Origin of the sequence: Catenibacterium sp. co_0103 (assembly GCF_004168205.1) — a bacterium.
GTDB classification, from domain to species: Bacteria; Bacillota_I; Bacilli_A; order Erysipelotrichales; family Coprobacillaceae; genus Catenibacterium; species Catenibacterium mitsuoka_A.
In genome coordinates this window covers 1-57671 of sequence record NZ_RCYB01000005.1, presented here as the reverse complement: position 1 = coordinate 57671, position 57671 = coordinate 1, and the positions used below count along the sequence as shown (strand labels likewise).

Annotated in this window: 47 protein-coding genes and 2 pseudogenes; 2 read left to right on the top strand and 47 right to left on the bottom strand. The window is 35.6% G+C overall.

Annotated features, from left to right (window positions below):
- Positions 1–150: 150 nt before the first annotated feature.
- The 15 genes from EAI80_RS01820 to EAI80_RS01750 form a co-directional block, all read right to left on the bottom strand.
- Positions 151–1017, bottom strand: a complete 867-nt coding sequence (locus EAI80_RS01820; protein ID WP_129980729.1) for a LysR family transcriptional regulator — start codon at positions 1015–1017, stop codon at positions 151–153.
- A 30-nt stretch (positions 1018–1047) separates the two neighbouring features.
- On the bottom strand, positions 1048–3039 hold the full coding sequence (locus EAI80_RS01815) for an FAD-dependent oxidoreductase (protein ID WP_129980728.1): 1992 nt from the start codon (positions 3037–3039) through the stop codon (positions 1048–1050).
- A 404-nt stretch (positions 3040–3443) separates the two neighbouring features.
- On the bottom strand, positions 3444–5309 hold the full coding sequence (locus EAI80_RS01810) for a sucrose-specific PTS transporter subunit IIBC (RefSeq protein ID WP_129980727.1): 1866 nt from the start codon (positions 5307–5309) through the stop codon (positions 3444–3446).
- A 4-nt stretch (positions 5310–5313) separates the two neighbouring features.
- Complete coding sequence (locus EAI80_RS01805; RefSeq protein WP_129980726.1) at positions 5314–6975, bottom strand: alpha-glucosidase; 1662 nt, start codon at positions 6973–6975, stop codon at positions 5314–5316.
- Positions 6976–6986: 11 nt separating this feature from the next.
- The gene (locus tag EAI80_RS01800) at positions 6987–7802 is read right to left on the bottom strand and encodes a Cof-type HAD-IIB family hydrolase (protein WP_129980725.1); all 816 of its coding nucleotides are present in this window, start codon (positions 7800–7802) and stop codon (positions 6987–6989) included.
- Between the two features lie 103 nt (positions 7803–7905).
- The gene (locus tag EAI80_RS01795) at positions 7906–8670 is read right to left on the bottom strand and encodes a MurR/RpiR family transcriptional regulator (RefSeq protein WP_129980724.1); all 765 of its coding nucleotides are present in this window, start codon (positions 8668–8670) and stop codon (positions 7906–7908) included.
- Positions 8648–9418, bottom strand: a complete 771-nt coding sequence (locus tag EAI80_RS01790) for a MurR/RpiR family transcriptional regulator (protein ID WP_129980723.1) — start codon at positions 9416–9418, stop codon at positions 8648–8650. The genes EAI80_RS01795 and EAI80_RS01790 overlap by 23 nt, the downstream gene beginning before the upstream one ends.
- Positions 9419–10260: 842 nt before the next feature.
- Entirely contained in the window at positions 10261–10758 is a 498-nt protein-coding gene (locus EAI80_RS01785; RefSeq protein WP_009247521.1) for an aminoglycoside nucleotidyltransferase, read from the bottom strand.
- 84 nt (positions 10759–10842) lie between these two features.
- Complete coding sequence (locus EAI80_RS01780) at positions 10843–12387, bottom strand: ATP-binding cassette domain-containing protein (RefSeq protein WP_129980722.1); 1545 nt, start codon at positions 12385–12387, stop codon at positions 10843–10845.
- Positions 12388–12840: 453 nt separating this feature from the next.
- Positions 12841–13218, bottom strand: coding sequence for a TnpV protein (locus EAI80_RS01775; RefSeq protein WP_009247523.1), 378 nt, complete (start codon positions 13216–13218; stop codon positions 12841–12843).
- Between the two features lie 26 nt (positions 13219–13244).
- The gene (locus tag EAI80_RS01770; RefSeq protein WP_009247524.1) at positions 13245–14405 is read right to left on the bottom strand and encodes a plasmid recombination protein; all 1161 of its coding nucleotides are present in this window, start codon (positions 14403–14405) and stop codon (positions 13245–13247) included.
- A gap of 334 nt (positions 14406–14739) precedes the next feature.
- Entirely contained in the window at positions 14740–15894 is a 1155-nt protein-coding gene (locus EAI80_RS01765; RefSeq protein ID WP_009247525.1) for an AAA family ATPase, read from the bottom strand.
- Complete coding sequence (locus EAI80_RS01760; RefSeq protein WP_009247526.1) at positions 15884–16219, bottom strand: hypothetical protein; 336 nt, start codon at positions 16217–16219, stop codon at positions 15884–15886. The genes EAI80_RS01765 and EAI80_RS01760 overlap by 11 nt, the downstream gene beginning before the upstream one ends.
- Positions 16209–17300, bottom strand: coding sequence for a site-specific integrase (locus tag EAI80_RS01755; RefSeq protein WP_009247527.1), 1092 nt, complete (start codon positions 17298–17300; stop codon positions 16209–16211). Before EAI80_RS01755 ends, EAI80_RS01760 begins: the two co-directional genes overlap by 11 nt.
- The gene (locus EAI80_RS01750; protein ID WP_009247528.1) at positions 17301–17489 is read right to left on the bottom strand and encodes a transcriptional regulator; all 189 of its coding nucleotides are present in this window, start codon (positions 17487–17489) and stop codon (positions 17301–17303) included.
- Between the two features lie 448 nt (positions 17490–17937).
- Here EAI80_RS01750 and EAI80_RS01745 point away from each other — a divergent pair, with 448 nt between their 5' ends.
- On the top strand, positions 17938–18468 hold the full coding sequence (locus EAI80_RS01745) for a helix-turn-helix transcriptional regulator (RefSeq protein WP_009247529.1): 531 nt from the start codon (positions 17938–17940) through the stop codon (positions 18466–18468).
- 292 nt (positions 18469–18760) lie between these two features.
- Here EAI80_RS01745 and guaA read toward each other — a convergent pair whose 3' ends face one another.
- Together guaA and EAI80_RS01735 are read right to left on the bottom strand one after the other, a co-directional pair.
- Complete coding sequence (gene guaA / locus EAI80_RS01740) at positions 18761–20305, bottom strand: glutamine-hydrolyzing GMP synthase (RefSeq protein ID WP_129980721.1); 1545 nt, start codon at positions 20303–20305, stop codon at positions 18761–18763.
- Positions 20306–20329: 24 nt separating this feature from the next.
- Positions 20330–21598 carry an adenylosuccinate synthase gene (locus EAI80_RS01735; protein WP_129980720.1) on the bottom strand — a complete coding sequence of 423 codons (1269 nt, stop codon included), beginning with the start codon at positions 21596–21598 and terminating at the stop codon, positions 20330–20332.
- A gap of 136 nt (positions 21599–21734) precedes the next feature.
- On the opposite strand from EAI80_RS01735, the gene EAI80_RS01730 reads away from it, so the two are divergent.
- Positions 21735–22298, top strand: a complete 564-nt coding sequence (locus EAI80_RS01730; RefSeq protein WP_129980719.1) for an alpha/beta hydrolase — start codon at positions 21735–21737, stop codon at positions 22296–22298.
- Here EAI80_RS01730 and EAI80_RS01725 read toward each other — a convergent pair.
- The 30 genes and pseudogenes from EAI80_RS01725 to EAI80_RS01575 form a co-directional block, all read right to left on the bottom strand.
- A complete protein-coding gene (locus EAI80_RS01725; RefSeq protein WP_129980718.1) occupies positions 22287–23336 on the bottom strand; it encodes a molybdopterin-binding protein in 1050 nt (349 codons plus the stop codon). The genes EAI80_RS01730 and EAI80_RS01725 overlap by 12 nt on opposite strands.
- Positions 23333–23812, bottom strand: coding sequence for a GNAT family N-acetyltransferase (locus tag EAI80_RS01720; protein ID WP_129980717.1), 480 nt, complete (start codon positions 23810–23812; stop codon positions 23333–23335). Before EAI80_RS01720 ends, EAI80_RS01725 begins: the two co-directional genes overlap by 4 nt.
- A 78-nt stretch (positions 23813–23890) precedes the next feature.
- Positions 23891–25726: an ABC transporter ATP-binding protein gene (locus EAI80_RS01715; protein ID WP_129980716.1), complete on the bottom strand. Its 1836-nt coding sequence runs from the start codon at positions 25724–25726 to the stop codon at positions 23891–23893.
- Entirely contained in the window at positions 25719–28424 is a 2706-nt protein-coding gene (locus EAI80_RS01710; RefSeq protein WP_238634348.1) for an ATP-binding cassette domain-containing protein, read from the bottom strand. The genes EAI80_RS01715 and EAI80_RS01710 overlap by 8 nt, the downstream gene beginning before the upstream one ends.
- A gap of 192 nt (positions 28425–28616) precedes the next feature.
- A complete protein-coding gene (locus EAI80_RS01705) occupies positions 28617–29780 on the bottom strand; it encodes an RNA-guided endonuclease TnpB family protein (protein ID WP_129980715.1) in 1164 nt (387 codons plus the stop codon).
- Between the two features lie 299 nt (positions 29781–30079).
- Positions 30080–30186: pseudogene (locus tag EAI80_RS13720) on the bottom strand (IS607 family transposase); the annotation flags it as partial.
- Positions 30187–30257: 71 nt separating this feature from the next.
- A complete protein-coding gene (locus EAI80_RS01690; protein ID WP_129980714.1) occupies positions 30258–30713 on the bottom strand; it encodes a MarR family transcriptional regulator in 456 nt (151 codons plus the stop codon).
- Positions 30714–30799: 86 nt separating this feature from the next.
- Positions 30800–32038, bottom strand: coding sequence for a glutamate-5-semialdehyde dehydrogenase (locus EAI80_RS01685; protein WP_129980713.1), 1239 nt, complete (start codon positions 32036–32038; stop codon positions 30800–30802).
- The gene (proB, locus tag EAI80_RS01680) at positions 32038–33162 is read right to left on the bottom strand and encodes a glutamate 5-kinase (protein WP_129980712.1); all 1125 of its coding nucleotides are present in this window, start codon (positions 33160–33162) and stop codon (positions 32038–32040) included. Before proB ends, EAI80_RS01685 begins: the two co-directional genes overlap by 1 nt.
- A 119-nt stretch (positions 33163–33281) precedes the next feature.
- On the bottom strand, positions 33282–35039 hold the full coding sequence (thrS, locus tag EAI80_RS01675; protein WP_129980711.1) for a threonine--tRNA ligase: 1758 nt from the start codon (positions 35037–35039) through the stop codon (positions 33282–33284).
- Positions 35040–35346: 307 nt separating this feature from the next.
- Positions 35347–36777: a pyruvate kinase gene (pyk, locus tag EAI80_RS01670; protein ID WP_129980710.1), complete on the bottom strand. Its 1431-nt coding sequence runs from the start codon at positions 36775–36777 to the stop codon at positions 35347–35349.
- A gap of 68 nt (positions 36778–36845) precedes the next feature.
- Entirely contained in the window at positions 36846–37805 is a 960-nt protein-coding gene (pfkA, locus tag EAI80_RS01665; protein WP_006504907.1) for a 6-phosphofructokinase, read from the bottom strand.
- Positions 37806–37900: 95 nt separating this feature from the next.
- Positions 37901–38797 carry a hypothetical protein gene (locus EAI80_RS01660; RefSeq protein WP_129980709.1) on the bottom strand — a complete coding sequence of 299 codons (897 nt, stop codon included), beginning with the start codon at positions 38795–38797 and terminating at the stop codon, positions 37901–37903.
- Positions 38794–40032 carry a DnaD domain protein gene (locus EAI80_RS01655; protein WP_129980708.1) on the bottom strand — a complete coding sequence of 413 codons (1239 nt, stop codon included), beginning with the start codon at positions 40030–40032 and terminating at the stop codon, positions 38794–38796. Before EAI80_RS01655 ends, EAI80_RS01660 begins: the two co-directional genes overlap by 4 nt.
- Position 40033: 1 nt before the next feature.
- Positions 40034–40606 carry a dephospho-CoA kinase gene (coaE, locus tag EAI80_RS01650; RefSeq protein ID WP_129980707.1) on the bottom strand — a complete coding sequence of 191 codons (573 nt, stop codon included), beginning with the start codon at positions 40604–40606 and terminating at the stop codon, positions 40034–40036.
- On the bottom strand, positions 40594–41547 hold the full coding sequence (locus tag EAI80_RS01645) for a Gfo/Idh/MocA family oxidoreductase (protein WP_129980706.1): 954 nt from the start codon (positions 41545–41547) through the stop codon (positions 40594–40596). The genes coaE and EAI80_RS01645 overlap by 13 nt, the downstream gene beginning before the upstream one ends.
- 2 nt (positions 41548–41549) lie before the next feature.
- On the bottom strand, positions 41550–42362 hold the full coding sequence (mutM, locus tag EAI80_RS01640; protein WP_129980705.1) for a bifunctional DNA-formamidopyrimidine glycosylase/DNA-(apurinic or apyrimidinic site) lyase: 813 nt from the start codon (positions 42360–42362) through the stop codon (positions 41550–41552).
- Complete coding sequence (polA, locus tag EAI80_RS01635) at positions 42362–44965, bottom strand: DNA polymerase I (protein ID WP_129980704.1); 2604 nt, start codon at positions 44963–44965, stop codon at positions 42362–42364. The genes mutM and polA overlap by 1 nt, the downstream gene beginning before the upstream one ends.
- 1 nt (position 44966) lies before the next feature.
- Positions 44967–48032: a DNA polymerase III subunit alpha gene (gene dnaE / locus EAI80_RS01630; RefSeq protein WP_129980703.1), complete on the bottom strand. Its 3066-nt coding sequence runs from the start codon at positions 48030–48032 to the stop codon at positions 44967–44969.
- 78 nt (positions 48033–48110) lie between these two features.
- Positions 48111–48830: a lysophospholipid acyltransferase family protein gene (locus tag EAI80_RS01625; RefSeq protein ID WP_129980702.1), complete on the bottom strand. Its 720-nt coding sequence runs from the start codon at positions 48828–48830 to the stop codon at positions 48111–48113.
- Positions 48827–49291, bottom strand: a complete 465-nt coding sequence (locus tag EAI80_RS01620; RefSeq protein WP_129980701.1) for a dihydrofolate reductase — start codon at positions 49289–49291, stop codon at positions 48827–48829. Before EAI80_RS01620 ends, EAI80_RS01625 begins: the two co-directional genes overlap by 4 nt.
- Positions 49288–50148, bottom strand: a complete 861-nt coding sequence (locus EAI80_RS01615; protein WP_202976586.1) for a thymidylate synthase — start codon at positions 50146–50148, stop codon at positions 49288–49290. Before EAI80_RS01615 ends, EAI80_RS01620 begins: the two co-directional genes overlap by 4 nt.
- Before the next feature lie 119 nt (positions 50149–50267).
- Positions 50268–50957, bottom strand: coding sequence for a hydrolase (locus tag EAI80_RS01610; protein ID WP_192923982.1), 690 nt, complete (start codon positions 50955–50957; stop codon positions 50268–50270).
- Positions 50958–51040: 83 nt separating this feature from the next.
- Entirely contained in the window at positions 51041–52360 is a 1320-nt protein-coding gene (locus EAI80_RS01605) for an NCS2 family permease (protein WP_129980699.1), read from the bottom strand.
- A 71-nt stretch (positions 52361–52431) separates the two neighbouring features.
- Positions 52432–52941 carry a shikimate kinase gene (locus tag EAI80_RS01600; RefSeq protein WP_129980698.1) on the bottom strand — a complete coding sequence of 170 codons (510 nt, stop codon included), beginning with the start codon at positions 52939–52941 and terminating at the stop codon, positions 52432–52434.
- On the bottom strand, positions 52938–54053 hold the full coding sequence (locus tag EAI80_RS01595) for a chorismate mutase (protein ID WP_129980697.1): 1116 nt from the start codon (positions 54051–54053) through the stop codon (positions 52938–52940). Before EAI80_RS01595 ends, EAI80_RS01600 begins: the two co-directional genes overlap by 4 nt.
- Positions 54050–55126 (bottom strand): chorismate synthase, encoded by a 1077-nt coding sequence (aroC, locus tag EAI80_RS01590; protein WP_129980696.1) that lies wholly within the window; start codon positions 55124–55126, stop codon positions 54050–54052. The genes EAI80_RS01595 and aroC overlap by 4 nt, the downstream gene beginning before the upstream one ends.
- Positions 55116–56387 (bottom strand): 3-phosphoshikimate 1-carboxyvinyltransferase, encoded by a 1272-nt coding sequence (gene aroA, locus EAI80_RS01585; RefSeq protein ID WP_129980695.1) that lies wholly within the window; start codon positions 56385–56387, stop codon positions 55116–55118. Before aroA ends, aroC begins: the two co-directional genes overlap by 11 nt.
- Positions 56387–57445, bottom strand: coding sequence for a 3-dehydroquinate synthase (gene aroB, locus EAI80_RS01580; RefSeq protein ID WP_129980694.1), 1059 nt, complete (start codon positions 57443–57445; stop codon positions 56387–56389). The genes aroA and aroB overlap by 1 nt, the downstream gene beginning before the upstream one ends.
- Position 57446: 1 nt before the next feature.
- Positions 57447–57671, bottom strand: a pseudogene (locus EAI80_RS01575) (hypothetical protein); the annotation flags it as partial.

Sequence of the window (57671 nt, the reverse complement as noted above, 5' to 3'; positions counted from 1 at the left end):
CCCATTCGTTCAATGTATTCCCCAAATTAAGAAATTATTCCAAGAACAGAGTCATATCCCCATTAATACAGCATTCGTCATGATATAAAAAAATCGTGTAAATCAATTTTGTTCACACGATTTTTTATATAGTTTCAAACAAACCTTTAATTAGATTTGCGGCAATAATGCGACTTGAAGTTTTTTTATTGAATCATCTTTAGAATTTTTTCTAAAAGTACCATAAATATCCCAATGATAGGGCTCTTCAAATGCAATAGCCTTTAATCCTGCTGGTGCTTCATCTTCAAATTTTGGTGAAATCGCAATTCCTATTTTTTGCCTACATAAATGCATCAAGGTTCCGCCATCCATGGTTTTTGCTTTTATGTTTGGAGTAAACCCCTTTATTTTACAGGCTTTAATGAAATCATTATATATATGAAAACTCTCATTCATTATTATAATATTTTCATCCCTCAGCATATCTAGAGGGATTTTTTCCTTCTCATAATAAGGATGTCCTTCATATACATATAAAACAAGATTACATTGACATAATTTTACTTGTTCTAAATTAGGATAATCATGTAGTCCAACAACAATACCATACTCAATATCATAATTAAGAAGCTTATTTATGACTTCTTCATTACTGTACTCACTCCATTCTACATGAAGAGTTTTATTTGAGTTTGCAAAATCTAATATTGTCTTAAGTTGAATAGCCTTTAAGATACCACTTGCACAACCAATTCGTAAGCGATTTATTCCATTGTTAAGATTATTTATTTCAGTTTTAATATGAGCATCCTGCAAAACTAATTCTTTGCTCCAGTCATAAAATAATTTTGCACTATCTGTAGGAACAACACCATTTTGAGAGCGAACGAAAAAAGTGGTGTTATACTCGTGTTCAAGATTCTTGATGATTTTACCAAGACCTTGTGCAGAAATAAATAAATGTTCAGCTGCTCTATGCATACTATGCATTTCATATACTTTCTGAAAATATATAAAATTCTTTATATCACCCAATTTAAATCACCAGTCACCTTTATATCACTATTAAATATGGTTAGCTACTTCGAATGCATCCCAGATTGCATACATGATGTTGGATACTTTTTTTGCATCTCCAAGCAAATAAAGATCAGGAATATCAAACTGAAGATTATTATAAAGTGTATTCTCTTCTTTATATCCAACTGAAAGGATAACACTATCACTCATAATAGTCTTGCTACCTTCTTTAGTATCTACTTTCACTTCTCCATTCGCAAATTCTGTAACCTTTGCACCTGTGATAATTTCTACTCCATTAAATGGTAGCAATGCTTCCAACATTTCTTTGTTCGCAGCACAAAGTGGACCATTTACAGCCATTACCTTATCTAATGCTTCAACAATTGTAACATGAATTCCATTCTGCGCCAACCACAAAGCAGTTTCACAACCTACAAGTCCACCACCTACAACAACAGTTTTCTTTCCAGCATCCTTCTGTTTCAATAAAACTTGTTCTGCTGTATAAGTATGTGAATCATCACCCAAAGAGAATACTTTTGGTTTAGATCCTGTCGCAAGAATCACAGTATCATAATCCATAGCTTTAATTTCTTCTTCATTAAGTTCCGTATTCAAACGAACATGTACACCTAAACGATTTAATTCATTTGTATACCAATCTGCTAATGCAATATCATCTTCTTTAAAATCAGGAGCTCCACCTGGGATTAAATTACCGCCAAGTCTGCTTCCTTTTTCATAAACTACTGGTTGATGTCCTCTGATAGCTAATACACGTGCAGCTTCACATCCTGCAACACCACCACCTACAATCAACACTTTCTTTTTTTTAAAAATAGGCACGTATGCATTAACACGCTCTCTAGCCGCCTGTGGATTTACAGCACAATTAATAAGAGAATATGAAGCAACTCTTCCCATACATCCTTCATGGCAAGAAATACATGGACGTATCTGTGTGATTTTACCACATCTTAATTTATTACAATAATCTGGATCTGCTAGTAGTGGTCTACCTAGATCAATAACATCACATTCACCATTTTCAATGGCTTCTAATGCCATATCTGGATTATCCATACGACCTGCACAGAATACTGGGATATCTACTACTTCTTTTACCATTTTGCAGTATTCTCTGTAAAGTCCTTTCTTTTGATACATAGGAGGATGATTCCACCACCAGGCATCATATGTTCCAACATCAGTATCCAACGCATCATAGCCATAGCTTTCAAGTAATTTAGCAGCTTTTAAGCCTTCTTCTGTGTCTCTGCCCTTTTCTTCAAAATCTTCTCCTGGTAATGCCCCAACACGCCAATCTTTTATCATACTTTTTAAACTAAAACGAAGTGTAACAGGGAAATCATCACCACATGTTTTTTTTATTTCTTCTACTATTTCCTTTGCAAAACGAAGTCTGTTTTCAAGAGAACCTCCATATTCATCAGTTCTTTGGTTAAACATTGAAATCGCAAATTGATCAATTAAATAACCTTCATGTACAGCATGAATCTGCACACCATCAAAACCTGCTCTTTTTGCATGGAAAGCAGCTTCACCAAACTGTTTTACAATAGCATGAATTTCATCTACAGTAATGGCACGACAAGTCTTATCTAACCAGCGATGTGGGATTGCAGATGGTGCAATGGGTGGAATATCACCTACATTTGTAGGAATAGTCACACGACCAAATCCTCCTGATAACTGTAAAAAGATTTTACTTCCATATGCATGAATTCGCTCTGTCATTTCTCTACTTGTTTTCACAAAGTTAACAGGCTTGTAAAGTGGATTAGGAACAGTTGTAGGGTCCTGTTTTTCCACAACCTGATCAAAAAATGTAACACCTGTAATAATAAGTCCAGTTCCACCCTTTGCTCTTTCTACATAATAATCAATGCCACGCTGGTTCCAGCCACCACTGGCATCTGCAAGACCTAAAGGTCCCATTGGAGCCATCGCAAATCGATTTTTAATAGTTATACTTCCAATTTTTATTGGACTAAATAATTTTGAATATTTCATAAAATTTGCATCCTTCCTTGTTATTTTATTCTCATGACTACATGATAACATATGTCTTTAGGACTTAATATCAATGAAACGTTTACAGTTATAAACAAATATTTTCTACATACTACTAAAGGTATCAACCTGTAAAAAAGTTGATACCTTTATAAGGTGTGGCATAAGCCACATATTTAATGAACAAACTTTTCATGATATTTATATATGTTTTGTATCTGAAGCACATAGATTGTGTTAAACCTAACAAATACCTTTACTTAAACTCAAATAAATATCACATGACATATCGTTATGGAATTTTTGCTGAATAAGATAACTTAAAGCAACAATACACTTAAAAAGAGTGTTAAAAAAAGAAGCGATACTCTCGCTTCTTTTAATAGTGAGCCCCACACTCATAACTAGAAAGTGATATCTATTTGTTCATTCACCTGAACTTCTTTATTGAGATTATTATTTTTTACTTTATTGCCTTCTGTGAAAAGTACCATTGTAAGTGTTGATTTACCTAACTGATGAATCTTATCTAAATCCACATTGACAAGAACATCACCTTGTTTCACAAAATCACCCTGTTTTACTTTCACATCAAATCCTTCACCATTTAACGAAACTGTATCAATACCAATATGAAGTAATACTTCACCATTTGCTCCTTTGATACCAAATGCATGCCCACTTGGGAATACTGTTTCCAGTTTACCAGAGATTGGAGCTATGATCTTTCCATCAGTAATATCAATCGCAAATCCATCACCTAATAATTTCTGAGAGAATGTTTTGTCTGGAACTTCTTCTAATGCAATGATTTTACCTTTTGCAGGTGATACAAAATATTCATCAGCTGTTAAGTCTTCTTTATCTGGATTATTAGCTTCCTGAGGAATGCCAAATAGATAAGTAAGAATAAAGCATAATACAACTACAAATACTGAAACCAAGAAATAATATAACAACTGATGACCTTCATAGATATACATTAAGTAAGAAGGTAATACGGCTAAACCATATGAATTAGACTGAATATGGAAGATTGATAATAATGCAGCACCAATACCTGAAGTAGTACACATAATAATGAGTGGCTTTAAGTTAAAACGAAGCTGGATACCAAATAAGACCGGTTCACTAATTCCAAATAACTGCGATAACATCGCACCGACTGCAGTCTGTTTTACATGTTCATTCTTAGATTTTTTAATAAATGCGAGACAAGTACCAATATTCGCAAAACCATACATTGCACAAAGCGTAATAAGTGCATTAAATCCTGTATTAGCTAATAAAGATGTTTCAATCATAACATATGTATGATGTAAACCTGTAATAACGGCTAATGGATAAGTAAATCCAATAATAAATCCACCAATACCTAATGGCAGGTCAATTAATGCTCTAATGATTGCAACCATCTTTAGCTCGATAGTATGCATTACTGGACCAACGCCTAATAAGATTACAAGCATAGTAATTAACATCACAAAGAATGGAGTAAAAATAAGATCTAATACATTAGGCATATGTTTACGAAACCATTTTTCTAGATTAGCGCCAATAAGACCTGTAACTATAGCTGTTAATACACTTCCCTGACACCCAACAATCGGGATAAATCCAAATGCCATGACTGCTTCAACACCACTTTTAGGATCCGCAACAGAATATGCATTGGGCAGGATTGGTGACACTAACATGAGACCAATAACTAAACCTACAACTGGTGTACCACCAAACACTTTAAATGCTGACCATACGATAATAGCAGGTAAGAATGCAAATGCTGTTTCTGTTAATACAGAGACAAGTGTTTGAATATAGGCTGGAATATGTGCAGATGATAATCCAAATAAAGCCAATACACTGTCATTAAATAAACAACCCTTTAAACCTAAGAACAAGCCTGTTGCAGCGATAACTGGAATGATGGGTACAAAGATATCTGCTAATGTACGCATCATACGTTTAATACCCTTTTCATTATTCTTTACAGCTTCATCCTGTTCTTTTTTAGATAAAGTTTTTACACCAATGTTTTCAACTTCAGCATACACTTTATTGACAATACCTGTTCCTAAAATAATCTGATACTGTCCAGATGTAAAGAAGACACCTTTTACTTCATCCACTTTTTCCATCTTTTTATCATCAATAAGGTCTCTGTCTTTGACCATAACTCTTAATCTTGTTGCACAATGGGTAACAGAAATAATATTGTCTTCGCCAATAAGTGCAATAATTTCTCTTGCTATTTTATTATATTTATCCATAATTTTATCTCACTTTCAATAATACTGCCTGAAATGGTTTTAACTTAATAACATCATTTAAATCTACAGAATTTAGATTATTGAAGATTACCTCATAATCTTCTTTCTTTTCAAGTTCAACTTCAAAATTAGAGAAGCTAAAGTAACAATCAATGACCATATCATCCAGTTTTCTTCTGTATGCAATGACATCATCATCTTCCACTTTAATTTCTTCAATTGATCCATAAATCAAACAATCTGAATAAACACTTGTTTGTCTAAACTTTATCATTGATTTATAGAATTCTAATATACTTGTAGGATCATTTATCTGATTTTTTGCATTGATATCATCAAAATTTTCAACAAGTTTTAACCAAGGTTTATGCTTTGAAAAACCTGCATTTTCTCCATCATTCCACGGAAATGGCGTTCTTGTATTATCACGGCTTCTAAGATTAACGAATTCTAAAGCTTCTGCTTTTGAATAACCTTCTTCAATAGAACGATGATACTGATCAATACTTGATAAGTCATCAAACTCATCAATAGTTGTTCTCTTGAAATTTATCATACCTAATTCCTGACCCTGATAAATGAATGGAGTTCCTTTAAGGAAGAAATACATAGCTCCTAACATTTTAACTGCAACTGGATTATTTTCATTTTCCAATAGATATTTTGTGGTCGCTCTTGGCTGGTCATGATTTTCAATGAAGTTTGCTGCCCATCCATATTTTTGTACATTTAACTGACTCTCCATAATCAATTTTCTCAAATCAGAAACTGTCCAAGGAATTCTTTTAAACCATTCAGATCCTGAAGCAATATCTAAATCAGCATACTTGAAATCAAATACCATTGAGAAGAAACCATCCTCACCAATAAATTCTTCTAATTGATCATAACGAATACCTGCAGCTTCTGCGACTGTCATACAGTCATATTTCTTAAATGTTTCTTCTTTTAATTCTTCAAGGAACTCTTCAATACCTGGCTGATTTCTAACAGTCTTTGTACATTTTACTAGTCCGTCAGCCCCATCACTTTCTTGACTTGCAAAACTCAAATCCTTTTTAATGAATGTAATAGCATCAATTCTAAATCCTGAAATCCCCATTTCACACCAGGTATTGACCATTTTATAAAGTGCTTGTCTTAACTCAGGATTTTCCCAATTTAAATCAGGCTGTTTCTTGCCAAATGAATGGAAATAGTATTCATCACGTCCATCAACCTTTTCCCATACACTTCCACCAAATACTGAACGCCAGTTATTTGGTACTTCTTTGCCCTGTCTGAAAATATAATAATCATGGTATGCGCTTTCAGGATTGTGTAAAGCTTCCTGGAACCATGGATGTTCATCACTTGTATGATTAAGAACCAAATCTAGAATAATTTTGATATTTCTCTTATCTGCCTCTTCAATTAATTGTTTAAGATCGTCCATAGTTCCAAATTCTTCAGCAATATCTAGATAATCACTGATATCATAGCCATTATCATCCATGGGTGATTTGAAGATTGGACATAGCCAGACTGATGTAATTCCTAAATCTTTCAAATAATCTAATCTAGAAATTATGCCCTGTAAATCACCAATTCCATCATTATTACTATCCTGAAAACTTCTTGGATAGATTTGATATACAACTTCTTTTTGCCACCACTTCTTTTCCATAATTAATCTCCTTAAATAATACCTCTTCTTTTTAACTCCTTATAAATACCATCATCAAAGATATCCTCACATATTGATGTTGCTTTTTCCTTCAACATCGGATGACTTCTTTTCATTGCAATCACTGTATGAGATGCATCGGCCATCGCAATATCATTTTGTCCATCACCAAAACTAATTGTTTCATCTCTACTGATATTAAGATAATTCTGTAAACGTTTGATTGCCTTTCCTTTATCACACCCTGATTGAATAATTTCATAATAATGATGTTCTGGATCACTTTGTGCCAATTGCATTGTATTTCTTAGTAGCGCTTTCATTTTTTTGAATAATTCTTCCTCTGCCCATAAACAGATTTTATGTATCTTCTGATTTCGATATTCATCAATATTATTCTTATAAATTATTTTTTTTGATATAAACTGCTTTGACGTAGAAGAATGTCTTAATTTTGCTTTATTCATTTCATCAAATATTTCTTTAGCCTTTTGATTCATGAATACTTTATCTGAACTTTCTATTGAGAATGCGACATCTTTACTCTTCAATAGTGCAATTGCCTGATTCATCAACTTTTGATCAAACGATTGATGAAACAATTCATTATTCTTATATAGGACACAATTACCTCCACCAACAATAAATCCATCAACACCTAAGGATAGAACATCATTTTGTATTGTTCCCATACTTCTTCCCGTACAAATAATCACTTTACAATTATTTTTTTGGCATAAATGAATCGCTTGTCTGGCAGACTCTGGTATTCCTCTGACTTCATCTCTTAGCGTTCCATCTATATCAAGTAGTAGTAATTTATACATTTATTCCTCCTTTTCTGCTAGCAAACTCATACTAACATTCAAAAAAGAGGATATCAATAAATCGACATCCTCTAATAAATATGTGCATCTTTGGTACAGATTTTCAGTTATTGGGAATATGTGCAGTGTTCACATACATCTTATACTTAATATAAAATAATTCGATAAGTATAAAATAAGGTGTTGTGATATCATATTTCAAATGTTCATTGACTGGTATCTGCATGGATTGGGTATATAAATTATCATCACATAAACGTGCTAACATATTACTCTGCATTTTTGTGATAGAAACCATATAAATCCCCCTCATACGCATCTCCTGTGCAAGCTCAATAATCGTTGGAGATTGACCATTTAATGAAATATAGAAAATAATATCATCTTCTTGTATAAACTTCTTTAATGTTTGAATGATATCATGACCATAAGCATCATATATAATCTTACCTGTTGGCAAAAAGATTCTTTTCATCTCCTTCGCTACTCTGCCTTGAAAGAAGTCTTCACCAAATACTATAATACGATTTGCGGAATTCATCTTTTCAAATATTTTTGTACAATCTTTTTGATCAATATCTTCAATAACCTTATTATAACAATCCATTAGTTGATCAATACTTTTATTATTCTTGACCTGGTTTGATTCATTCAAACGTAATACCGCTCTTAATTCACTATACCCTGATAATTGAATTTTCTGTGAAAAACGTGACAAGCCACTTGTAGATATATGATATTTGATTGCAAACTCGTCAATAGATAATCGTATACAGTCATTTTTATGATTCAAGATACATTCACATATGTACTGTTCATTAGGTGTGAGTGAATCATAGTACTTATTAATCTGTTGTTCTAACTTCATTTAACACACCTTCTTTATAATCAATATAATTCATATATAATAAATCTAATAAAGCATAAAAGGCACCTACAACTTCATAAGAAGTTATTTGTAATGCATCTATCTTCTGCGTTGAAACATATAAGTTGTATTCACAAAGCGATGCAATTGTGTTATTGCATAGTCTTGTGAAAGAAATAAGCTGTATAGTCTTGTTGATTCTTTTTGCGATTTCTATACCTTCTTTTGTTTCACCAGATAAAGAGATAATGATAAAAACATCATTGGATTTAAAGCTACCCATCATGAATTCAACTTCACCTAGATCAAAGAGATCAATAACACATTTATTCATAGATAAGAAGATTCTTTTCAATTCCTGAGCTAAGCTTTTTTGTTCATTGCCAGATCCATAAACATACATAACATCTGCATTATATATCTTTTCACAGATAGGCTGAAATGATATCTTTTTCAAATCATTAATGAGTAGTCCATAATTAAAACAAATCTGATGGAAGTCTGTATCATGATGCACTACTTCATCATAATGCTTTTTTAGTAAATATTTTAAATCAGAAAAAGAATTTAACCCAATCTTTTTACATAATCTAAGCAGAGTTGCTCTAGAAACATGACATTCATTCGCAATCTTTTCACATGAATACTGACTATATTCTTTTTGATTGTTTAGTATTTGTTTAATAATATAGTGTTCGTTTTCATTTAATATATTATAATTTTGATTGACTAATGTTTCTAGATTCATGTTATCACCTCATTAATACAAATTTTAACATCATAGTCCTATCTAGTAAAGAAGTGAGATTTCCTCTTCATACCGAAATGAAATGTAAGTGAGAAAAAGAACTATACTAATAATTTTGAGACTTTTACTTACTGAGATGTTTCTTCATCTGCCTATCCTTATGGAATAAATATTATAGAAGATGAAAAAATACTTATTTGATTGCATATGAAAAAAAGCACTATGTGATGAACTATACTCTATTCAGCCTGTAAAAAATAAAAAAGACTTAATCAACTTACTCTTTAATGATTTAAGAGTAGATACAGATCTATTTCTATTATGCGATTTATACGACTATGTATTTTATCTTTCAAGAAACACAGAATTTAAGAGAAAAGTTGCTTGATTCTCAATATATTGATACTAATAAAAGTATATCCTGTAATGTTATAAAGAAGATGTAAAACCCTTTATTAAGGATTCTAGTGTTCTAGATATCTGGTCAAAGGACTTTTTTATCACAATTACTGATTGATTAAATAATGAATAGTTCTTATCTCTGGAATAGTAATATACTATTTCAATTTTTATATTTAAAAAAGAAGCGATATTCTCGCTTCTTCCAATGGTTTATTCAAACTCTACAAAGACTAACGCTTTTTGTTTAGGAATTATTCTCTGTAATGTTTCTCGTTCTTTTGATTATTTGATATATCCATATTATCCTGCCTATACGAGCTAATGTTATCATTTTGTTATCGGCATTGATAACACCTACTCGATAACTGTGGATAATAACTATATGTAGCATGTCAAATTATAAGCTATTTTGCTTAGAGATTCAACACAAAACTGAAATTTTACTTTTCCTTATATTCATCTGGTATTGCTATTTGAAATGTTTCACACAACAGCATCACATCATGCACATCATTTTTATCGTGTTCATATCCCAAATGAAGCATTACCTGACTCAATGGTTCAATACAAGAAACAGTTATATCTCCAACTTTTCCAATACCGGAAAAAGTTTTTGATGGAAATATATCTCCCTCATAAACAATTCCGTCATCTGTAAATTCAAAACAATGTAAATCAATGATTCTTTGTTTATCATCTTTCCAGACAGTATGACCATCCGTTGTATAATCAGTATTTACTTCCTCAAATCCATGCTGCTTAATCACATAAATATAATCATGATAATGTTTCAGTTCAACAAACAAATCAATATCATTGTGTATTCTTGATTCTCTTTTAAGAAGTGCATCAACACCCCATCCGCCATCTAAATATACTTTAATTTCGTTTTGCAAAGCATATTTTATAATTTCACATGCATCTTCTGTACGTACCATAATCTATCCTCCAAATTCAAATCTTTGTATGCTTTCCAACTCACTAAAAGCCTGAAATTTGTCAGTCTTTCATCCTTTTTGTTATCAATCACCAATTAGCTGTAATCCATTAGGATTTAGCTGATATATTTTATCGCACACCTCTTCAATATACTTTCTATCGTGAGAAATGCTAATGACAGCCCCCGGAAATTCTCGGAGCATTTTTCTTATTACCGGACCGGACAATGGTGAAAAATTTCTTGTCGGTTCATCCAGAATAAGAACATTTGCACCACTTAAGCTCATCCTCAAGAGAAGCACTTTCGCCTTTTGTCCGCCTGATAACTCCCGAATCGGATGCTCCATTTCATCTGGTATGTATTTAAGTGAACCAAGGTATGTTCTAATTCTTGTACGCTCTTCTTTATCTCCTGTTTTATCAAGGTAATCAACCGGTGTAACATCCAAATCCAGCAGGTCTTCATAAGTTTGAGGCATATATTCTGCTTTAATGTCATTCCGATTTAGGAGTTCTTCCGCTATCTTTTTTAGAAGAGTCGTTTTTCCTGCCCCGTTGGCTCCTATCATACAGATTTTTTCTGAACCTTTTATTTTTAAATGAATTCCTTCTGCTAAAATTCTTTTGCCATCCGGAGTCACAAGCTTTGAAAGTTCATATTCTATGACCGTTTTTCCTGCGGGAATGTGTGAGTTTTCATCCCCTAATTTGACAAAGATTGCTTCTTCCTGTTCCGGCATCTGAGTCATATTTTCATCTTCTTTTTCAAATCTTCGTTCCATTGCCTTAACCGTATGCATTTTGTCCTTTAAGTTTTTGGCAACAGACGGTGCTTGTCTGGTACAACTTCTTAATGCACCTTGTACACTCTGCATAACTCTTTGATATTTTTCATCGCGAATCTTTTTCTCCCTACGGTCACTCAGTGCCCGCTGTTTTTGGATTTCAAATTTATGAAGCCGTTCTTCCACATAGCGTCTATAGGGAAGCTTTGCCACGGTATATCTCGCCTTTGTTTTTCGTATAATCTGCTCGATATGTATCACCATGTTGGCAGTACGCTCTATCAGCGTTTCATCGTGTGAAATAAAAAGCACAATGTGCTTCCAGTCATTTATGATTTTTTCCAGTAATGTAAGCGTCGCAATGTCGATGTCATTGGAAGGTTCGTCCAACAACAGCACAGAAACATCGCGAATGAAAAGCCTCATAAGTTGTGTCTTGACTTTTTCGCCTCCTGAAAGACTACCCATTGTCTGGTTACTGTAGAAAAAATCATTTTTCATTCCAAATTTTCCCGCAATAACAGACAATTCTTTAGGCGTTTTCTCCCAGAATATTTCCTCTTCAGAAAAATATTCGTATATTGTTTTTTCCTTATCTTCATCGAGCATCTCCTGCGGAAGATAACCAAGACGTTCGTGTCCCATTATCCTTTCCCCATCTGCTTCTATATAGTTTTCTACAAGCGACGGATTGTATATCCACTTCATTAATGTCGATTTCCCATTTCCCTCTTCTCCAATAATAACTGCCTTATCTCCATCATTTAGCACAAGGTTGAAATCATTAAGAATTATTCTCAGGTCTTTTTTATGTGTTAAATTTAATTTTTTTATCTGCAACATTAAAGTTTCTCCTTTTCGAAGTCTGAGCCAATTATTATTTTGAACACACAAAAACGAGTCTTTTTTGCATACGCAAAAATAGACTCGCTAAATAGACCCTTATTTCTTTTCCAAAAGGAAAACAAAGGAAATGCCTCTTGCGATAATCCAACTTAAGCGTACACAAAACAAACCTATTCTCTACAGGCTCAATAACTATATGTGTCTTACTTAAATCAAATTATCTATTAATCATTTCCTCACCTTACACAAAATGTGCCTTTCTTTCTTCTAATGGCAATACTATCATACTGTATTTTTTGTGTCAATACATTTCACCTTATGGAAGTGCAAATTAAAATTTTCACTTCCTAATTATACATCCAACCATTACGAAATTCAATCTTTCACAACCTCTTTACAACCACAACCACAGCACTCCAGCAAACGCAGGAGCACCATACCGTAAAACGCTTATGTGTAAATCAACTCCGTTCCTACAACTTCCCTCACACAAGCCTGAATATTATTCATTCTTCCAATCCATTCGTAGGGATTATCTTTCTTTAATTGTTCCGTCACATCTTGTCTGTCGGCATATTCCTTTACCAGTCGAAGAAACATATCCTCTGCTTGCTTATCGACTTCTGCAAGATAACTATGCAGCTTTCCGCTTGTCAGCAGGTTCATATATAACACTTTATAGTGTTCCTTTAAATGCCTTGCATGTCGTTTCCCCCATAAACCAATCGGCTCTATTTCTTCTTCGGCTGGTACTGTGATGTTCGGCAATAAATAATCACCCACCTGTCTATAAGTTCCGCCCATTTCTTCAAAAATTGTCTTTGTCATTTTCCTTTTCCTCCTGTGATTTTTGTCTATCGTGATCGTGTATTATCACGCTTGCGACCTTTAACTGTTCTTGCCTGCTCCAACAAATCATCTATCTGTTTGCGACCAAAAACCTTACGGAGCAGGCTGTAATCTTTATTTTCTGCTTTTAGGATTTTGTTTTCTTCGGTCAATCTTTCATTGACTTTCTCCAAACGCTGATTGGTGCGGTATAACTGTGCATTCGCTGTATTCAGCCTATGATAGTTGTCCCACCCCTCAAAGCAGCGGGCAAGCACCGTTTTGACAAGTTGCTTCAATTTCCTTACAACCGGCTCTGCCATTTTGGTTTTATATGCCTTTGCAGTCATAAATTTCTCTGGTTCTGGCAACTGATATTTCGGTGCAGTATCAAGCTCTATTTCAAGATTTGACAGCTCGTCTTTTGCCTTATCATAGTTCAATACTCGTTCCGACAACACATCAAATTCAATCTGTTTCTGCTCGATTTTCGCACCTAATGCCGCCACTTCTTTTTCTCTTTCCTGCTTTTTATAATCCAAAACAGAAAGATGTTTTTCGTGTGTGCCTAAATGTTCCCACTCAATCCCATAACGTTCCATCACCGCCGCAAGCTGTTCTTTTTCGGACTGTATCCATTGCGACCACTCCGTATCGCCACGACTGCCGCCCTTAAAACCTTGCGTTGCAAGAGCCTGCTTTAGTGACACTCTTGTATCAAGTCCACGCTTGCTGCCTGTGGTAAAAGGTACAAAATCTATGTGCAGATGTGGTGTAGCTTCATCCATATGCAGATGAGCCGAGAACACCCGAAGCTGTGGATTTCGCTCCTGAAAACCCTGATAGTATTCATCTAAAATCTGCTTTGCCAGTTCTCCGTTTTCCGTATCGGCGTTCATATTTCCCTTACCGCCCACCTGTAAAATGATTTCGTGGAACGGTTTTTCCTGCTTGGAACTTCGGATTTTTTCATAATAATCTTTTATCTTTCGGTCTGACCTTATCTGCTTGGCATTGTATCTTTCCAATGCTTCATCAAACAATTCGTGATAAACTGTCTTTATATTTTCATTGCAGTAGTCGATATTGAGATGAGTACGAGTTCCGTCTACATTTTCTGCTCGGAACTTTCGGCTATTGTGATTGACCGAGCCTTTACCGACCATTGCACTTATCGTTCTCTGCATTTTTTCATCTCCCATCTGTAAATTTCAACATTCTCAGGTTTTGTTACTTTTGTCAAAAGTAACGCAAAAGCACTTTTGACGGGTACACCCATCAAAAATGCGACCTGTAAACAGGTTTTGCGTTCTCCGAAGGCTCTCCGAGGGGTGAGCGTGTGCCGGTGGCACACACGCCTGCGAACCGACCGAGCCAGCAGGCGAGACCAAAGAGCCGCCTTTGAAAAGGCACTCTCTGCACACTCCCCTAAACTTTATCCGGTGTCAAAGTGTGACGATGGTGACAATGTTTTTCACAGCGTGCTGCTCTCAAAAACATTGACACCTTTGACACCGTTTGTCACGCCGTCTGCTCGGTTTCTTTCCAAAGTGAAACCTTTCTTCCGTCGTGTGTGCGGCTGTTCTGATAACGGATACCGTAATCACGAAACAGCCTGCTTGCGTTGATACTGAGCCTTAAAGAAAGTACATTCGGCTTTATATCCACCGCAAGCCTTTCGCAAAGTTCCGAAGCAGTTCCTTCCCATCTGTCACTTTCCGAAAAGAGCGTATCCGCTATCTTCTCAAGCAGAGGTTCGGGCGGTTCTTTCCACATCTCCGTTTCCGATTTTGCAAAGTTCCACACCAATCGCTCGCTGTCCCTTACAAGATGGATTTTCATATCCTGCTGGTCTCTGCCAGCAACATCAAGTGTGGCATTGTTGGAAGTACGCTTGTCCTTACTGAGAACAAATGCACCGTCTGCCGCACCCATCAGACCATTCGTGCCTGAAATCATATCGAATATATCTTCCGATTTTTGTTTGCGTGTATGATGAACAATAAGCATTGAAACCTTGTAACTGTCTGCCAACGCTTTCAGCCTTGCCACAACATCATAATCACTTGCGTAGCTGTAATCTGCTCCGCCTGCTTCACGCACACGCTTTAAGGTGTCTATGATAATCAAGCCTGTGTCTGGGTGTTCCCTCATAAACCCTCTTATCTGTTCTTCCAGTCCGCCATTGACCGTTTTACATTCCGTTGCGAAATACAGATTGCCTGTCTCCTTTGCACCGAACATCTGAAACAATCGCTTCTGCAAACGTGGGTAATCATCTTCAAGGGCAAAATAAAGCACCGTTGCCTTACGCACCTTATACTCCCAAAGCGGTGTGCCTGTGCTGATATGATAGGCAAGCTGTGCCATCATAAAGCTCTTTCCCACTTTCGGGGAACCTACGAAAAGGTAAGTTCCCCTTTGGAGCAGACCGTCGATAAGTGGTGTCTGAACCTCAAACACCGTATCATACAGCGTTGTCATTGATACTGTTTTCAGATAGGAAGGGTCTAACTGTCTGAGTATTTCCCTTTGCATTTCTTCAAAAGATTGCTCGTACCCCTTGAAATCCGTATCCTGATTGACTATACTATTGTCAGTACATTTGGAAAGTGACTGTTCCGCATCTGTTGCCGCAGATACATTTGGAATAGTCATTTCTTTTTTATTCTCCATTCGCATCCTCTCCTTTCAAACCGCCGAGAATAATGGAAATCAGTTCTATTACACTCAGCAGTTCATCATCCACACCTTTTCCTGCTTCAATCCTTTTCAGTTCCGCAAGGACTGTGGCAAATTCCGTTTTCAACGCCTTATACACTCTCGGATTGCCCTGTACCACCACATCCTGATTTAAGCAACGGCGGTAACAATACTCCTGTTTTGGCAATCCTGATAGAGCTACAGCTCTGTTAATGAGTTCGTTTTCTTCGGGCGATACTCGAAACCCTACTGTGATATTCCTCCAACGATTTTTGTTATCTCTGTTCTTAGCTGACATTTTCAAAATCTCCTTTCCCTAAATCATCTAATTTTTCTGCCATCTCAATCTGCTTTGACGGAAAGAGGTGTGCGTACTGATAAGTAATATCAATACTTTCGTGACCAACTCGGTCAGCAATCGCCACCGCAGAAAAGCCCATATCAATCAAGAGTGAAATGTGGCTGTGACGGAGATCGTGAATGCGGATACGCTTCACGCCTGCCGCCTTTGCCCCTCTGTCCATCTCGTGATGAAGATAGCTTTTCGTCACCGTAAAGATACGGTCTTTCTTCTTCAATCCGTAAAGCATACCGAGATATTCTTTCATTTCCTCACACAGAAACTTCGGCATTTTAATCGTGCGGTTGCTCTTTTTCGTTTTCGGAGAAGTAATCACATCCTGCCCTTTCAAACGCTGATAGGATTTATTGATTGTGACTGTTTCCTTATCAAAGTTGAAATCTGCCGGAGTCAAAGCTAACAGCTCGCCCTCTCGGATACCGCACCAGTAAAGCATTTCAAACGCATAAAAGGAAACAGGCTTGTCCATCATCTCAAAAGAGAATTTCTTGTATTCTTCCTTTGTCCAGAACAGCATTTCCTTGTGTTCCTCACGTCCCATATTTCCCACCTTTGCCGCAGGATTGGAACGCAGTTCATAGTAGCGGACAGCGTGATTGAAAATGGCGGACAACTGATTGTGCAGCGTTTTCAGATACGTCTGTGAATAAGGCTTTTTCTTCTCATCACGATAGGCAAGCATTTCATTCTGCCAAGTAATAATCTCCTTTGTGGAAATCTCGCTGATTTTCAGTTTCCCGAAATACGGAAGTATCTTTGTGCGTATGATATGCTCTTTGGTAAGCCACGTGTTTTCCTTCAAACGGTTCTTCACATCATTGATATAAAGCTCCGTAAAGGCTTCAAAACTCATATCAAGGTCTGAAGAAGTCTGCAATTTGAACATTCTTTCCCATTCCTGTGCTTCTCGTTTGGTAGCAAAGCCACGCTTGCATTTCTGCTTGCGTTCCCCTTTCCAGTTCACATACCTTGCCATCACATACCAAGTACCGTTATCTTCATTCTTAAATACCGGCATTTACATTTCCCCCTTTCCTGCTCCGTAGAGCCTTTCGTAAAAATACTGGCGATTTACACGCCCTGCAATCGTAATAAAGCCCTTTGCTTTCAATTCCTCATTTAATTGTCTGATGAGTTTATATGCATAAGGTTTTGATACGTTTAGTTCCTGAGCCACATCTTCGGCTCGGATAAATCTGTTTTCCATATCCTTTTTCTTCCTTTCTTAAAATAATTTTTTGCTTGCCGCTTTCTCCGTGTTAAAGTTCCAACAGGCACTCCTGCTTGTCGGCAGGCGCTGTGCTGTCCCAATGCACCGCAGTACATCAGGCGCTCGCTCGTATAGGGGTTCCCGAAAAGTCGGAGACTTTTGGGGAAGAGGAGGAGCAGTGCAGCGAATGAGCTTTTGTGCTTGCACACAAGCGAACGATACGGAACTTGCTCCGACGAGGTCTTGGCGGTTTGGCTTTTCGGACGGTCATTCAGTTGTCGCATTAAGCATATTTGTTTAATTCGTAATTTATTTTACTAAACATATTTGCTATTGTCAAGTGGTTGCAAAGAAAATATTAAACATTTTTGTTTCGGTTTTTCTTGACTTCCACTAAACATTTCTGCTATACTTATTTCACTAAATATAAAAGGAGCGTATCATTATGGCTATCAGCGAAAGAATACATTTTTTCAGACTAATGCGTGGTATGACACAAAAGTATCTCGGTACAGCAATCGGTTTTCCAGAAAAGAGTGCTGATGTGCGTTTGGCACAGTACGAAACTGGTACACGCAAACCGAAAGCAGACCTTACAAATGCATTGGCACAGGTGCTTGATGTTTCTCCACAGGCTCTTGATGTTCCTGACATAGACAGCTATATCGGTCTTATGCACACTCTGTTTACCCTTGAAGATATTTACGGTCTTACTGTCAGTGAAGCAGACGGAGAGGTATGCTTAAAGGTCAACAAGGACAAAGGCAGAGAAGCATATGAACTCCTCAAAATGCTGTATGCTTGGAAAGAACAGGCAGACAAGCTATCTTCCGAAGAAATCAACAGAGAAGAATACGATAACTGGCGTTACCATTATCCAGAGTTCGACACCACACAGCGTTGGGCAAAAGTTCCATCACAGGAATTAAGTGACGCTCTCGTGGAAGCATTCAAAGACCACTTGAAAGATAAATAAGCACCTACAGGACCTGCCACTGGCAGCTCCCTACAGATGCTTTGGCAACGACAAAAAAGCCCTTAACTATGGTTATTAACCACAGCTAAGGGCTTAGTTTATAATATGGAATTTGTTCAGAGCCAAGCTCCGAACTTTAGTCTGCAAGCCACCTGTTAATTGTTCCGTTACCCATAAACCACTGGATAACAAGAATAATGGCACTTGCTATGACTGTTATCAATTTGTTATCAAAAGACTAATCGAAATCGCTGAAACCCGCATAAACACTGGCTTTTTTAAGCAACTCGATTTATTCAAACTCAATAGTTCCAGGTGGCTTAGAAGTAATATCATACATTACTCTATTCACACCACGTACTTCATTGATGATTCTATTCATAGTCTTATTTAATACTTCATAAGGGATTTCAGCTGCTTCTGCAGTCATGAAATCAACAGTATTAACAGCTCTTAAGGCAACAGCATAGTCATAAGTTCTTTCATCACCCATAACACCTACTGACTGCATATTAGTTAATGCTGCAAAATACTGACCGATAGAACGATCTAATCCAGCATTCGCAATTTCTTCTCTATAAATCGCATCTGCATCCTGTACCATACGTACCTTTTCTGCAGTGACTTCACCAATAATTCTAATACCAAGACCTGGTCCTGGGAATGGCTGTCTGAATACTAAATATTCTGGAATACCAAGTTCAAGACCAACTTTTCTTACTTCATCCTTGAATAAGTCTCTTAATGGTTCAATGATTTCTTTGAAATCTACACAATCAGGTAATCCACCAACATTATGGTGAGACTTGATGACTGCAGATTCTCCTCCAAGACCGCTTTCTACAACGTCTGGATAAATAGTACCCTGTACTAAGAAATCAACGGCACCAATCTTCTTTGCTTCTTCTTCAAAGACTCTGATGAATTCTTCACCGATGATTTTTCTCTTGCTTTCAGGTTCAGTTACACCCTTAAGCTTAGAATAGTATCTTTCCTGTGCATTGACTCTGATGAAGTTTAAGTCATAGCTGCCATCTTTACCAAATACAGCTTCAACTTCATCACCTTCGTTTTTACGAAGTAAACCATGGTCTACAAATACACAAGTTAACTGATTTCCAATAGCCTTAGATAATAAGACTGCTGCAACAGAAGAATCAACACCTCCAGATAAAGCACATAATACTTTACCATCGCCAACTTTTTCTCTGATTGCTTTAATAGATTCTTCTACGAAAGAATCCATCTTCCAGTCACCAGAACATCCACATACATCGATTACGAAGTTTCTTAACATCTTCTTACCTTCTGCTGTATGTAATACTTCTGGATGGAACTGAATACCATAAAGGTTCTTTTCTCTGTTTTCACATGCTGCAACTGGACATTCATCAGAATGTGCTACAGATTTGAAACCAGGAGCTAAAGCTGAAATATAGTCATTATGACTCATCCAGCATACTGTCTTTTCAGATACATTTGAGAATAATGGTGAAGTTGTATCAACAACGATTTCAGTCTTTCCATATTCTCTAGTAGGTGCAGCTTCTACATTACCACCTAATACATACTGCATTAGCTGAGCACCATAACATAAGCCAAGCACTGGAACACCACATTCGAAAAGTTCTTTTTCGCATGTTGCAGCTCCTTCTTCATAGCAGCTATTAGGACCACCTGTTAAGATGATTCCCTTAGGGTTGAGTTCTTTGATTTTCTGCATAGCAACCTTATATGAATAGATTTCACAATATACGTTGCTTTCACGAACTCTACGCGCTACGAGCTGATTGTATTGGCCACCAAAATCAATAACCAGTACTAATTCTCTCTTCATAAGTTCTCCTTTACTATTTATTTATTAAAATACTTCCTTAAGCACAATTGTCTGAGTACGATCAGGTCCAACTGAGAACATAATCACTGGGCAGTGAATAAGTTCTTCAATCTTCTTGATATAGTTCTGAGCATTAACAGGAAGTTCTTCAAATGAAGTGACATTTGTGATATCTTCCTTCCAGCCTGGTAATTCTACATAAACTGGTTCTACTCTTGCTAATTCTTCAATTGTAGAAGGTAAACCATGGATTTCTTTACCATCTAACATGTAAGCAGTACAAATCTTAATAGTATCTAAACCACTTAATACATCTAACAACATTAATGAACATCCAGTTAATGAAGCCATTCTTCTTGACTGGTTAACGACAACTGCATCGAACCATCCAATTCTTCTAGGTCTCTTAGTTACTGTACCAAATTCATGACCTGCATTTCTGATATAATCACCTAATTCACCTTCAATTTCAGTAGGGAAAGCACCAGAACCAACACGAGTAGTATAAGACTTAATAACACCTACTACATCAGTTAAATAAAGAGGACCAATGCTTGCACCAGATGATACACCATTAGCACCTGGGTGAGAACTTGTTACATATGGATAAGTACCATAATCAATATCAAGCATAGTACCCTGGGCACCTTCAAATAAGATCTTCTTCTTTGCCTGGAATGCTTCATCTAATAAAATACCAGTATCACAAACCATAGGTTTGATTACTTTAGCATATTCCTTATATTCTTCAAAGATTTCTTCTGCAGTACACTGTAATCCAGGATACTGTTTCTTCTTGAATGCTAATGTTTCTTCAAGTCTCTTCTTAAATAATGGTTCATTAATGAATTCACCAACACGAATACCGATGCGGTCATATTTATCTACATAAGTAGGTCCAATACCTTTCTTAGTTGTACCGATACTTGCAGCACCACGCATTTCTTCTTCTAATTCGTCAATTTCAATATGATAAGGTAAAGTGACATGTGCACGATCTGAGATGTGCATCTTATCAGTCTTGATACCTGCATCATTTAAATACTTCATTTCTTCAAGTAAAGCTTTAGGATTGATAACCATTCCGTTACCTAATACAACTTCACCAGTTGTAAAGATTCCGCTAGGAATAAGTCTTAAGGCAAATTTCTGGCCATTAAATTTAATAGTATGACCTGCATTATTACCTCCAGAATATCTCACTACTACATCTGCCTGCTGTGCAAGATAATCTGTAACCTTTCCTTTTCCTTCGTCGCCCCACTGGCTTCCAACAACAACGACTCCTGCCATTTATGTTCATCCTTTCTTTCATTAAAATACAACTATATTATAGAGGATAAAGAACATTATGTAAAACATAAAACTCTCGTTAAATCAATGAAATTATGTGAATAAGTGCTATAATCAAATCACACGAGGTGATTTGATGAAAAAACTAGCAGTTCTATTTCCTGGAATTGGTTATCATTGTGATAAACCACTCCTCTACTACTCTAAAAAATGTTTATCAGCCTATGGCTATGAGATCATTGAAGTGAACTATAAACACTTTCCTCATATGAAAGATAAAGATGAATTAATTAAGCAGGCTGAAGATATTGGTTATGCGCAGACTGAAGAAATTCTTAAAAATATTCCATTTTCCACTTATGATGAAATCTTATTTGTATCAAAAAGTATTGGTACTGCCATTAGTGCACGTTTTAATGAAGAACATCATGTGAATGCGTATTCTATTTATTTCACACCACTTGTTGCAACTTTCAAGTATAGCTTAAATGGTATTGCCTTCCATGGTACAAATGATTCATGGGCCAAAACGAATCTCATTCAATGTGCATGTGATGAAGCGCATATTCCACTTATTCTCTATCGTGATGCAAATCACTCATTAGAGTGCGGAGATGTGCTTGTTGATATTTCTAATCTTCATGACATCTTTCTTCATGTCATAGAAGCGATTCAAACAGTTTATCCACTACATGGGTAAACTGTTTTTTAAATAACGATAAAGATAAAGCTGTAGTTTGCTTGTCAAACGATTCATTGAGAGATGATAATCCTTCAACATCCCATCTGTAAATCCTTTATCGTTATTCACATGGATAGTGACCTGATCACCTAAAGAGACATGCTCCACCTTAGAATAAATAACTAAGTCAGCATCCTCTTTCACATAAGGCTTAAACCATGCGGGGACATCTATATCCCCTATGAATTGAATAGGGACCATGATGTCTTTGAGGGCTTTTTCTATAGAACCTCCTGGAATCAGATAACCTTTTAATAGTGTTTCTATTTCATTCCTCATTGGGGTCATATGTTGATAAGCTTCTTCTTTTGTTTTGGCTTTAGTCGCTATGCGTACTCTCACATAGCCTTCTCCTGCATACATTGCAAGAGTGACATCTGTCTGTTTATATTGGGTTTCTGTCAGTTTTTCATCAATCATACTTTCCCCAATACCCATCACTAGAAAGTCTTCTGTATAGATCTGTTCCTGGCGATATTGTTCGAGAAAAGGTTTTAAAGAATGTTCTACGACATAATTGAATTCCTTAGGTGGACCAGGAAGATTAATGATCATTTTCTCGTCTTTGCTCATTACACAGCCATTGGCTGTTCCTATATCATTCTCTAATATATAAGCATTTTCCGGGAAATAAGCCTGTTTAAAGTTGTTGTCAGAAACAACATCGAGGCCTGTCACAAAGCGACATTTTTCATCCACCTTACGAGCTTCTTCTTCGTTATAGACAAGTTCTAGTCCTAGATATTCTGCTGAGAGTTCCTTCGTTAAATCATCCTGCGTTGGACCAAGTCCTGCAGTAGTGATGACACAATCCGCCCCTCTTTTAAATGCAATATCGAGACATTCTAATAAACGTTGTGGATTATCACCTACAGTCGTCTGATGATAAATATCAAATCCTAATTCTTTACACATCTTAAAGAGTACCGGAGCTTCTGTGTTGATGATTTCACCAAGAAGAAGTTCAGTTCCTACATTAATCACTTCTACATTCATATCTCCATATACATATCATTCCATTTTGCTTCTCCATGCGTAGAAGAAGAGACACCAAGGTGCTTATAGCCAAAACTTTCATAAAAGCCAATTAAATGATCTTTACAAGTAAGGAAGATTCCTTTTTTATTTCGCTCCTTTGCAAGAGTAATATAGCCATTCATAAGTGTATGCGCTAAGCCTTGATGCTGATAATCAGGATGTACATCTAAGCCAAAGACTGTCATATAATCACCACTAGGATCATGTAATGAAGCATCTTCATAGAATGCATCTGGTAAGCCTTTAATATTCGATGTATTCCCATTAATAAAGCCAATAACATCTTTGTCTTCTAATACAAGAAAGTTCTCTGAGAAGGCATTAAAGCGTTCTTTAAACTGCTCATAAGTCGCTGCTTCAGCTTCAGGAAAACAAAGAGACTCTATATGAGAGATAGCTTCTATATCACCTATAACTGCTTGTCTTAATCTCATGACATGTTCTCCTCCTTTCAAAATATTTTTTGTATCTTATACAAAAAAGACTTGATAGTCAAGTGACTATCAAGCTTTTTACTGTCCATTTTCAAATTGTGAACGATAAAGTGTTGCATAGAAACCATTTTCTTTAAGTAATCCTTCATGATTACCGATTTCTACAATATCACCATCACGCATAACAATGATTGTATCTGCATCTCTAATAGTAGAAAGACGATGCGCAATAACAAATGATGTTCTATTCTTCATTAACTCATCCATTCCCTGCTGAATTAATACTTCTGTTCTTGTATCAACTGAAGATGTAGCTTCATCAAGAATCAAAATCTTAGGATCCTTCAAGAAAGCACGGGCAATAGTCAATAACTGCTTCTGACCTGCACTGATATTAGAAGATTCTTCATTGATCATAGTGTTATAGCCATCAGATAATGTATGAATAAAGTGATCTACATGCGCATTCACGCATGCTTTTTTTACTTCTTCATCAGTGGCATCTAATCGACCATATTTCAAGTTATCCATGATAGTACCATTAAATAACCATGTATCCTGTAATACCATGCCAAATAATGAACGAAGATCACTACGTTTCATTTGCTTGATATCTTCACCATCAATCATGATAGAACCACCATTGAGTTCATAGAAACGCATCAACAATTTAATAATAGTTGTTTTACCTGCACCAGTCGGACCAACAATGGCTACCTTCTGACCTGCATGAACATGGAGTGAAAAGTCATTGATGATGATCTTATCTGGATTATAACCAAAGTGAACATCCGCAAAAGTGACAGCACCCTTCATATTCTGTACTTCTTCAGTTGTAAGAGTGGCTGAGTCTTCTGTAAGTTCTTCTTCCTCTAAGAATTCAAAGACACGTTCTGCAGCTGCACCCGTACTTTGTAATAAGTTAGCCGCCTGAGCAATCTGTGAGATTGGCTGGTTGAACTGTCTAACATACTGGATAAATGCCTGGATATCACCAATAGTGATTGTTTTAGAACCTGCTAGAATACCACCGATAATACAAACACCTACATAACCGATATTACCGATAAAGTTACTAATTGGCATCATGAGTGATCCAAAGAATTGTGATTTCCATGCAGATGTATAAAGTGATTCATTGTATTCTTCAAACTGTTCTACAGATTTTTCTTCACCATTGAACGCTTTGACTACCTGATGTCCACCATACATTTCTTCAATATGACCATTGACATCACCAAGTGAGTTCTGCTGCTGAGTGAAGTATTTCTGTGAATGCTTCATGACTAAACGCATCAAGGTCATTGATACAGGTAATACAATAACTGCAATTAAAGTCATCTGCCAGCTGATTGTAAGCATCATAATAAAGATACCTACAAGAGTAACTACATTAGAAATAAGTGTAGACAAAGACTGGTTAAGTGACTGAGCGATTGTATCAATATCATTAGTGACACGAGAAAGAATATCACCACTTGTATGCTTATCAAAATAAGAAAGTGGTAAACGGTTCATCTTTTCAGAAATATCTTTTCTAAGTGAGAAGGCTGCATCCTGTGATACACCAGAGATAATCCAGCTCATAATATAACTAAATAGAGAACTAGCTGCATATAATACGACAAGAATCAATAAGATCTTGACGATATAATTAAAATCAATACCACCAGTATTGGCTACTTTCGCCATGATACCTTCTGATAATTTATCTGTTGCTTTTGCAAGAACCTTAGGACCTATAATATTAAAAACAGTAGAACATACCGCGAATACCATAACCATACAAATTTTAAAATGATATGGTTTTAAGTATGCGAGTAACTTCTTTAATGTACCACCTAAATCCTTAGCTTTTTCATTATTACCACGGCCTCTGCCCATACCCATTGGAGCGCGACGATTTTTATTCATTGTCCAATTCCTCCTTTGATAACTGAGATAAGGCGATTTCCTGATAAACAGAACATGTTTTCATTAATTGTTCATGTGTGCCTTTTCCTACAATCTTACCTTCATCAAGTACGATGATCTGATCAGCATGCATGATAGATGCAATACGCTGTCCAACGATTAAGACAGTGTTATGAGTCTTGGCAGTCATTTCTCCTAAACGTTTTCTAAGTGTTGCATCAGTCTTGAAGTCAAGTGCTGAGAAGCTGTCATCAAAGATAAGAATTTCAGGATTTTTCGCAAGTGCTCTTGCAATTGCGAGACGCTGTTTCTGTCCACCTGATACGTTTGTACCACCCTGAGAAATAGGCTCTTTAACACCTAATGGTTTTGTTTCAATGAATTCTTTTGCCTGCGCAACATCAATCACTTCAGCCAATTCTTCATCAGATAAATCAGGGGCACCATATTTAATATTTGATTCAATTGTACCTGAGAATAATAATCCCTTCTGAGGTACTACACCAATACGGTCTCTTAAATCATGCATAGAAACATGTCTTACATCCACACCATCTACCATCACTTCACCTTCAGTGACATCGTAAAAACGAGGAATAAGGTTAATAAGCGTTGATTTACCTGAACCTGTTGAACCAATAAAGGCTGTTGTTTCACCAGGACGGGCTGTAAAGTCAATATCAGTTAAGACTGGTTCATCAGCACCAGGATACTTAAATGATACATGTTTGAATTCTATTAAACCTTTCTTCTCTTCATCAAAAGAAGTGATCTGTTCTGGGTTTTCAATTGTAGGTTCAGTATTTAATACTTCAGCTACACGGTTTGCGGCTACACTTGCACGAGGTAACATAACTGCAATCATTGCGACCATTAAGAAACTCATAACGATAATCATGGCATACTGTAAGAAGGCCATCATTTCACCAATCGCAATATTACCTAAATCAACTTGCTTTGCGCCAAAGTAGATAATAAGTAAAGTCATACCCTGCATAATAAACATCATGATAGGCATTAATGAGACCATCACTCTATTAACAAATAAATTTGTCCCTGTTAAATCCTTGTTTGCCTGATCAAAACGTTTTTCAGATTCTTCTTCATTTCCAAACGCACGAATAACAAGAATACCTGATAAGTTTTCTCTCATAGCTAAGTTTAATTTATCAATTAATTGTTGGATAATCTTGAATTTAGGCATTGCGATAGAGAAAGTCACACCAAGTACTCCAAATATAATAATGACAACTAGGAAGATCATCCATGTCATGGATGGTGAGTTCTTGACAGCTTTCATAATACCACCAATACCATTAATCGGCGCAAGCATACACATTCTTACGATTATCACAAGAACCATCTGGATCTGAACGATATCGTTTGTACTACGAGTAATTAAAGAGGCTGTAGAGAACTTATTGAATTCAGTATTAGAGAAGCTTTCAACCTTCTTAAATACAGCTAAACGTAAGTCTCTTGCCACTGATGCACCAAGTTTTGATGCTAAGAATGCAACACAGATAGAAGCCACAGCACCAAGTAAGGCAATAGCTAACATCTGAATACCTTTATGAGCAATATACTGGTTTTGTACTTTATTGATATCAGCACCAAGCTTCTTATATTCCGCTTTAACACCTTCACCAGCTGCAATCTTCATTGTAGATTCACCCATAGTCTTCATCTGCTTATCGACGCTTTCAAACATCTTATTACGTTCATCTTCACCCATTGAACCAATGAAATAATAAATATCTCCATTGTTTAAATGTGTTTCCATGGCATTAATCTGTGCTTTTGCGTCATCTAGTTTCTTCTTAGATTCATCTAATTGAGGTTTTGCAGAAACGACTTTTTCTTTAGCCTGATCAAGCTGTTTCTTGATTGTTGAAGACTGGCTCTTCATTTGTGCCATCTGACCTGCTGAAGCATTGAGTTTTTCATAACCAGCAACTGCCTGAGAAATACCAGCTAATTGAGCCTGAAGCTTTGTTTTTGCGTCACCCTCAGGTAATGCATTATATTGTGCAGTTAAAGTGTTCTGCATTTCTTTGGCCTTTTCATATGAACCAAATTGAGTGTTTAGTGCATTTAATGCACTATCATATTGCTTAATAGCAGTCTGCATCTGTTCATACTGCTTCACACCCTGATTGTACTTAGCCATACCAGCATTATACTGTTCTAAACCTTTATTATAGCCATCTAAGCCTTTTTGATACCCTTCCTTAGCAGAATTAATAGCTGAATCAATCTTTGTTTCAAATGACTTATACTGCTTTGTACCAGGTTTCATTTTATTCATAGAATAAACAATCAACATTGGCTTAGTTAATACTTTATTGAGTTTTTCTTCATCTACATCTTTCTTTAAGATATATAAAGTCTGATTTTTTGCTTTCTTGAATGTCTTATAATAAGACTTGTCCACATCTTTTGCGAGAGTCTTCTTATACGCATTTTCTAATACTTTTTGATCTTTTGAAGATACAAATAATAATAAATGATTATATGTCTCTTCGCTTAATACAGGAGACACAGCTGAATCAAACCCTCCTGCCTGAATACCGCTAGATACGATATCAGACATATAATCAGGAAGTGTTAATTCAGTATAGGCCTGTCCAAATATACAAACGATGGCTAATACAAATAATAGCCAATATTTTTTAAAATATTTCTTTAGCTTAAGCATCGTCTTCCTGCCACTCAAAATGTGATTAAATATACTCACATCGAGATAATGTAAGTTCTCACGAACATTACTTACTATGTCACCGTGCATGCTTTGGATTGACCGAAATCATATCTACTCACAAGTTCAAGTACACTCCATAGTCTTAAATTCCCGAAATAGCCTTCGGTACATACTTACGTTTGCGTTCATTTATGCAACTTCGTAAGTCGTAGCATCTCTCAGATTAAGTGCAGCATTGAAATCTCTGTCTTCGATATAGCCACAGTCACATCTGAAAATTCTATCTGAAAGCTTTAAATCTTTCTTGATACTTTTACAGCAATGACACGTCTTAGATGATGGGAACCATCTATCTACTATTCGAAGTTCAATTCCATTCTCCTTGCATTTAGCTAGAAGCTTTGTTTTAAATTCATAAAACTTCTGCGAAGCAACTGCCTTTGAAAGATGTCTGTTCTTCATCATTCCTGATACGTTTAAATCTTCAATCGTTATATGAGATGGCTTGGTTTTCACTATCTCTGCGATTGTCTTATTGATGTAATCAGTACGAATATTGTCAATTCTATGATGAAGCTTCTGTATCTTGAGCCTTTGTTTCTGTATATTTTTCTTTTGAGTGGGCTCTCCTTTCTTTATATTTTCATACTTTCGAGAAAGACTTCTCTGTTCTCGAATAAGCTTCTTTTCAAGCTTCTTTAATTTTGCAGATTTATTGATGTTCTTATAAGTCTTGCCATTAGAGACAATCGCAAAATCCTTTAGTCCAAGGTCAATACCAATTCCTTCACTGGAATTATTGACTGTCTTTCTATCTGGGATTTCTATAAGAACTGAAACATAGTATCTGTCACCTTTTATTGAGACATGACCGCTCTTAATTACGTATCCATCTTTTGTAGTTGGAATATATCCTTTCTCTTTGATGCGGACCCAGCCAAGTGATGGAATCTTGATTCTGTGTCTTTCGCAATGACAATCTTTTGGATTATTCCTTACAAAATACATTTTCACATCAGATCTGCCTTTCTTCTTAAATTTTGGAAAGGCGCTCTTGTGATTAAAGAATCTTTTAAATGCGGTCTGTCCGTTATTTACTGCCTGTGTTACTGATTTTGAATAAGCTTCCTTGATCCAGGAATATTCTGGATGGCTCGGAAGATACTCATTGTTGAGCCATACTCTAAACTGGCTGCTGCTCATAAACTTTTTGCCACTTTCATAAAGTTCCTTATTATGAGCAAGATAGAAGTTATAGATAAATCTGCAAGTACCTATTGTTTTACGAATCCTGACTTTCTGCTCATCTGTCGGATTTATTTCCGTCTTGAAGCTTTTCAGCAATTTCCTCATCCCTTTCTATCTGTTTTTTTATACTTACTAAACCCATACAGCCTGCAGGAGAACACATGAAGTATTGAAACAATATCCTGCACGAGGTCTTCATCTGATTTCTAATCTAATTATAGTACAAATGGAAAATCCATGCACCAAGTTTGACTTCATGAACGCCGATTTATAGGCGTTAATAAAATTTAACTTTCACTTACCTGTGGCTTGTGGGTATTCAAATAATTCTTTTGCATTACAAACTATCTTAAAAATGCAACTTGATTTAGTAAATGCTGATTGTAAGTATAATAATGCCTTTAGTTTGGGGTCGGTTTGCCTTTAAATTTCCTTCTCTAGCTCAACGTTATAATATCTTAACAGATACGCTTAAAAGTTCAGCAAAATCCTTTGGTTTATAATTTGTGATATTTGATGTGTTCATATTAAAGCTTTCCTTTGAGTAGATTTGAACACATTTAATCACAATGGTCGTTATATTTAGTTACTTATATTTCCCTCCTTTAATTCATCTTCCATATTCTTAATAATCATATCAATCATATGTAATACGGCATCATGATCTTCTTTTGTAAGTCCTCTGCTGCATACTTCTTCCATATGCCTCATCTTATCCTTACAGATTTCTAAATATTCTTCGCCCAATTTACTTAAACGCACTGTAGAATGACGTTTATCTTGAGGATTCTGTTCACGAATAATATAGCCTGCTTCTTCTAGACGCTTGATTCTTACTGAAAGTGTTGCATCAGAAATATGAAGACATTGTGCCACTTCTTTTTGAGAATGACCATGTTCTTTAATCACAAATAATAAGCGTGATTGATCGCCTGTTAAAGGCATATCCTTAAAGTTGCGCATCATATACTTTCCTACTACTTTTTTAAGTACTGCGACCTTATCCATCATCACCTTGACATTCTCTTGCATATCCATAGTACACCTCCTTGCTATTAGTTAGTATGCTAAATATTATAGTTAGGGTGCTAATTATTGTCAATAAAAAAAGAGTAGTATTTTTACTACTCTCTAATCTGGCCATTTCCTTCAATTTTATATTGGTAAGAACACATTTCTTTTAAACCAAGTGGACCTCTGGCATGAAGTTTCTGTGTACTGATACCAAGTTCTGCGCCAAAACCGAATTCTCCACCATCTGAGAATCTTGTAGAGGCATTATGATACACACAGGCACTATCTAAGCTGTTCATGAATAATACAGCTGTTTCATCATTTTCAGTAATAATGGATTCTGAATGTTTTGTAGAATATGTATAAATATGATTGATTGCTTCTTCTACTGAGTCAACAACTCTAATATTCACAATATAATCATCATATTCTGTTGCATAACTGTCATCTGTGACATGTTCACAGTGAATGATCTGACATGTTGCATCATCCCCTTTGATTTCTACTTTTTCAAAGGCTTTTTTAAGTTCTGGTAAGAACTTGTCTGCAACATCCTTATGTACAAGTATTGTTTCTATCGCATTACATACTGAAGGTCTTTGAATCTTCGCATTGACTGCAATAGTTAATGCTTTATTAAGGTCTGCATCCTTATCAACATAAAGATGGCAGATACCAGCGCCTGTTTCAATAACAGGTACTGTTGAATTCTTAACAACAAACTGAATGAGTCCTGCACCGCCTCTAGGTACAATAACATCCACATATTCATTGGCATGGATGAGTTCTCCTACAATGGCATGATCTAGTTCTGTGATCAGTTCAATCGCACCTTCTGGTAAGATATCTTTAGTGGCACACTTCATGATTTCTACTAATTTCTTATTTGTATGAATGGCTTCTTTACCACCTCTTAAAACACAGGCATTGCCTGATTTTAAGCAAAGAGAAGCAATATCTACAGTCACATTAGGACGGGCTTCATAGATAATTCCAAAGACACCAATAGGCACTCTCACTTTAGAAATTTCTAGACCATTTGGTCTTGTCCAGGATTCCATCACTTCACCAACAGGATCAGGTAATGTGGCCACTTTCTTGACTCCATCACTTACTCCTACAATACGTTCATGAGTAAATAAGAGTCTATCCTGCATAGCCTTAGTCATATTGACTTCCTTGGCATGTGCCATATCTTTTTTGTTGGCTTCTAATATTTCTTCACTATGTGCAATTAATGCGTCGGCAATTTTATCTAATGCCTGATTCTTTGTGCAAGTAGGCATATTCTTTAAAAGACGTGCTGCTTTTTTTGCACTCTTTAATTGTGTTTCTAATAATGTATTCATTATCTTTCCTCCAATACAACCATGTTATTCGCATGTACTACTTCATCATAGTCATGACGATGTAATATGTCATCTATTTCAGAAGACTGGTGTCCCTTGATCAGTCTGATTTCATCACTGGCATAATTGACAACACCCTTCGCAATTGTATTTAACTCTTCATCCTTGATATCAACAACCTGTCCTTCTAAGAATCTACCTTCTACATCTTTAATACCTGTAGGTAAAAGACTGACATGCTTGCCAACAATCGCTTTTCTACATCCTGCATCAACTATAATTGTTCCTCTTGGTTTAGTACGATAGGCAATCCAATGTCTTCTAGCATTCATATTTGTGCCTGAAGCCCCATTGAACCAAGTTCCTTCATTATCTAGGGCATTTAATATACTGTTTTCTTTCTGTCCATTCACAATACACATATGACTGCCTAATGCATTGACCATTTGAGCCGCTTTTAGTTTAGTCGCCATACCACCTGTACCTAGACCACTGACTGCATCTCCTGCATAGCTCAAAATTGTATCATCAATCTTATCTACATAGTGGATAAGCACAGCATCAGGATCAGTATGAGGATTGCCTGTATAAAGACCATCAATATCACTCACGAGAATTAATAGTTGTGCTTCTACTAGAGGAACGATAAGTGAAGCCAATGTATCATTGTCTCCTACCTTGATTTCATCTACTGCCAAAGCATCATTTTCATTAATAATAGGAACCACACCATAATTGAGTAGTGCATTGATTGTATGGTTTAAGTTCATTAAACGATGACGATCATCAAAGTCATCATGGTTTAATAAGATCTGAGAACATTTCATATTAAAGACCTGGAATATTTCTTCATAGATTTCCATGAGTCTTGCCTGCCCAATCGCAGCTAAAGCCTGTTTTTCCGGTAGTGTTTTCGGTTTACTGTCTAGTCCTAATGCGCCCATACCCGCTGCAATAGCTCCTGAAGAGACAAGAACAACAATATAGCCTTCTCTTTTTAGTTTGGCAATCTGCCATGTTAACATCAATATTTTTTCTTTATTGATTTTTCCATCTTTGTCACAAAGTGAGCTTGAGCCTACCTTAATGACAATTTTCTTTACTTCTTCTATTCTACGTTTCATCGAAAACACTCCTTTATTGTTTAATCTATTATAGGGGGTAAAACACTTTAAAAGCAAACAAAACATACTGATTTTTGTCTTTTCACAAAAAAAGACTCCCATTAAGGGAGTCAAATGTATTAGTGGCTTAAAGTTTTGTTTTCTACTTCTGTATTTAATAATTCTACGAATTCTTCAAAAGTCACTGTAGTCTGTTTCTTTTCACCATGTTTACGATAAGTCACAGTACCATTATCTCTTTCGTTATCACCAAGTACTAACTGATAAGGAATCTTCTTTAACTGTGCTTCTCTGATACGATAACCAAGTTTTTCATCTCTATTATCGTTATTTACTCTGAAGTGTGCTTTTCTTAACTTAGCCACAACTTCTTTTGCGTATTCATCATGGTATTCAAGTTTAACTGGAATAACTTGAACCTGAGTAGGTGCTAACCATAGAGGAAGGTTACCTTTTGTTTCTTCTAATAAGAAGGCAACGAAACGGTCTAATGAACCTAAGATTGCTCTATGAATAACAACTGGTCTTACCTTATCACCATTTTCATCAACATAAGTTAATTCGAATCTCTCTGGTAACTGGTAGTCTAACTGGATTGTAGATAAAGTAACATCATGTCCTAATGCACTCTTTACCTGTACGTCAAGTTTAGGACCATAGAATGCTGCTTCGCCTTCTGCTTCATAGAATTCTACATCCATTTCTTTTAATACTTCACGTAATTCATTTTCACTTTTTTCCCATAATTCATCATTACCGAAATACTTTTCTTTGTTGTTCTTATCTCTTAATGATAAACGGAATGAGTAATCTTTGAAACCAAAGTCCTTATATACATCTAAGATTAAATGTGCTACATTCTTGAATTCCTGAGCAATCTGATCTGGACGACAGAAGATATGTGAATCGTTCTGTGTGAAGGCTCTTGCACGTTCAATACCAGTTAAAGCACCACTTGCTTCAAAACGGAAATCGTTCGCAATTTCCGCAATTCTAACTGGAAGATCACGATATGAATGTAATGTGGATTTATACATAACCATATGGTGTGGACAGTTCATAGGTCTTAATACATATGCTTCATCATCTAATTCCATCGCTGGGAACATATCATCTTTATAATGAGCCCAATGTCCTGACTTCTTATATAACTTAACGTTACCAAGAGAAGGTGTCATAACATGTTCATAACCTAATTCTAATTCTTTGTTCATGATGTAATCAGATAATAAACGTCTTACAGTGAAACCATTTGGTAACCACATTGGTAAACCTTTACCTACGATATCCGCAAACATGAAGATACCTAATTCTTTACCAAGTTTTCTATGATCTCTTTCCTTTGCTTCTTCTAATAACTGAAGATGTGCTTCTAATTCTTCTTTAGTTGGGAAACATACACCATAGATTCTCTGAAGAACCTTGTTGTTCTTATCACCTTTCCAATAAGCACCTGAATGTTTAATTAACTTGAAGTTCTTACATAATTTAACTGTTTCTACATGTGGACCACGACATAAGTCAGTGAAATCACCCTGTGAATAAGTAGTGATTGTACCATCTTCTAAACCATTGATTAAGTCTAGCTTGTATTCATCATCCTTGAATTCCTCTAAAGCTTCTTCTTTAGAGACTTCATGTCTCACGATTCTCTTACCATCTTTACAGATTTTCTTCATTTCTTTTTCAATCTTAGGTAAGTCATCATCAGAAATAGTCTGATCACCTAAATCGATATCATAATAGAATCCTTCTTCTACTACTGGGCCTACCCAGAACTTAGCCTGTGGGTAAAGATGTTTAACTGCCTGTGCTAATACGTGTGCACATGAATGATTTAAAGTATTTAAATCTTTGTCATTTAAAAAATCGCTCATATTCTCCTCCTATAAATAAAAAGAGACCTCATCAAAGGACGAAGTCTCGTGTTACCACCTTTATTCGTTATGCAATGCATAACCTCTCATCTCTTAACGCGAGTTACGGAATCTCTTTCGAGTTCAGCATCACAGGGAGTACCTTTAAGTAAATATCTTGGAAGTTTCCACCTATTCTTCCTCTCTAGTAAGCTTTTATCTTAAAGACATGTCCTGTTTCGTAGCTTGTGACTTTATTGTACACCACTTCAGTTAATTGTCAATAAAGAAAAAAGGAATAGGTCACCCTATTCCTAATTATCAAAAATTATTTGATTGTAACGATTTCTAAGTAACTTGTTAAACCAGAAACACCTGGAGTACCACCAGTTACGATTACCTGTTCACCAGCTGAAATTCCGTTTTCCTTAGCGATAACCATTGCAAGATCCATTAAACCTTCTCTTGATTTCATAGATTTGCAAAGTACAGGCTTAACACCCCAGTTAAGAGCTAATTTCTTAACTGTATCATCAAATGGAGTTGGAGCAATGATTGGGCAATGTGGTCTATAACGTGACATACGTTTTGCAGTAGCACCTGTTTCAGTGAATGCGATGATAGCTGAAACGTTGAAGTTTGCAGCAATTTCAGCAACTGACATACAGATAGCTTCTGAAGAGTTAGAGTTATCAGCAGTTCTGATAGCTCTTCTTAAGATTGAAGCATAGTCTAAGTTTCCTTCGATCTTATGAGCAATCTTGTTCATAGTTAATACTGCTTCTTCAGGATATTTACCCTGAGCAGATTCACCAGATAACATAATAGCATCAGTACCATCATAGATAGCGTTAGCTACGTCAGATACTTCAGCTCTTGTTGGTCTTGGGTTTTCCTGCATAGATTCAAGCATCTGAGTTGCAGTAATAACGATCTTACCAGCAGCATTACATTTCTTGATGATTGACTTCTGGATTAGAGGTACATCTTCAGCAGGTACTTCTACACCTAAGTCACCACGAGCAACCATGATACCATCAGCTACTTCGATGATTTCATCGATGTTTTCAACACCTTCAACACATTCGATTTTTGGTAATACTTTGATATCTGGCTTACCGTTTTCAGCAATTAATTTCTTAATATCTAATACATCCTGTTTTCTTCTTACGAATGAAGCAGCGATGAAGTTTACATCCTGTTTGCAACCGAAGATTAAGTCGTTCTTATCTTTTTCTGATAAGAATTCGAACTGTAACTTAGTACCAGGAACGTTGATACCACGAGTGTTCTTAACTCTACCATCGTTAGCAGCTACACAATAGATATCCTGTCCTTCAACGTGGTCAACTAATAAAGCAACCTGACCATCGTTAACTAAGATATAAGCACCAGGCTTAACATCTTTGTATAATTCCTTATAAGAAATTGTGAAACGATCTGAAGAACCAACAATTTCTTCTGGAGTGATTACTGAAACCTGACCTTTCTTGAATTCAGTGAATCCACCTTCGAAAGCACCAGTACGGATTTCAGGACCTTTAGTATCAAGCATGATAGCTACATCAGTACCTAATTCCTTGTTTACTTCTCTTAAAGTATCCATCTTCATAGCATGTTCTTCATAGTCACCATGTGAGAAGTTACAACGCATTACGTTCATACCAGCTTTAATAAGCTTCTTTAACATTTCTTTATCCTGTGAAGCAGGACCAATAGTACAAACAATTTTTGTTTTTTTCATTTTTTCTTTAACCATTTTAGACTCCTTAATCAACCAAATAAATTTACACTCCGTTATATATATTTAACAAACACACTGAGAAATTAACGTAACTTCTTAGCGTCTTCGTAAATACCAGCATCAGCTACATGCTTATGACTTAATACTTCTGTGATAGGGAAAGCAGTAATCTGGCCATGTACTTCACCTACGCAAAGTCCACCTTTACCTTCTTCAAGAAGTTCTACAGCCTTAACACCCATACGGCTTGCTAAGACACGGTCTCTTGCAGTTGGTCTACCACCACGCTGTAAATGACCTAAGACATTCGCACGAGTTTCGAAACCTGTTGCAGCTTCGACTTTCTTTGCAAGTTCATTGACATCAGTGATATGTTCAGTAATAACCACGATTGCATGGTCCTTATCAGATGCCTTTGACTGTTTTAATCTTTCGATAATCTTATCTTCATCATAACCAGTATCAGAAGTGATTACTAGTTCAGCACCAGCTGCGATACCTGCATTAATTGCAAGGTCACCACATCTTCTACCCATAACTTCAAGGATAGTACATCTCTGATGTGAAGAAGAAGTATCTCTTAATCTGTCTAATGCTTCAACAATTGTATTTAATGCAGTATCAAATCCAATTGTGAAATCAGTATCAGGAATATCATTGTCAATTGTTCCTGGAAGACCAATACAATTAACTCCCATTTCTGTAAGTTTTAAAGCACCATTGTATGAACCGTCACCACCGATGACTACTAATGCTTCCATACCTACTTTTTTCATCTGTTCGATTGCTTCTTTTCTGATTTCAGGATCTTTGAATTCAGGGAAACGAGCAGATTTTAAAATAGTACCACCATTATTGATGATATTACGAGTACTATGACGATCGAATTTCATGAACTTACCTTCATGAAGACCTTTATAGCCAAGTCTAACGCCATAAACTTCGATACCCTTGTTAAGACAAGTTCTAGCTACTGCACGAATTGCAGCGTTCATTCCAGGAGCATCTCCCCCAGAAGTTAAAACACCAATACACTTAACCATTTTTTTCTCCTCTCAACTTATGCATTCTATTTAAGAACCATTCTAGCATAATTGTTCGTTCCTTACCATCACCAATTCTATTCCAATCAATTTTTTTAGTCAATAATTATTTCACAACATAGCGCTTTCATTTTAGAAACAATATTCTTTGCACGAAGCTGTTCACGTTTATCATTATATTTATTCATGTAAATCGTTTCCAGGTCTTCAAAACCATATGCAGAAGTCATGAAAGTAGGTAATTCATTTAAGATACGATAGTCTAAAATCATCGCTAGAACTTCGTCTCTAGACCAGTTAGTCACATTTTCTTCACCTACACTATCTAAGAGTAAATAAGGAATGTTTTTTACTAGATCCACTAAAGAAGTATCTTCATTTGAATTAAAGCTTGCTTTGACGTCTGCCATAAGTGTAGGTACATGACATAAGCCTACTTCATAACTACGTCTAGCCAGTGCATTCATCATACCTGCCATAATTCTTGTTCGATTTGATCCGCCACATACTAAGAAACCTTTTGTTTGTGGTTTATTGATATATTCAATCAGCTTTTTAGTCAAAATCATCATACTTGCATCATTTTTATTCATTGCTTCAGCTGCCATATCTTTCAAGCTAATAAGTGCAAGTCTAGTAGACATGTTATTGTAATGAAAGCGAGAAAGAAGCTGATCATTTTCATGCTTTTCAAGACCATATTGACAGCTTTTGACATCACGATGGACGTAAGTTTCATAGCTCAAAGTGATCTGCTGGCCTTTATTCATCTTAGGACATTCATTGATACCATGGCAATGTAAACAAGGTTCATGATCATCTACATAAGCAAGTAAATCTACCCAGGCATCTTCTAGAGTCTTTTTAGTTAAATGATTCTTTTCTACAAATTCTCTAATATCCTGTCTTTTGACTAATTCCTGCAAACTTTGGTTTCTTGTATTTTCTAATTCTTTATCAAAAGAAAGAATCTGTCCTGCTTTTATCATCATAGATCACCTCCTAGACCTTCCATTAATCGTCTTAATTCTTCTTGATCCTGCGCACTGACTTCTACAGGTTTATTTTCTTTTTTCTTTGTAGTCTTTTTGATTGTTTTTTGAGTTTTTGTATTATGAACCTCCTGATAGGCATCACGAGCTGTCTTTAATCCTTTTCTCACCCATGAAGCCCCTATTGTTTCACAATAGTTCTTCTCTAAACGTCCATCACATCTACCTAAGACATATTCTATCAACATATTAGTGACTGCAGGAGTAAGTCCCATAGCCATCAATGATTCCGCAATATTGAGATCATGAAGGGCTGGCTCTTTTCCTCCCTGCTTATTCTTTAATAGCTGATAAGGTGAGATTGTCTCTAGATATCTAAAGTGCTTGTTTAAGTTATCATCATCAGTTTGTGGTGAAGCATGCTGGATGGGCTGAGTGTGATAGACCTCTTTGAGTGAACTTGCTGAATCAGCACTATAGTAACGTTTAGCCTGTTCTACTAAAGCTTTACGATTAAACTTACCTTCCACAATCGCATCCTTAACCATTAAGGCGAGAGATAATTGATCTATCGCATAAAGAGTCGCAATCTGCTTAATTGTATCTTCATTACGATTCACTATTTTCATAGGAACCTGATAATCCTTCAATGTTTCATAGAAGAGAGTAAGATCGTAATTAATAATTGGACGTTCACTTTCTTCTTCTTGATATCCCGATTCATGTTTCAATGGTTTGTTTTGTGATAAATCAATTGTAAAGACATCTTCAAAGCATGATGTGACTTCTTCATATTCAGTGAGCTTTTCTAGTCCTGAACGGAAGTAATTCTTTGTTTTAGTATATTCTTCTACACCGATTGTCTTCTGTAATAAACCTGCAAGTATCTGATTTCTAAAGAAGGCATTGACAGAAAGTGGTGTGATTAAGTGAAAGACATAGACACCCTGTCCTTCTGATTCTTTATAGTAGGACTTAAGTAAACTTAAGCCTTCTAGAGTCTTTCTTGCCTGATCTAGTTCTTCTAAATCTAGATTTAAAGCCATAGTTAATCGACTGATTGCACAAGGCTGATGGAAATGACGCATACGCATAGATTCTACATTCAAATACATATAAAGACTATAAGCCTGTGTTTTAAGTAATGGGGCATACAAATAAGTGAGAATATCACAATCATTATTACTTAATGGTAATGAACGTTCACTTAAATAAACATCTGTCGCATACAACATCTCATTCCACCTCCTTTAAGACTTTGAGTATTTCTTTTTCTAAATCATAGTAGTTTGTATTGTTTCTAATGATATAGTCTGCACGTTGTTCTTTGTCTTCTAAAGACATCTGATTTCTAATACGGTCTAATGCCTGCGTACGTGTACAATGGTCACGGGATAAGACTCTTTGAATCTGTGTTTCTTTGTCACAGCTGACCACTATTGTAGAATCACATAAATCATCCCAGCCTGCCTCAAAGAGTAATGGTACATCAATAAAAACAATGTTGTTTTTAGATTGTTTGATTTTTTGTACAATGACGCTTCTAATATAGGGATGTAGGATGCCTTCTAGATAGTTCTTTTCATTCTGATTATTAAAGATAATATCTGCAAGTTTCTGTCTATTGATGATTCCATTATCAAGTACAGGAAAATGTTCTATAACCTGTTTAAAAGCCTCTGTAGCCGGTTCTAAGGCATGACGTGAGATATCATCTGCATCAATGACTTCATAACCATGAGTGATCAGATAATAACTGACAGTACTTTTACCACTCGCAATACCACCAGTGAGTCCTATGACCTGCATATTGTTTCTCCAATACGTTCCATAAGTTCAATACAATCAATACTATCCTGATGACTCATACGATCACTTTCTACCTTAATATAGGCAATAGCTTCATGACAGGCTTCTATTTCAGTATGGAAATCATCGATATCATAAGGGATTTCTCCTGTAAAAGATTCACCATTAAATGAAATAACTGCTTTTGTAGGACGATAGAATGGATCTAGTGTGATAGTCCCTTTAGTACCTGTAATAATCATATCTTTTCTTACCGGTCCATCAAGTGACGCTTCCATAAAAGCTTTGACACCATTTTCAAATTCTAGAGTAATCGAATCGTGAACATCTACACCATGTTCTACTTTCACATCATTAGAAATAGAAACAACTGAACTCTTCACAAAATCTAAGACAGTCGCAATATTATATATACCTATATCATATAATGCACCACCTTGTTTTGGATCATAAATATAAGAATGTTCATCATAAGGTACAATGGATTGGAAATGGTTTTCTATAGAAACAATATCTCCAATAATACCTTTTTCTATTTCTTTATGTACTTGATTGATCATTGGAATAAATCTAGATTTCATGGCCTCCATAAAAAAGACATGATTTTTTTCTGAATATTCACAGAGTGTTCTTATTTCTTTGCTTGTCAAGGTGGCTGGTTTTTCTACTAAAACAGCTTTATGATGTTTCATTGATTCTAATGCATACTTGTAATGAGAGGCATGTGGCAATGCGATATAGACAATGTCTACATTCTCATCTTCTAGTAACTTCATATAATCATCATAGAGTTTTTCTGGATGATAGAGTTCTTTAAATTGTTGTCTTTTTTTTGGATTATGTGATGCCCCTGCATAAAAGCATGCTTCATCAAAATGAGAGAGACTCTCACAGAATCTCTGGGCAATTCTTCCTAATCCTATTACACCCCAATTCAACATATTTAATACCTCCGTTTCTGACAGTGAGGACAATAATATGTTCCTCTTCCTGCAATTGTGATTTTCTTAATAGGTCCCTTGCACTTTGAACATGTTGTTTGTGCATGAACAGATAAAGTAACCTGAAATAAGCCATGGATGCCATTGGCATCAAATGAATGGATGGTTGTCCCGCCCTGAGCAATGGCTTCCTTTAAAATAGTACTGGATACCTCTATTAATTCTAAAATACGTTTCTTTGAAAGTCTATCTCCTCTTGTACGAGGATCCATCCCCATTCTAAAACATATTTCATTCGCATAGATATTTCCTATACCAGTAAAAATAGACTGATCTAATAATAATTGTTTAATAGGCAAATGACTTTGATGGATACGTGGATAGATGTAATCAAAAGAAGCATCCATTGGTTCCTGACCTAAACGATTAAGTGGTGGATATTCACGATAGTGTTCTTTGTCTACTAACTGCATACGACCAAACTTTCTTGTATCGTTATAACGAAGATCTGTGCCATCTGTCATATGAAAGATAATATGATCATGTTTATCATAGGGTTCATCTTTCATTTTTATATTGTATTTCCCTTCCATTCTAAGATGAGAAATAAATGCATCATGATCTAAAATAAAGATCAAATATTTACCATGTCTGTCTATATCACAAATAGATTGATGAATGAGTGTAGTGACGAATGTCTCTACATCTCCATCAATAATACGTGGATAACGTACTTCTATAGAGTCAATTGTTTTATGAAGTACGAAGTTCTTTAAGGTTCTTCGTACTGTTTCTACTTCTGGTAATTCAGGCATTATTTTAATTCACACCAGTTCTTGGCATAGTTGCCTTCTACAATAAGAGGGACATCCATCTTAATGCAGTTTTCCATCTTTTCTTTTACTAAAGACATGACTTCTTCTAATTCATCTTCAAATACATCAAAAATCAGTTCATCGTGCACCTGTAAGATCATCTGAGATTTGAGATGTTTTTCTTTAAGTGCTTTATCTACTTCAATCATCGCAAGTTTTAGAATATCCGCACCTGTTCCCTGGATTGGTGTATTCATTGCATATCTTTGCGCCTGCTGGCGTACCATGAAGTTCTTATCATTGATTGTAGGAATATATCTTTTTCTATTAAGTAGTGTAGAGACATAACCCTGTTTCTTACATGTTTCTACAACTTCATCCATATATGTTTTTACTTCTGGATATGTTTCAAAATATTTATTAATAAAGTCTCTTGCTTCTGAAATAGACATACCAATATCTTTAGACAGTCTAAATTCACTCATACCATAAATAATACCAAAGTTAACGGCTTTTGCCTGTGAACGCATTTGTGGAGAGACTTCTTCATCCTTTACGCCAAATACTAAAGCTGCAGTATGTCTATGGATATCTTTGCCTTGATTAAAGGCATCAATCAAATTAGTGACATGAGCCATATGTGCAAGTATTCTTAATTCAATCTGTGAATAGTCAAAAGATACAAGATAGCCATTATGTGATACAAAGGCTTTTCTAATGAGTTTTCCTTCTTCACTTCTAACTGGAATATTCTGTAAATTTGGATCAACAGAAGAGAGACGTCCTGTATGAGTAAGAGTCTGTTTATAGATTGTGTGAATTTTGTTATCTGGGAATACCTGCTCCTGTAGTCCTTTTAGGTATGTAGAAGAGAGTTTAGTCAACATTCTATATTCTAATACTAATGGAACAACGGGATGGGCATCAATAATTTTTTCTAAGACATCCTGACTTGTAGAATAACCAGTCTTTATCTTCTTACCACCCTTTAATCCTAAATCTTCAAATAAAACCTGACCTAATTGTTTAGGTGAAGAGATATTGAATGTAGTACCTGAGATACGATAGATATCATTGGCTAGTTTTTCAATTGTTTCATCAAAAGCTGTATCCATTTCCTTTAATACATCTAAGTCTATTTCAGTACCTGCAAATTCCATTTCTCCTAAGATACGTGTGACAGGAAGTTCAATGTCTTCATATAGTTCATACTGATTTTTATCTTTTAATTCTTTAGTGACAACATCTTTAAGTTCATAAATAGCTTTGGCTTTAGAGACAATATGACTCGCTAAGATGTCATCTTCTGGAATATGCTTCTTTGCACCTTTTCCAAATACTTCTTCATCATATTGCACACCTTCATAATCAAAATGTGTACAAACATATTTAAGTTCTTCTTTAACAGCTGGTTCTAATACATAAGAAGCAAGTGATAAGTCAAATGTATAACCATTGATTTCTATTCCATTCCATCTAGAACCAATGACAGCACTCTTGATATCATAGCCATACTTTTTCTTATTTTCATCCTTTAAGTAAGCTAAGAATAATTCATCCTTTAATGCATTTTCATAAGAGATGAAATAAGCCTGTTCATCATTATAAATACCATATCCTAGAATAATAGAACGATGATAGTTTGTATCATAGATAGAAGGATAAACAGCACTGTCCTTTGTGATTTCAGGCATATGATCTACTATTTCTAGTTTCAATTCCTTTTTAGGTGCTGCTTCAGTCGTCATAGATTTAATCAAAGAATTCATATCATATTTTTCATAGAATGACTTGAGTGTTTCATAGTCATAGCCCTGATATGTGGCTTTTTCTAAATCTACATCTATTGGTATATTTCTTAGTATTGTGGCTAATTTTTTACTCATCAAGGCATCTTCCATACCTGCTCTGATTTTTTCACCCATCTTACCTTTGATTTCATCCTGATGTTCCTGTAATCCTTCAATAGTGCCATATTGATGTAATAGTTTTAATGCAGTCTTTTCACCAACACCTTTAATACCCGGGATATTATCAGAACTATCACCCATGAGTCCTAAGAAATCTCTAAACTGATCTGGCTTTAAACCATATTTATCAAGTAAAGTCTGTTCATTATAAATATCAAGTTCAGTAACACCTTTAACGGTACGATAGATTGTAGTCTGAGATGAAATCAACTGATTGGCATCCTTATCTCCTGTATAAACAGAAACTTTTAAGTTATTCTTTTCACCAAAGTCTACAAGTGTACCGATGATATCATCCCCTTCATAGCCTTCTACTTCATACCAAGTGATGTTATGAGCAGTTAGGTATTCTCTTGCAAGCGCAAATTGAGGAACAAGTTCCTGTGGTGTTTCTTTTCGTGTAGCTTTATATGTATCTAATAATTCATTACGAAATGTTTTCTTACCATAGTCAAAAGCAACAATGACATATTTAGGATTGATACTGATGATTTTTTCCACCATACGTGCAAAGCCATAGACACCATTAGTGGGAATACCATTACGATTGACCATATAGTTACCCGTATAGCTAGTAGCATAGAATGCTTTAAATAGTAATGAGTTCCCATCTATTAATATTAATTCTTCCATTTTATAACTCCTTTACTTGATTAATAATAAGAGATAAGCGATCACGGTATTGAACACGCACATTCATTTCCATAGTCTTACCTCTTTCAAATATATTCTTATAACGTTCATATTGGTTAGAGAAACAGACAAATTCTACCTGCCCTGTTTCATCCTGACCTTCAATAAAAGCCATTTCTCTTCCTTTCTTATCTACAATGGCACGCACTGAACTAATAGAACATACAACTGGTATTGTACGATCCATATAGTTTTCTACATCTATGAGATTAACTAAAGGATGTTTAATCTTCTGTTTTGCATAGACAATAGGATGTGTAGATATATAAAGTCCGAGTACTTCTTTTTCTCTTTCTAAACGTTCAAATTTATTTTCTCTGACTTCTTCAAAGATTGGTTTTTCATCGACCCCTAATTGTATATATTCCATCATGAGTGAAATATTCTTACGTAAATAGGCACGATTTTTATTAAATTCATCAAAAGCCCCTGCATCTATTAAACTTTCTAACATCTTAGATGAAAGAGAAGGTATACGAGCTAAGAAATCATACATATCTTTAAAGAGACCTTTTTCTCTTTCTTTAAGTATCATCTTATAACCTGCAGAACCTACATTCTTAATAGAAACTAATGAATAACGAATACCACCTTCTTCTACCATAAAACGTGAATAAGAGTAATTGATAGAAGGTGGAAGAATCTTAACTCCATAGCGTTTAGATTCTTCAATTGTGCGCATCTTACTAGAAGCAGAACCTGATTCATTAGAAAGAATAGATGCAAAGAAATAGAGTGGATAATTAGCCTTTAAGTAAGCTAATTGATAAGCCACATACCCATAAGCAACAGAATGACTCTTATTAAATCCATAGTTCGCAAACTTTTCTATCATCTGATAAAGCCTTGTGGCAACATCCTCTTTAAAGCCTTTTTTAATAGCCCCTTGAATAAATTCTTCCTTCATACCTGCCATCATGCTTTCATCTTTGCTGGACACAGCTTTTCTTAATATATCTGCACGTCCTAAAGAGAATCCAGCGATAACCTGGGCAATCTGCATAATCTGTTCCTGATAGATCATAATACCATAGGTAGATTTTAAAATAGGTTCTAGTTCTTTAAGCAAGTAAGTAATATTGTTTTTATTCTTTCTACCCTCTAGATAAAGGGGAATATTTTCCATTGGGCCTGGTCTATATAAGGCAATGGCTGCAACGATATCATCAAAGCATTCAGGTTTCATCTTCTTAAGTAATGAGCGCATACCACTTGATTCTAATTGGAAGACACCTGTTGTATCTCCACGAGAAATAAGATGATAAGTACGTGCATCATTAAGAGGTATTGTGTTAATAGAGAATGTTTTCCCTAATTTTCTTTCAATATCTTTCATAATATAGTCAATCATAGTGAGGTTCTTTAAGCCTAGAAAGTCCATCTTAAGGAGTCCTGTTTTTTCAATATAGTCCTTAGAGTACTGACTCATGATCATATCACTAGGACCAATAACTAAAGGAACTACATCTCTTAATGGTTCATAGGATAAGACAACACCAGCTGCATGCATAGTAATATTACGTGGTAAATATTCTACTAAGCTCATAGGCGCAATAAGACGTGAAAGAACTGGATCTTTTTGAATCATATCCTGGAATGAAGCACTTGTAGAATAGACTTCAGTAATACTTTTACGATGTTTAGGGGCAGTAGGAACCATCTTCGCAATCATTTCTAGTCTTGGTAAGGGGATTCCCATCACTTTTCCTATATCTTTTATCGCAACACGAGGACCATAGGTAGAAAAAGCGACAATCTGAGCCACATGATCATGTCCATATTTATCGCATACATATTGAATGACTTCATCACGACGATCATCCTGGAAGTCTACATCAATATCTGGCATGGATACTCTTTCTGGATTTAAGAAACGTTCAAAGAGCAGATCATATTTTAATGGATCAATATTTGTGATACCTAAACAATAGGCAACAAGTGAACCTGCGGCAGATCCTCTTCCAGGGCCTACGAGTATACCATGTTTCTTTGCATATTGTACATAATCAAATACAATCAAAAAATAATCATCATAACCCATTGTATGAATAGTTTTTAATTCATAGAGTAAACGATCTTTATAGTCATCTGTGATAGGCTGATTTTTAAAGCGTTGTTTCAATCCTTTAATACATAAATGTCTTAAATATGCCCCACTATCACCTGTAGGTGTTTTGTAGTGAGGAAGACCATTTTCTGCCTTTTGGATAGACCCATAACAGTTATCAAGCATTTCTTCTGTATTTTTAATAATATCTGGATAACGCCCAAATATCTCTCTGATTTCTTTTTCTGATTTTAAGTAACGGTCAGTTGTAAGTGGTTCATGATCCTTATTCAAAACTTCTCCTTTTTTAGAAGCTTGTAATAAATCTAATGTGAAAGCATCATGAGAATGCAAGTAACGCACATCATTACCCCAGATACAGGGAATATCTAAGAATTGAGCATATTTAATAAGTGTTTGGTTACGAAGTGAATGTCCTTTAATCCCATCTTCTACAATCATAATACGATAAGAGGCACCAAAAAAACTCTTCATAGTCTTCATAAAGCTCATTACTGGTCGTTCTGTTTGTGCATGTGTTAATAAATCTTCTTTACTTGTTGCTTCTTGTTCAATGAGTCTATCTTCATATTCATGAGAAACAATATAAAGATGATCACGATAGTTGGATAAAGCTTTCAATGTGATAGCTTTATTCTCATTGAGATTAATATCACTCACAATACGTACTAAGTCTTTATAACCTACATCATCACGTGCATAAAGTAATAAATGTATTAAATCATCATTAAACATTATAGAGGCATTCACACCTAGTATTGGTTTAATTGAAGCTTTTGTACATGCTTCATAGAATTCATAGGCCCCATACATGTTATTATCATCTGTTAAGGCAAGAGCCTGGATATGTTTTGATTTTGCGTTGTCTATAAGAGATTGAATAAGTATTGTACTCTCCTGAAAGCTATAAGCACTTTTAATCTGTAAGTGTCCAAACATAGGATCCTCTCCTTCCTTGTTCACCCATTATACCAAATTATCCCTTCTATTTATAGTTTCATGAAAAAAAGAACATACCTAAGCACGTTCTTCGAGTTCATTCATTTTAGTCTGTATTCTTGTTTGTACAAGATTAGCTACTTCCACACTATTCATATCCTTATATTCTTCATAAGGGATTGGTGATAGATAATGAATACCACAATCAACTCTCTTAATAGAATTACTATCTAATACTTTAAAACAGTTATGCATAACACATGGAATAATTGGCACCTGTGCATCCATAGCTGGTTTAAATGAACCACCCTTGAATTCTAATAATTCATTTCCCTTTTTAGAACGTGTTCCTTCTGGGAAGATCACATAAGGGATACCTTCAGACATTTCCTTTTTAACCTGTCTCATAAGCTTCATAGAAGCTCTTAAGTTTGTACGATCAATGGCAGGATATTCCATGAATTCAGCCACATCTCTTAAGAAGATAACATCTAATAGTTCTTTTTTAAAGACAATCTTGAAAGGACGTTCAATACTGTCAAATAATGCAAGGATATCAAATAATCCCTGATGGTTTGGAGCTACAAAGAAACCATCTGTTTCAGGAAGATATTCTGTACCTGTAATAGTTAGATTAACACGTGCTCTTTTAGTTGCTTTCTTTAAAAGTCTTCTTGTCCAGTCAATACGATTTTCAAAAGGAATCGTATCCTTATGCTTCTTGATATGTTTTAACTGGAAGATCAGTACGGGTAATTCAAAGAAAAAACGAAGCACAATTAATATAAGTCTTTTCATTTTTGATAGATTTCTAGTGTAAATGTCTCAAATGGCTTTTCTTCTACGAGACGATAGTTATATTCAGAAAAGTCAGGGAAATATGTTTCTCCTGTATAATCACCAGGAATACGTGATAAAAGAATCTGATCACAATATGGAAGTGCCTGTTGATACACAGAAGCACCACCAGAAATAAAGAGATCTTCACCACGTTCTTTAAAAGCTTTAATAGTGCCTACTAAATCATCTACCACTTCTACTCTATCATCTTCAAAATTATGAGAAAGTACAATAGTATGACGTTTAGGTAATGGTTTACCTATTGCCTTGTAAGTTGTTTTCCCCATTAATAATGTATGATTGAGTGTTGTACTTCTAAAGTGTTTAAAGTCTTCACTATTGTGCCATGGCATCCCATTGTCTGTTCCCTTTTTCCCAATGAGATTATTTTGATCAGCTGCGACAATAATAGTAATCATACACTGACCTTGCCTTTCAATGGACCATGAGACTGATAACCTTCTAGCTTGATATCTTCAATCTTGAAATCAAATAGATTATCAATGTCTTTATTTAATACAAGATGAGGAAGAGGAAGTGGTTCTCTTTCAATCTGTGTCTTGACTACATCAAAGTGATCCTTATAAATATGTGCATCGCCAATAGTATGAATGAATTCTTTTGGTTCATAGCCACATACTTGTGCAAGCATACATGTAAGTAAGGCATATGATGCAATATTAAATGGAACACCTAAGAATGTATCAGCACTTCTCTGGTATAACTGACAGCTTAAATACTTCTTATCACTAGATACATAAAACTGCATAAGTGTATGACATGGTGGTAAAGCCATCTCATCTACCTGACTAGGATTCCATGCAGAAATAATATGTCTTCTAGAGAATGGGTTATTCTTTAAAGAATCAATAAGCTTCATTAACTGGTCAGTGCCTTCATTATTAAAGTTACGCCACTGTGCGCCATAAACTGGGCCTAAATTACCATGTTTCTTCGCAAATTCATCATCATTCTTGATCTTTTCTACAAACTCTTCTAATGTTTCACCATTGAAGTCTTCACTCTTCTTAAAGTCTTCATAAGGCCATTCATTCCATATTTTCACATTACGATCTACAAGATATTTGATATTTGTATCACCTTTGATAAACCATAATAGTTCTTCCGCAATAGGACGTAAATACATCTTCTTAGTAGTAAGAAGAGGAAATCCTTCACGTAAATCATAGCGTGTCTGATATCCAAATACAGAACGTGTACCAGTCCCTGTGCGGTCAGGACGGTCTTCTCCATGTTCTAGGATATAGCGACACATATCTAGATATTGTTTCAAATTCTATTCCTCCTTTTATGCATTTGACCACATGATAACACAAATAATCATAAATGGGATATACAAATACTTCTTCTTTGTATAAAAAAGAAGAAGTATTTCTACTTCTTCATCTGTTCACGATAGTTTTCCATCATACCTTTGAATATTTCAGCACTTGTAGGAGGGGTAAATGTCACTGCGTTTGCACCTGCTTCAATGACTTCTTTAATTGTGTCTTCAGTTGGTCCACCTGTCGCGATAATTGGGAAATCTTTATCAATAGCGCGTAGTGCCTTGACGATTTCTACTGTTTGTTTTCCACCAGATACGTTGATGATTCTCGCACCACTATGTAACATACGTTCTTCTAAGTCTTCATCTAGTGATACTACAGTTAAAACAATAGGAATATCTACTAGACGCGATAATTCTCTGATCATTTCTGTATGTACGGGAGCATTGAGTACAACAGCAGCTGCACCATGTAATTCTGCATCCAAAGCAATCTTGAATACTCTTGCACCATTAGTAGTACCTCCACCTACTCCTACAAAGACTGGTTGTCTAGCGACACCAATAATCGCATTGGTGATCTGAATAGTAGGTGTAAAAGGATAAACAGAAAGGATGGCATCAGCGTTATTATTCGCAATAAGTGCAACATCCGTACTAAATAGTAAGCTTTTTATACGTCTTCCATTCACATTAATACCACTGGCTTTGTACATCACTTCTGGTACTTCTACAGTATGTTTTAATGTGGACTGTATTCTTGGTGTTATTTTAGGGGTTTTCATTAAATCATTCATATTTTTCTCACTCCTTTGCGTATTATTGTACTCACGTTTTAAAAACATTATATGAACAAAAGAAAAAACCAGCGATGCTGGTTTTAGATTAAGAATGCGAAATATGCGATAAATAGCAAGAATAATACCCAGACCATCTTGTTGATGTCTTTAGCCTGACCTGTCGCAATCATACTGATAACATAAACGATGAATCCTAATGCGATACCATTACTAATTGAATATCCAAGAATCATAAAGATGATGGTCACAAAACCACTTGCCGCAAAGATCAAGTTATCCCACTTGATATCCTTTAACTGTGACGCCATTAAGATACCAACGATAACTAATGCTGGGGCAGTAACTGCATCAGTGATCATAGATAATACCGGATAGAAGAATACTGTTAATAAGAAACAGATACCTGTTGTACATGCAGTTAAGCCAGTACGTCCTCCTACTCCAACACCTGAAGTAGATTCTACGAAAGATGTCACTGTAGAAGTACCAATCATTGAACCAAATACAGTACCTACAGCATCTGCAAGTAATGCACGTTCAACATTCACTAATTCACCATTTTCATCAATCAAATCAGCTTTAGATGCAACAGCTACTAATGTACCGGCTGTATCAAAGAAGTCTACAAATAATAATGAGAAAATTGCAACGATACACTGTGGATGAGTGAACATTTCGTTGAACCCTCTCACAAAAGCACCTACTAAACTGAAATCAAAGTTCACTGATACAAGTTTAGAAGGTAACTGTGGCATACCTTTTAGTCCAAAGAACGAACCAAATACAACACCAACTACCGCAGTAATGATTAAGCCATAAAATACGGCTGCTGGCTTATTCTTTACTAATAATACTAATGTGATGATGATTCCAAATAAAGCAAGCAATACTGTTGGATTCTTAAAGTTTCCTAGTGATACAAATGTAGATTCACTTGCCACTACGATACCTGCATTCTTTAAACCTACAAAGGCTACAAAGAAACCAATACCCGCACCAATCGCAAGTTTTAACTGTACAGGAATCGCATTAATAATCATACGACGGATGTTTGTCACTGTAATGATGACAAAGATGATACCTGATACAAATACGCAGGCTAATGCGCCTTCTGGTGATAATCCCATCTGTCCTACAATTGTATAAGTGAATAATGCGTTAACCCCCATCCCTGGTGCAAGAGAGACTGGGTAGTTTGCCATTAATCCCATAAAGATGCTTGCGGCACCTGCAGAGATTGCAGTCGCAAGGAAGACACCTTGATGACTCATGTGTGCCTGTCCTAGAATAGCAGGGTTGACTGCAAGAATATAGGCCATTGCTAGAAAAGTTGTAATACCAGCTAGTATTTCAGTCTTAACATTTGTCCCATGTTCTTTTAAGTGAAATAATTTTTCCATTCTTTTCTCCTCTCGAAACAAAGCCCTATTATAGTATATATTTACAATTTATGCAAATATAAAAAATCCCCTTAGAATGGGGATTTATCGTATTTCTTCATGATATCTAGAATGGTATCTATGACTTTTTCAAGTGAACCATCATTTATAATATGATAGTCACATGAGGACATATATTTATCTCTACGTTCTTTATCTAAGGCATAGAGTTTGTCTGGGCCATCCTTTAATAGAGGTCTGCCGCTTGGATCGACATCCTTCACAATATCTTCAATTGGACGGTCAATATAGAAAACAACACCATTCTTCTTTAGATATGCAATGTTTTCAGGTCTTTTAATCACTCCACCACCAGTAGAGATGATTTTACCTTCAAGTTCTGATACTTCTTGACAACATATTGTTTCATTGTTTCTGAAGTAGTCTTCAGAAATTTGAAACATATCAGGAATGGACATATTAAAGCGATTCACAAGATAAACATCAAGGTCAATCATTTCATGACCTGTTTTTTGTGAAAGAATTTTCCCAAATGTTGTTTTACCACTTCCCATGATTCCAATTAAAACGATATTTTTCATGATTCCTTCCTTTCATAGTTACCAATCATTCTAAATGTATTGGTATATGTTTTGATTTCCTGTAAAGCACGCTGGACATGATCTTGATTCAAGTTGCCATCTACGTCTAAATAGAAATAGTATTCCCATGGAGATAGTGGGAGTGGTCTTGATTCAATGCGGGCCATGTTGATGTTATGTTCCCTTACAACTCTCATGACTTCATAAAGAGCACCGACTTCATGATTGACTGTGAAGACCATGCTGATACGATTAGCAGATGGTCTGATTTCATATTGTCTTGCGATAATGATAAAGCGTGTATGATTGCTTTGATCATTTTGTATTGCCTTGGCAATAATATCAAGATTATAGAGTTTAGCTGCTTCACTAGAGGCAATGGCACCGATATGTTTATCCTGTGCTTCACTGATATACTTAGCAGCCGCAGCTGTATTGAGATAGTCATGACCTTCAATGTGATGTGCATTTAAGAATTCAGATGTTTGTTTTAAGCCCTGCACATGACTATAGACATCTTTGATATCTTCTAGAGTGGCTCCTTTGATACCAAGTAGATTCTGATCTATTGTGATAGACTGCTCACCTACAATATAAAAGCCATATTGAGTCAGTAAGTCATAGTTATCATTAATAGCACCTGTAGAAGAGTTTTCTAAAGGGAGTACACCATAGTCTATTTCACCTTTTTCCAATGCCTGATAGACATCTTCAAAGTGAGGGTAGTTGATGCCTTCAATGTCTCCAAACCAGCAATTCAAAGCCTGATTAGAAAAAGATCCTGGAACACCTTGGTAACCTACTTTAAAGTTTTCTTTAATTTTAGTCGCTTCATATTTCTTTAAAGGAATAAAAGTAGACTGATAACTTTTAGAAAGATTCATTGTATCCTGGACAAATGTTTTTGCGTAAGATTCTAGAGATTTATCTTCTAAACGATCTACATTCTTCTGGATAACTTCTTTTTCTCTATCCTTCTGGAAGATCTGCATATCATGCGCTAATTTATATGTAATAACATCCTTAGAAACATGCATACGTTTTTCAAATAAGGCAATAATTTCCTTATCGATTGCATCTATTTCTTCTCGACATGTTTTTAAATCTTTCATAGTGCCTCCAGCATATCTAATACACCTAGTGCTGCCATAGCTTCTACAACGACAATCGCACGAGGAATGATACATGGATCATGTCTTCCTACGATTTCTAATTCTGTATTTTCATGTGTTTTCACATTGATTGTATTCTGTTTTAAGGAAATAGATGGGGTTGGTTTAATACCTACCGTAAAGAGTAATGGCATACCGTTAGTTATACCACCTGTAATACCACCATTATGGTTTGTAGAAGTTTTCACTTCTTCTCCTTCATAATAGTAGGCATCATTCGCTTCTGATCCTTTAAGTAAAGTAATATCATCTAGATCACCAAATGAAACTGACTTAACTGCAGGAATACTAAAGAGTAATGGTGATAAATGGGCTTCAATACTATCAAAGAAAGGATTTCCAACTCCTGCTGGTAGTCCAGTGACAGCACATTCAATCTTTCCACCCACACTATTGCCTTCCTTTCTCGCTTCTTCGATTGTTTCCTGCATTAAAGCATATACATCATCATGAATAACAGGATAGTCTTTTTGACTTAGTTCTTCTAAGTAAGATGGAGTAATATCTAATGGATAATGCGTATCCTTCACATCTTTAATAGAAAGAATATGTGCACCGACATGAATACCTTTTTCTTTTAAGATCTGTTTTGCGATAGCACCTGCAAAAACGATTGGTGCTGTAAGTCTGCCAGAGAAGTGTCCCCCTCCTCTCACATCATTAAAGCCTTTATATTTAATATAAGCAGGATAATCTGAATGTCCTGGACGCATATTATCCTTCAAATAAGAATAGTCTTTAGAATGCTGGGATGTATTTTTAATAATTCCACATAATGGTGCACCTGTTGTAAAACCATCTAATACACCACTGAGTATTTCTACTTCGTCTGCTTCTTTTCTTTGTGTACTCATTAGGTTCTTACCTGGCGCACGTCTTTGCATATCCTTATTAATGGCATCCATATCTAGCTTAATACCAGCAGGAAGATGACCTATTGTGATACCAATAGCCTTCCCATGGCTTTCACCAAATAAAGATAATTCGATATGATGTCCCCAATTAGCACTCATGATATTCACCACCTAGAGATGTGAAGTCTTCAAAGAAGCCTGGATAGCTCTTCTTAACACAATCCTTATCATCAATAGTAATTGGACCATTGGCACGTGTAGACAAAATAGCTTCAGCCATACACATACGATGATCATTAGAACCTGTTACTTCTGCACTATTATAAGAATCAGAACCAACAATAGTCATACTGTCTTCTTCTTCAACTGCATCAATACCAGCAGCTTTTAATAGTTCTACAGAAGCAGTGAGACGGTCACATTCTTTAATACGTAAACGTGATGCATTGATGATGTGTGATGTCCCTTCTACAAGACCACAAGCCACTGATACAACAGGCATCAAATCTGGACATTGTGAAGCATCAATAGTGGCAGGTTTGATTTTGTCGCAGACTACTTTAATACCCGCACTTGTTTCTACAATTTCTCCACCCATCTGTTCCATAATATCTAAAATAGCTCTATCACCTTGTGATGAGTGCATATTAAGATTAGTAAGTGTAATATCACTTCCTAGTAAATCAGCAACTAGATAGAAAGCAGCTTGTGAGAAGTCCGCTTCTACATTGTAATCACATGGTTTATAGTTCTGATTACCACGGATTTGGAATGCCTGATAATCATGATTAATAATTTCAATACCAAACTTTTCTAACATATCAAGTGTTAAGTCAATATAGCCTTTAGATTCTAATGGTGTAGTGATTTTAATTAAAGAATCACCCTTTAATAAAGGTAAAGTGAATAATAAACCACTGATAAATTGTGAAGAAACATTACCTGGTACTTCAAATATATCTGAATGAAGCTGACCATCTAGAATAACATCTAAACGTTCTGAGTCTTTTCTAAGGTATGCAATCTTTTGTTTATCAAAGATATCATAGTATACATCAAGTGGTCTTTGTCCAAGTTTTCCTTTACCTACAAAATGTACACGAGAAAAGTTAACGAGTGATAAAGGCATTAAGAAACGTAATGTAGAACCTGATTCATGGGCATCTATTTCTACTCTTCCTAGTCCTAAAGTAATAGAACCATCAATAATTAAAGTATCGCCTTCCTGTTTAATAATAGCACCTAAGGCTTTCATACCTTCTATTGTGGCTTCAATGTCTTCTGAGTAATCAATACCGCTAATACGGCTCATACCTGGTGCGAGGGCTGCACAGATAATAGCACGATGGGCTAATGATTTAGAAGGGGGAACCGCAATTGTTCCTTGAAGTGTTTTTGGTGTAATAGTGATTTTTGTCATTATATGTCCTCTACTTCCAGAATCATCTCTTTTTGATCCTTATGTACATAATACTCTCCTATTGTTTTAAGTAAAACAAAAGATAGTGTTGAATTGATGTTTTTCTTATCTAGATCAATGGCTTTAAGTAGTTCTTTTGTAGGGACATTGGCATGAGTAGGAAGGTTATAGTGACTTAAGGCTTCTTCTATACGTTTAGTAGTGCCTTGTTCACATAATCCTTTAAGTTCTGCGATACGGGTGATAGCTACCATACCGATTCCTACTGCTTCACCATGAGAATATTTTTCATAATGGAAATGTTGCTCGATTGAGTGTCCAATAGTATGACCAAAGTTTAAGCATAAGCGATCACCAAAATCATATAAGTCCTTTTCTACAACATCTCTTTTGATATCTACACATTTATAGATGATTTCATCAATGTCTTTATAAAGATCATCAAAGTCTCTATAACCAGCTAATTGATCAAATAGTTCTTTATCCTTGATACAACCGTATTTAATGACTTCTCCCATACCATCAGTAATAAAATGAGGATCTAATGTTTTAAGAGTAAGTGGATCAATAAGAACAAGCAATGGGTGTTTAAAAGCACCGACTAAGTTCTTTCCTTCAGGTAAATCTACAGCCACTTTACCACCTACTGAAGAGTCTACCTGTGATAATAATGAAGTAGGAATCTGTACAAACTTAATACCACGCATATAAGTACTTGCCACAAATCCAGCTAAATCACCAATAACGCCTCCACCTAGCGCAATAAGTAAATCAGTTCTTGTAATCTTAGCTTCTAGTAATTGTGAATAAATAGAAGGTAAAATATCAAATCTCTTAGATGGTTCTCCATGAGGAATAACTACTGTAGAGACTTCATAAGTATCTTTTAACTGATTGACTAACTGTTCTCCATAAAGTGGAAAAACGTTATCGTCAGAGACAATAACGATTTTCGCACCTGTGAAGACCTGGGAAATTAGTTCTTTTGTTTTATTTAAGATACCTTGTTCAATATATATAGGATAACTGTCTTTTCCTAAGTTCACATTTAATTTCATTTTAAATTTCCTTTCCAACAACCTTACCGATTTCTCTTAATTCTTCAATAAGTTTTGTATATTTTTTAGGCTTTAATGACTGAGCCCCATCACATAATGCATGTTCAGGATCATTATGTACTTCAATAAGTAATCCATCACATCCTGCCGCAACACTTGCCTTAGCCATTGGTTCTACTAACCACCATTTACCACCAGCGTGTGATGGGTCAATGATTACAGGTAA

What these genes read in the sequence shown, in the direction of transcription:
- EAI80_RS01815 (WP_129980728.1), bottom strand. Translation starts at nt 3,039, where the DNA reads ATGAAATATTCAAAATTATTTAGTCCAATAAAAATTGGAAGTATAACT.
- EAI80_RS01810 (WP_129980727.1), bottom strand. Translation starts at nt 5,309, where the DNA reads ATGGATAAATATAATAAAATAGCAAGAGAAATTATTGCACTTATTGGC.
- EAI80_RS01805 (WP_129980726.1), bottom strand. Translation starts at nt 6,975, where the DNA reads ATGGAAAAGAAGTGGTGGCAAAAAGAAGTTGTATATCAAATCTATCCA.
- EAI80_RS01800 (WP_129980725.1), bottom strand. Translation starts at nt 7,802, where the DNA reads ATGTATAAATTACTACTACTTGATATAGATGGAACGCTAAGAGATGAA.
- EAI80_RS01795 (WP_129980724.1), bottom strand. Translation starts at nt 8,670, where the DNA reads ATGAAGTTAGAACAACAGATTAATAAGTACTATGATTCACTCACACCT.
- EAI80_RS01790 (WP_129980723.1), bottom strand. Translation starts at nt 9,418, where the DNA reads ATGAATCTAGAAACATTAGTCAATCAAAATTATAATATATTAAATGAA.
- EAI80_RS01785 (WP_009247521.1), bottom strand. Translation starts at nt 10,758, where the DNA reads ATGGTACGTACAGAAGATGCATGTGAAATTATAAAATATGCTTTGCAA.
- EAI80_RS01780 (WP_129980722.1), bottom strand. Translation starts at nt 12,387, where the DNA reads ATGTTGCAGATAAAAAAATTAAATTTAACACATAAAAAAGACCTGAGA.
- EAI80_RS01775 (WP_009247523.1), bottom strand. Translation starts at nt 13,218, where the DNA reads ATGACAAAGACAATTTTTGAAGAAATGGGCGGAACTTATAGACAGGTG.
- EAI80_RS01770 (WP_009247524.1), bottom strand. Translation starts at nt 14,405, where the DNA reads ATGCAGAGAACGATAAGTGCAATGGTCGGTAAAGGCTCGGTCAATCAC.
- EAI80_RS01765 (WP_009247525.1), bottom strand. Translation starts at nt 15,894, where the DNA reads ATGGAGAATAAAAAAGAAATGACTATTCCAAATGTATCTGCGGCAACA.
- EAI80_RS01760 (WP_009247526.1), bottom strand. Translation starts at nt 16,219, where the DNA reads ATGTCAGCTAAGAACAGAGATAACAAAAATCGTTGGAGGAATATCACA.
- EAI80_RS01755 (WP_009247527.1), bottom strand. Translation starts at nt 17,300, where the DNA reads ATGCCGGTATTTAAGAATGAAGATAACGGTACTTGGTATGTGATGGCA.
- EAI80_RS01750 (WP_009247528.1), bottom strand. Translation starts at nt 17,489, where the DNA reads ATGGAAAACAGATTTATCCGAGCCGAAGATGTGGCTCAGGAACTAAAC.
- EAI80_RS01745 (WP_009247529.1), top strand. Translation starts at nt 17,938, where the DNA reads ATGGCTATCAGCGAAAGAATACATTTTTTCAGACTAATGCGTGGTATG.
- guaA (WP_129980721.1), bottom strand. Translation starts at nt 20,305, where the DNA reads ATGAAGAGAGAATTAGTACTGGTTATTGATTTTGGTGGCCAATACAAT.
- EAI80_RS01735 (WP_129980720.1), bottom strand. Translation starts at nt 21,598, where the DNA reads ATGGCAGGAGTCGTTGTTGTTGGAAGCCAGTGGGGCGACGAAGGAAAA.
- EAI80_RS01730 (WP_129980719.1), top strand. Translation starts at nt 21,735, where the DNA reads ATGAAAAAACTAGCAGTTCTATTTCCTGGAATTGGTTATCATTGTGAT.
- EAI80_RS01725 (WP_129980718.1), bottom strand. Translation starts at nt 23,336, where the DNA reads ATGAATGTAGAAGTGATTAATGTAGGAACTGAACTTCTTCTTGGTGAA.
- EAI80_RS01720 (WP_129980717.1), bottom strand. Translation starts at nt 23,812, where the DNA reads ATGAGATTAAGACAAGCAGTTATAGGTGATATAGAAGCTATCTCTCAT.
- EAI80_RS01715 (WP_129980716.1), bottom strand. Translation starts at nt 25,726, where the DNA reads ATGAATAAAAATCGTCGCGCTCCAATGGGTATGGGCAGAGGCCGTGGT.
- EAI80_RS01710 (WP_238634348.1), bottom strand. Translation starts at nt 28,424, where the DNA reads ATGCTTAAGCTAAAGAAATATTTTAAAAAATATTGGCTATTATTTGTA.
- EAI80_RS01705 (WP_129980715.1), bottom strand. Translation starts at nt 29,780, where the DNA reads ATGAGGAAATTGCTGAAAAGCTTCAAGACGGAAATAAATCCGACAGAT.
- EAI80_RS01690 (WP_129980714.1), bottom strand. Translation starts at nt 30,713, where the DNA reads ATGGATATGCAAGAGAATGTCAAGGTGATGATGGATAAGGTCGCAGTA.
- EAI80_RS01685 (WP_129980713.1), bottom strand. Translation starts at nt 32,038, where the DNA reads ATGAATACATTATTAGAAACACAATTAAAGAGTGCAAAAAAAGCAGCA.
- proB (WP_129980712.1), bottom strand. Translation starts at nt 33,162, where the DNA reads ATGAAACGTAGAATAGAAGAAGTAAAGAAAATTGTCATTAAGGTAGGC.
- thrS (WP_129980711.1), bottom strand. Translation starts at nt 35,039, where the DNA reads ATGAGCGATTTTTTAAATGACAAAGATTTAAATACTTTAAATCATTCA.
- pyk (WP_129980710.1), bottom strand. Translation starts at nt 36,777, where the DNA reads ATGGTTAAAGAAAAAATGAAAAAAACAAAAATTGTTTGTACTATTGGT.
- pfkA (WP_006504907.1), bottom strand. Translation starts at nt 37,805, where the DNA reads ATGGTTAAGTGTATTGGTGTTTTAACTTCTGGGGGAGATGCTCCTGGA.
- EAI80_RS01660 (WP_129980709.1), bottom strand. Translation starts at nt 38,797, where the DNA reads ATGATGATAAAAGCAGGACAGATTCTTTCTTTTGATAAAGAATTAGAA.
- EAI80_RS01655 (WP_129980708.1), bottom strand. Translation starts at nt 40,032, where the DNA reads ATGTTGTATGCGACAGATGTTTATTTAAGTGAACGTTCATTACCATTA.
- coaE (WP_129980707.1), bottom strand. Translation starts at nt 40,606, where the DNA reads ATGCAGGTCATAGGACTCACTGGTGGTATTGCGAGTGGTAAAAGTACT.
- EAI80_RS01645 (WP_129980706.1), bottom strand. Translation starts at nt 41,547, where the DNA reads ATGTTGAATTGGGGTGTAATAGGATTAGGAAGAATTGCCCAGAGATTC.
- mutM (WP_129980705.1), bottom strand. Translation starts at nt 42,362, where the DNA reads ATGCCTGAATTACCAGAAGTAGAAACAGTACGAAGAACCTTAAAGAAC.
- polA (WP_129980704.1), bottom strand. Translation starts at nt 44,965, where the DNA reads ATGGAAGAATTAATATTAATAGATGGGAACTCATTACTATTTAAAGCA.
- dnaE (WP_129980703.1), bottom strand. Translation starts at nt 48,032, where the DNA reads ATGTTTGGACACTTACAGATTAAAAGTGCTTATAGCTTTCAGGAGAGT.
- EAI80_RS01625 (WP_129980702.1), bottom strand. Translation starts at nt 48,830, where the DNA reads ATGAAAAGACTTATATTAATTGTGCTTCGTTTTTTCTTTGAATTACCC.
- EAI80_RS01620 (WP_129980701.1), bottom strand. Translation starts at nt 49,291, where the DNA reads ATGATTACTATTATTGTCGCAGCTGATCAAAATAATCTCATTGGGAAA.
- EAI80_RS01615 (WP_202976586.1), bottom strand. Translation starts at nt 50,148, where the DNA reads ATGTGTCGCTATATCCTAGAACATGGAGAAGACCGTCCTGACCGCACA.
- EAI80_RS01610 (WP_192923982.1), bottom strand. Translation starts at nt 50,957, where the DNA reads ATGAATGATTTAATGAAAACCCCTAAAATAACACCAAGAATACAGTCC.
- EAI80_RS01605 (WP_129980699.1), bottom strand. Translation starts at nt 52,360, where the DNA reads ATGGAAAAATTATTTCACTTAAAAGAACATGGGACAAATGTTAAGACT.
- EAI80_RS01600 (WP_129980698.1), bottom strand. Translation starts at nt 52,941, where the DNA reads ATGAAAAATATCGTTTTAATTGGAATCATGGGAAGTGGTAAAACAACA.
- EAI80_RS01595 (WP_129980697.1), bottom strand. Translation starts at nt 54,053, where the DNA reads ATGAAAGATTTAAAAACATGTCGAGAAGAAATAGATGCAATCGATAAG.
- aroC (WP_129980696.1), bottom strand. Translation starts at nt 55,126, where the DNA reads ATGAGTGCTAATTGGGGACATCATATCGAATTATCTTTATTTGGTGAA.
- aroA (WP_129980695.1), bottom strand. Translation starts at nt 56,387, where the DNA reads ATGACAAAAATCACTATTACACCAAAAACACTTCAAGGAACAATTGCG.
- aroB (WP_129980694.1), bottom strand. Translation starts at nt 57,445, where the DNA reads ATGAAATTAAATGTGAACTTAGGAAAAGACAGTTATCCTATATATATT.